We start from the raw sequence: 56,975 nt of genomic DNA on the forward strand, positions 1-56,975 counted from the left end.
AGGCAGGCTGTCCGCGGGCAAGCGTGTCGAGCGTGCACAAGGCGGCGCCGGCCTGGAAGGCGGCGTCGGCGTCGCTTGGCCCACCGCCGGCGGCGAGCGCCCAAGCCGGAACGGAGGGAGGCGCAGAGGAGCTGGCGGTGGCGGGATCGAGGCGAATCATGATTTCGAGGGTAAAGCGGCAGTGCGCTTTACGCCATCGATTTCGCGCCAAAACGCACCGCCCGTCGGCACAACAAAACAAATGATAATGTTGCATTATCGTTCGTTTTCAAAATGCGTGCCTGAAATGACCTCCGTGGCTCGTTTTTCATCGCCGGACGTCCCCTTTCGGCGTCAGATCGACGAGAATTCGCGTTCCTTGCGCGGACCGGATTCGCGCTCGATTGCCGGACGTCGCCTGAAAGGTCTCTCTCGTCGAGCAGAAGCCCAAAATCACGCTGATCGTCGCTGCGGGCCGTCCACAGCAGGACGGCCTCTCCTGAACGAGGGTGAGGGTTTATGCATATCTCCCCACCGACGCTTTCAACCCTACGGATGCAAACCCGGCGCCGACCGGTAGAAGATCACCCCCACCGACGGAACAAGCTGGCTGAGGTAATCGAAATCTCCAACATTGCCCGTCAGAACTGTCGCTCCCAAAAGACCGGCTTGGTGAAAGATCAGCGCATCGTTGAGGACGCGGCGTTCGTGCCCCTCCCCTTTCGGCAGATGGCTCAGTCGGAACAACAGGCCGGCAAGCATGCCGGCGCGTCCCCAGGCGGTGGCGTCTGGTGCATGCAGCCGGTGCGCGGGGATATCGTCGATCGTGTCCGCAACCACTTTCAGGACCGGCTTCGTCCTCGGGTGCGCCGGGTCGAGCCGGCCGAACACGTGGCTGAGCTCGGCAAGACAAACGGCGGAGTGGTGGCAAAGCCGATAGGTTAGAAGGTCATCGACCACTTCGGGCGTGCGTCCCTGCAGGACATCCAGATAGACGCTGGTGTCGAGAAGCAGGGTACTACCGACAGGCGGCTGGTCCCCTGCCCAGGACAGAGCGGAATCCGGCCGCCGTTCCAGCCCTCCGGTACGCCGCTGTGGCTTGAGGGAACGCAGCGCGCTCCCTAGGTCAAACGCCAAGATCAATGTCCGCGGGGATGCTGCCCTTGCGGCCGACGAGCCGGGCGCCAAAATCGTCCTCGATGGCAAGCCGCGACAAGGCGAGCTCAAGCAGCTCGGTGTCGGAGGTCACATGCGCGCGCTTCTTTGCCGCCTCGATCAGTTCCGACGGCACCCTGCCGGAAAGGCGTGTGTTCTTGGCCGCGCCAAGCAGGCCGACCGCCCTCGCCTGCTCAAGCACGAGGCGGTTCCGGGTGTGGGCGATCCGCTCCTCACTTGCATCTGCCGCTGCGCCGCGTGCCATCTTGCTGGGATTTCCATCTGTTGAACGGAATATAAAGAACGTTGAACATGAAAGCAAGGAGAGACCGCCTCCCAAGAGGTCATCACTGGATAGGACAGGCCTGCTCCCGGTGATGCGATACCCGGATCCGACGGGACGCAAATCTTGCAGAGCCACGCAGCTCGCTGTGGACAATTCCGAGCTTTGGCAGCACCTTGGCCCAAGAATCGCAGTGCTGCGACATCAAGATGGACGAGACTTAATGGGCAATGCCCGCAACTTGATGGTTTCCGCCGCCGCAATCGACCCAGATGACCTGCCGGACATTGTCGACGTCGTCATGGAGATGGGGCGGCCGGATGAAGACCCCTCCCCTTCCCCGCCGGTCCTCGACCAGCGGCAGGCATCGTTGCCTACGCATCTCGAAAAGCTCGCCGACCGCGCGCGCGATTATGTCGAGGCAGCAAGTTCGGCGAACACCCGTCGCGCCTACGCAGCCGACTGGAAGCATTTTTGCGCCTGGTGCCGGCGCCAGTCTTTAGATCCATCGCCGCCGGACCCGCAGACCGTCGGCCTCTATATCACCGCGCAGGCTTCGGGCACTGGAAGGGACAAAAAGGCGGTGGCGACGATCGAGCGCCGCCTGTCATCCTTGACCTGGAACTACACGCAGCGCGGCCAGTCGCTTGACCGGAAGGACCGCCACATCGCCACCGTGCTCGCCGGCATCCGCAACACGCACGCCGCCCCGCCCCGTCAAAAGGAAGCTGTGCTGCGCGACGATCTTGTTGCGATGCTGGAGACGCTCGACCGCGGCACGCTGCGCGGTCTGCGTGACCGCGCCATGCTGCTTTTGGGCTTTGCAGGCGGGTTGCGCCGCTCCGAAATCGTCGGCCTTGATCTTGGCCGCGATCAAACGGAGGACGGTCGCGGCTGGATTGAATTTTTCCCGGACAAGGGCGTGCTGGTTACATTGCGGGGCAAGACCGGCTGGCGCGAGGTCGAAATTGGTCGCGGCTCGTCCGACGCCACCTGCCCGGTCGTCGCCCTGCAGATCTGGCTGAAGCTGGCCCGTATCGCCCATGGCCCCCTCTTCCGCCGCGTCACCGGTCAGGGCAAAGCGGTGGGGTCCGAGCGGCTGAACGATCAGGAGGTGGCGCGGCTGGTCAAACGCGCGGCCTTGGCCGCCGGCGTGCGCGGGGATCTTTCCGAGGACGAGCGCGGCCAAAAATTTTCTGGCCATTCGCTGCGCGCTGGCCTCGGCTCCTCAGCCGAGGTCGACGAGCGTTATGTGCAAAAGCAGCTTGGCCACGCCTCGGCGGAGATGACACGCAAGTATCAACGACGGCGTGACCGTTTTCGAGTCAATCTAACAAAGGCGTCCGGGCTCTGAAAAGCCTCGCCCCTCCCCTGTTGATCGCTAGGGTGAGGTGGTCAAGTTTTTTGATGACAACACCTCGTCGAACACAGTGATCGCTGTGACCAAACTGTCGGCGGCCGACGCCTCGTAGTCAGGCAAGATCATTAGTTGCGCAATGGCACGACCGACGAATTCCGGGTTGAGCTTTTCCATCCGCTCTTTGGTTTACAGCGCTGTTGAGGGCGCGCTCGCGAGCGGCTTGGTCACCGCCGAGCTACGCCACTCAGCGGGGCATGATCTGGCGGTCTCTTTTGGTTTGGGGTTCAGCGCCGTCTAACCCCTGCCCGTCGGCGAGACCGGGTTAGGGGAAACAACAAGAAAATCGTCAGGGGCAACCGCCCGGTTCGCAGCGCTCGATGCGCAGCCGAGGAAGCGAGAATTGCGGGATGGCGTTTCTTGTGGCTGGGGGTCGTGAGGGCGGAGCCCTGTCCGGCGAAATAATGTCCAAGCCAAAACCACGGCAAATCACGAAAGTTTGCAGGCTTCGTTGCTACTTGCCGCCGAACATGGCGCCCCGGAAATGGCGCAAGCCCCGGCGAATCGTCAGCTTCACCCGCTTGCGACGGTACTTTTTTCGCAAGGCGGCCAGGATCTCAAGATGCGTCTTGTCGATGTCGGGACTGGACACGGGATCGTCCGCATGCGGCAACCGTGTCAGAGCCCGCGCATGCATGTCCGCGTAGGGTTGGGAATCGTAGGTGTCGAACGGTGTCGGCGGGTAGTTCAGCACAGTGGGATTGGTGTTGATCTCGAACACCTGGACGCGGCCGTCGACAATGGTGTAGTCGATCCGACCGTATGAAATCCTGGCCTTGTCGAAGATCGGCATCAGCGCAGCCGCGTGCGGATTGTCGCGAACATAGGCGGCGTGTTCGGCCAGCTGCTGTCCCGACATGCCTTTGCCCGGATCTTTAACAAACCACTGCTCGCTGGCGAAGCAGTGTTGCGCATAGCTGTGCTCGCCGATGCGATAGGCCGCGTATTTTCTATAGCTGCCGTCGGGCGCCGCTTTCGATCCGAACTCGACCACCATCGGGCGGACAAAATTCATCTTGCCGAGCTTCGAAAGCTCCTGGTCGAGCTCTGCTCGTGATGACAGCAGCCGCGGCGTTTTATAGGTCGCTCCGGCCTCGTCGCGCAGAAAGACAGGGAACCGCATTTTCTCGGGCAGTGTTTCCGGCCGGTATACGTTGAAACCATTGGTGCCATCCGAAAACAGCATGCGCAGCAGATCGAAACGCTGAACGGTTTGCCGGGGGTGATTGAATTGGAAGAGATCGGGCTGCTGCAGTCTCACGCGCTCGCAGAGATTGGCGCTTGCCTCGACCTCGGCATCGCTCAGGCGGTCCAAATCCGTCCAGATGGCCGAACCACGGGATATCCCGAGCAGACACGCGCTTTCGTCATGGGGAACGACCCGGACAAAATCCTGCAGATCGGTGCGAAAATAGAGCAGCAGGCTTGCCAGAGTGTTGGCATGTGAGCGATGACAAATGTAGAAAATCATGAAACACCCCCCTCCCTCATGTATCCTCAACGGCCGGCAGAAGGAAATCGCGCATTTCACGAACAACCACCCCCAGGATGACGGCCGTCACATTTCGTCACCTCGCAGAAGCCGATATCCCGCTCATGGTTGCGATGGAGACGGCGGCCTGGGGGGCGCTTGGCGCCAGCGAAGAGACGATCCGGCGCCGGCTTCTACTTGGGCACGTAATGGTCGTGGCCATGGTCGAGAACGCTATTGCTGGTGCGATCTGCTTCGTGGAGACCAGCCAGGACCCTCGCCAGACGGAAAACTTCCCCAGGACTTTCGCCGCCTATTGTTCGCTTGCCAGGAGCGAACCGGCACGATCGCTATACGTCTACAATCTTGGCGTGCGGCCGGAGTTTCGCGGCACCGACATGGCGCGCCGCCTCTTGTCACAGTTGATCGACCATGGCCGCCAGGTCGGCGTGCGTTGGCTGGTCGGCGATGGACGTTGCCCGTCCTATGCCGGAGCGCAGGACGACTTTCCCGACAAGGTTCGGCCGGATCCGGCATTTCGCCAGATCATCGATGACTGGCATCGCACAGGGGTAATGCCTTCAGTCAAGTCGATAACCAAGGACCCGCTTCTGCGCTTCTACAGGCGCGTTCTGCACTGTGAATTTCTGCATCTGGCGCCGAACTTTCTGCCCGAGGACCTGAGCTCCGGCGGGTTTCGCGTCATCTTCGCAGTTGATCTCGACCCATGACAGCCGAAGTCGACCTTTTCGATCCGTTCACACTCGACGGCGATCCGTTTCCCGAATTCGCCCGTCGCCGCAATGCAGGTGGCGCCAGCTGGGGCAGGCCCCCTTACCCGGAAGTTGGTGAAGCGTTCTACGTGTTCAGCCACGCGCTTGTGTCGCAGGCCTTGAAACACCCCTTACTGCTGCAAGCGCCACCGGGCGCCTATCAGGAAGTCAGGCAGAAGATCAGCGCCAATCCGGCCTTGGATTTTTTGACCCGTTCCATGCTGTTGTCCGATCCGCCCAGGCACATGAGCTTGCGCCGCCCACTGGCTGGTTCGATGACGTTTGCCGCCGGCAGGGGACTGTTCGACCAGCTTGCGTCCAGGGCATCGCAACTCGTGCAGTCCGCCGTGCAAAAGCCGGAGTTCGATGCGGTCGCCGATATAGGCCTGCCGCTCGCCTTCGCCGGCCTGGAGCAGATCCTCGGCATCGGCATAGATGACCCATGGCGCACCGGCCACGACGCCAAGCTTATGGCCGATGCGCTGGATATGAGGATTGGCGGCATCAATGAGGATGCAAACCAGGCCTGCCGTCGGTTGGAGGCATGGGTATTGCACGCGATAGAACGCGGCGCCGTGCACCCAAATGGCATTTCTGCCCAGATGCTGGCTGAAGTCGATGCCGGTCGCTGGCGCAAAGACGATGCCGTTGCAAACATCGTGTTCCTGCTTTTTGCCGGCCAGGCGACGGTCGTGGACACGTTCGGCAATGCGCTGGTTGCGCTGGCAAATTCTCCGCGGCAGCTGTCGTTGCTTGAAAATGGGAATGTCGGTTGGTCAGCCGCGGCGGAAGAACTGCTTCGTTTCTGCGCGCCGGTCCAATATGCCGGGGCCCGCATCGCGGCGGATGATCTGTCGTTTGGTGGCGCAATCATAAAGGCTGGGCAGGCTGTCGTGCCCGTTCTGGGGAGCGCCAATCGAGATGTTTCAGTCTTTCCGACCGGCGATCGGCTGGATTTGGAGGCCGGCAGTTCATCGGCCCTCGTGTTCGGTACCGGACTTCATGCCTGCCTTGGCCAGCATGTTGCCCGGGTGGAGCTGGCAGTGTTGCTGGAGGCCTTGTTCACCTGGGCCAAAGGCTGGCGCCTGGATACTTCACGGGTTTCAAGGCGTGCTTCAGTGCTTTTCCACGGCCTGCAAACCGCTCCGATGATCCGGCGGGGCGATCGGCCACCCGCTTGAATTCCACGCTGCTTCTTAACACCGTGGGATCATCTGCCCGCTCACACGACGTTGTGCGACAGGCGGATGAAGCCGAGTAATTGAGGGTCGTCGAGGAAGATATCGATGTCGTGGCTTTCCCGATGGCCGATCTGGATCATCCTCGTCTCACTGACTTCAGTTGTCCGCGGACAACCGCATTGTCGAATTGTGCCTCCAATGTGTGCCTGGCCTTAGGCATGCGGATACCAGTGACGCTTTCGGTTAGGATCGCTATTCCCGTAAGGCTGCATCGCTACTCCTCAAGACGGCGGCTAATTGGGATCTTTACGCGCGAAACCAACCTCGGCTCGCGAAAGGCGTCTAGGTCCGGCAAGAGGCGAGGCGTTGCGCCAGGTGCACAAGTCCTTCGCACGACCCGATATCCACGGACAGCAGACTGCGGGCTCACGAATAGGCCATCCTATGCGCTCACTGTCGTCCCTGCTATGGTTTGATTGTCGACCCATCGCCGTGAGCCGGCCGGGATTCGGATTTCCGCCTAGGCGTTGTCCGCGGACAACCGCAACCTCGGACCTCAAATCCCACTTATAGTTAAGCGTTTGTAAAATGTTTACGAATCGGACCATACTGTAATTGCGCAGTTTGATTGAAATCCGCATCAAATGCGTAGTTCGAGGAGAGCAATGCTACAGGCGCTTACGCATGCCAGCGGGCAGGAACACCTGCCGTCGATGTTGTCCGCGGATTCTCTCGAATTGTCGCGGCAGCTTCAGCTACACCAACAAAAGATCTTCCCCCCAGCTTCCCAAAAAACGATCCGCCATTTCACACCTGCGGAGGCGGCATACTATATCGGCATCGGCGAGGGCTACCTAAGACAGGTAGCCTCGGCTGGAAATGGACCGGAACCATTGGCCAATGGTCGCCGGGTCTATTCTCCCGCGGACATGGAAAACATCCGTCGGTCACTCGACGAAAAAAACGGAACACCGAAATACGTTCCGATCCGTCGGCCTGGCGAGAAACTACAGGTCGTGGCCGTAATGAATTTCAAGGGCGGTTCGGCGAAGACGACGACTTCCGCACACTTGGCCCAGTTCCTCGCTTTGCGCGGCCATCGGGTTCTGGCAATCGATCTCGACCCACAGGCTTCACTGTCAGCGCTCTTTGGACATCAACCCGAACTCGATGTCGGCGAAGGCGAAACGCTCTACGGGGCAATCCGCTATGAAGAGCCGCGATCAATCTCTGAGATTGTGCGCGCCACTTACACCCAGAACCTACATATCGTGCCGGGTAATCTGGAACTCATGGAGTTTGAACACGAGACACCGAGAGCGATTACGACTGGGTCGGCGGAATCCATGTTCTTTGCCCGCATTGGAGAAGTGTTGACCGACATCGAGAGCTTGTACGATGTCGTAATTATCGATTGCCCGCCACAACTCGGTTTCTTGACCATGTCGGCGTTGTGTGCGGCGACGTCGGCATTGATAACCGTGCATCCGCAAATGCTGGATGTGATGTCGATGAGTCAATTCCTTGCGATGACCAGTGAGATGATGGCAGTCGTAGAAAGGGCAGGGGGACGTACCAGCTACGATTGGATGCGCTATCTTGTTACTCGCTACGAGCCGAATGATGGTCCCCAAAGTCAGATGACAGGCTTTATGCGGGCAATCTTTGGCAATCGAATGCTCCACAATCACATGCTGAAGTCGACGGCAATCTCGGATGCCGGGGTCACCAAGCAGACATTGTACGAGGTCGATCGACAGCAGTTCACCCGCGGCACATATGACAGAGCGATGGAATCTCTAAATGCGGTCAATTCGGAAATCGAAGGCCTGCTAAGGACGACTTGGGGGAGGAAATAGTGGCCCGCAAGAATCTCATTGAGATTTCATCGGCAGATGAAGTGCCAACTCCTATGGCGGATATCAGACCAATCGCTGGCTTTGTAGCGCCGGCGATCCGTAGTGCTCCCATAGGAGGCATCACCAGAACCCTTGGTAACATCACGCAGAAATTTGAACGAGCGCAAGATCTCGAAAAGCAGCTCGCGGAAGGCAAGATAGTTGTCGAATTGGACCCAGCCTTGGTCGACGGGTCGTTCGTCAGTGATCGTCTTGGCATTGATCGGGTCGAACTGGCCGACCTAGTTGCCCAGATCAACGAACATGGGCAGCAAGTGCCAATCCTTGTTCGGCCTCATCCGCAGGTAAACGGCCGATATCAAGTCGCATACGGACATCGTAGGCTTGCGGCGGTGAAAGAATTGGGCATCAAAGTTCGTGCCGTTATCCGTGAGTTGTCCGATGATCAATTGGTTGTCAGTCAGGGGCAGGAAAACAATGCGCGGACCAACCTATCATATATCGAAAGAGCATTATTCGCTGCCCGCCTGGAAGATCGGTCATTCTCCCGCGAAGTCATCATGGCGGCGCTAAACATTGACAAGGCTGCCCTATCCAAAATGTTATCGGTTGTCCGCGTGATACCGATCGAACTGATAGAGGCAATCGGAGCAGCACCAGAGGTCGGACGCCGTCGATGGATGGAATTCGCTGAGAAGTTGCCAAAGGCGAAGGTTGAACTGCAGGCGGTGTTGACATCGTTGTCCGCGGACAACTCGAGCGATCAACGCTTTCAACAAGCTGTCAGTGCCCTCAACTCGCTTCCTCGAATTACCAGGGAAGGGGCCAGGACCAATCTCTGGGGGGCCAAGGACAAATTAGTTAGCGTCAACGTGAAATCGACGGCGAAGAAGGCGGTTGTGACCTACGAGGCAAAAGATGGTCCGAGCTTCGCGGCATACATTACGGGGCGACTGGATGACCTCTACGAGGCTTTCCGGAACTCCCAAAACCATCAATAGGAGAGTGAACCGCAAAAGAAAAAGGCCCCCAAGCGACTTTCGTCGTGGAAGCCCTTCTCCGTAGTAGCTGACTGAGAATCGCATCTTCACGAATCACTGTCAAGAGTCATTGGCGTCGTTTTGGCGAGCAGATTTCTTTTGCCTAATCGAGGGTGAAAGAAAATGGAGACGGGTATTGCGACGACGCCCTTTGGGCGGCGGCCGATGTCGCTTGCCATCCTGGCAGCGCAAAACGATTCACGTGAAATCCCCAAGGGCAGGGTCCTCGACAAGTGGCAGATTTACCGCAACCTGTGCGAGGGTAAGAGCATCGTCGGCATCGGCGATCGCGCTTTGGCCGTGCTGAATGCGTTGCTGTCATTCTATCCTGACAGCGAATTGAGTGAGGAAAACGACCTCATCGTCTTTCCCTCGAACGCACAGCTGTCGCTCAGGGCGCACGGGATGCCTGATGCCACGCTCCGGCGGCACCTGGCGGCTCTTGTTGACTGCGGGCTGATCATCCGTCGGGATAGCCCGAACGGCAAGCGTTACGCCCGCAAGGGCAGGGGAGGGGAGATCGAGGAAGCATTCGGCTTCTCCCTGGCGCCGCTGCTGGCCCGTGCTTACGAGTTCGAGGCGGCGGCCGAGCGAGTTCGTGCCGACAACAAGGCGCTCAGGCTTATGCGCGAGCGGATCACCTTGCACCGCCGTGACATCCACAAGCTGATAGAGGCGGCCCTTGACGAAGATGTCCCAGGCGACTGGGGAGGCCTGTGGGAGCGTTTCCGCCGCGTTGTGGAGGCAATTCCGCGCCGAGCTTGCATTGTCGAGCTCGAGCCTATCGTTGCCGAGCTGGCCGCGTTGCGTGACGATGTGGATAAGCTGCTGGAAATTCATATGAAATCCACGAATCCAAGCGGCAATGACTCTCAAACCGAGCGGCAGCAATCTGATTCAAATACCGACTCTATTTTTGAATTTGAACCTGCTTTAGAGAAAAGCGGGGCGACGGCCGAGCCCAAGACGAGGACCGCAGAGGCGCCGAAAACATACCCGCTGGGGATGGTGCTGAAGGCTTGCCCCGAAATTGCGGATTATGCTGTCGACGGGATCGGCAATTGGCGCGATCTCATGATAACCGCCGCCCAGGTGAGGGGATATCTAGGCGTTTCGCCGTCAGCGTATGAGGAGGCTTGCCATGTGATGGGCCAGGAGATCGCGGCGATAGTGATTGCCTGCATTCTGCAAAGGGCACAGCACATCAACTCGGCCGGCGGCTATTTGCGGGTATTGACCGAAAAGGCAACGGCAGGGCAGTTCTCGGTCGGGCCGATGCTGATGGCGGCGCTCAAGGCGAACGGCGCCACGCCGAGGATGACGGGATGACGATCGCCTTGAGCGCAGCTTGTCCCTTTGCGCCGAAACTAGGTCAAGGCCCAATCGGCCTTTATGGATCTGTGGTTTCGCGACGGCAGGAGTCTTGGTGGCTATCTGGGGAGTCGGACCGACAAGGCACAAGGCAGGGCAGTGTTCCGTGAGCCCAGTCCCAATCATGCGATGCTGGCATCCCGCCTGCTTCGTGGCGTCTGTCATCACGTAGCTGCGCTGGCAGGAGGCTGAGCCAACCGGGAGAACAACCGCACACGGCCGGGCGGCCCTGTCGCCCGGTTGCTTCACGGGGGCAGATCGTGGACACAAGCGAATTCATTACCGGGCTGATCATCATAATACTGATCTACCTGATAGCTACCATCGTCGCATTCTGGCACCCGAACCGCTGGATAATTCTGGTTGCTCAACATCTTGTTGGGCGGCACCGGCATCGTCCGGTTCGGCTGCCTCATCAGGGTCCGTAGGGCGGTCCATATCAGCAACGACGGCGAAGCGGGTCTCAACCTCGCCGCCAACGACATCGTGCCCGTCCGGCTCGTCAACGGCCCGCCAGCGTCCGAGGATACCCTCACGCGTCTTGAGCGCCTCTAGAACCTACTCGATGAAAAAGTGACCGATCGGGACCAGTTCGAGCGGCTGCGACAACAAATAGTCTGACCGCCGTCCGTCCAGTCGCCGTGAGTTTCGAGGTAGACATTCTTCTACCCAGCAAGCATGAAAAGTGCGCGCCTTCAGTGGCAACGGTCACCCAGATCAGGCGGCGCGGTCGGCTCGCCCAGCGCCCCGCGCTCGGAATCGCTTGGCCCCGCTGCGCATATACCGTTCAATGCGAGAGTCGAGCCGTGTCAAAGGCTGCAGCCCTAGCTATGCCTCAGGGGTATCCAAGCTGCCTGTGGTCCACAACTGCCTGCTTTCTTCTGGGGTGAGTACCCCGTTTTTATCAACAGCCTTCTTGATGGTGGCGAGCAGTTGCTCCACGCGAACGGACGACCCCGCAAGCTCTTCCCGAGAAAGTCGATTGATATGTGGGACACCAAAGTGGCTGGCGAGTTCGCTGATCTGGTGGTCATTCCCGCCAGCGCCGACATTGCTCAAGTGCAGAGCCGCGTCTTGCGACCCCTTCCACGGAAATTCAATCCATCGGCCCGGCGTTTTGACGTAAGTGCTCCCTACGCGTCGCCCCATCCAGAAAAGCCAGATATCGTCACCTTGAGGACAGAGCTTGGTGAACAGCTCCTCGTCCACTGCTTCTGGCGATAGCGATTTAGGCCCGTAGAGCACTCCCCCCACGCCGGTGGGGAAAAGCATCCCGGCCGCCTCGGCTACGTCATATGTCCAGTTATTGTACGCTGCAATTTGCCCGTTATCATCGAACGCCACTGCGTGGCCTCGGTGAAAGACGACAGTTCTTTCGTCCGCGCGCTCGACGAGTTCCTCGAGCCACCTTGCGGAATAATAGACATCGTCATCTGCCGTGACGATGTAGGCCGTTGGGAAAGCGAGCAGGGCTGGAACGATCTTTTTGTAAGATCGGATGTCCTTGCAAAATCGAATTTCGAGCCCTTGAGATTTCAGGTATGTCACTGACGCGGGCAACTGGGCCGCATCCTCAGCAGTAACCCAGAGAATGATGCGATCTGGTGCAACGGTCTGGGAGAGAAGACAGCGCAACGTCAAATGCAACGTGGAAAAGCGCTTCGGGTACGACGTCAGGGAGACAATCAACTCCGCAGACAGACCGTGGGGCCTCCCTTTTCGCCTGAGCGGCCATCTTAGGGCGATCAAAACCTTCGCGACTTCAGGCTTCAATGAACGGACCGCGTCGGCGCGATACCGTTCGAGCCGCCATCCGAGCCCATTGCGAACCCAAGCAATCGCCCGGCCCGGTGCACCGGTACCGGTCCCGAGGAACCATGGTGAGAGCCATGCTGACCGTCTCAACAGCAGGTAAATCACATAAGGGCCAGACACCGCAGCCAGCAAGAGAACGGCCTCGTTGCCCACTCCCACACTGCGAAGAGAGAATTGGAAAAATTGATGCAGGAACATAATGACCAACGACGCCTCTCCGAGCTTGGCCATTGGCGCTGAAATGGCAGCCATCGCGGCTGCTCTCCGCACCAACATGAGTACCGTAACCGACAAGGCCAGCGCTATCAGGAGACCCACGACAGGAGGGCCGAAGATTGAATACTTCATGTTGAACTGAATGTCGGCCCCGTTCGCTGCTGCGGCGAGCGCGACAACGCCAACCGTTGCGACGAAAAGGGACAAGGTGCGAGGACGGAATTGGTGCGTTCGAAGCAGATCACCAAACCAGTAGCAGCACAACGCTATGGGCACCGCCGCGACTGCCCAAGGTGAACGGTTCATGGGCCAGTGGGTCTGAATTGCGTAGCCAAGCACGATGCAGACCGCGATAAAGCCGATCATCCGCAGAGTGCCTGGACCCTTCGTCCAAGCCGCAGCTTCATTGTAGATGATTTGGGTGAGAAACAGACACGTCACGAACCAGAAAACGCCGAAGTCCTGCCAGAGACGCATACCGCCCAAGATGTCGTTGACTACCATTTCCCGAAGCTGCCAAGGCGCAAGAACGTCATGCAGCAAGATTTTACGAACGATCACCGCGAGCGTTAAAAACGATAAAAAGGCCGCGTAGGGCACAAGGAGGCTCGCAACTTTCTTCCAGAAGAGGTGGCCGCAGTCTGCAGGCTTATAAACGTAGCCGGATATCACGAAGAACAGCGGCATATGAAAAAGCAATACCGCGTTTGCGAAAATGCCGTCCCACCGACTGCTGCCAGCCCCTGCAATATGGGCGGACACCACAAGGAGTATGCCCACTCCTTTCGCAGCATCGAGCCAAACCTCGCGATGGGTCATGTTGAGCTCCAGCCCTGCATAGAAGCAATTCTAGATGAGACCCTTCGCATCTGCAACACGAAATTGTGCGGCGCACCATATTCGAAGAGACCCGACAAACGCCGGTCGGGTTGTCAGCCCGGAGGCGGATCATGCCGCTTCGGTTATGCATGAGGTCTCACCGACGCTGAGCACAGCCAGCGCGATGTCAGTTTCGGTCTAACATGCGCCGTCACCAAGACGATCCCCTCGATAGGATCCGCATCATCTTGCCTAGACGCGGCAGCTGCCATTGATCCGAGCAGCCCGCCAGCAATGCTGGCGCAGGCGAGCCCTGCCAGGGCTATCGGCGAGAACCACGCGCCGTGAGGGTCGATCACAAAAGCCACAAGCGCGCTTCCGCTGAATGCTCCGGCAAGAATGGCAGCTGGAGCGAGCCCCAAGCCAGCCAACTCGTCGCGGTAGGGTCCGATAACGGCGATCTGTACACGGGCAATTCCCGCTGCCACGAGGTCGCCTCCTGCGGCTTGGCTGCTTCGGCAAGGGACTCAAAAGTTTGCTGAGTGTCGGCATGGTCGGCGACGTTGTCCGGCGACAGATCGTTGACGAAGGAGGCCGCGATAAGATCGTCACCATCGATACGACCTAGTCCAACCTCCATGATCGCGACGACCTTCTGGAAGGTAATCAATTCGCCTTCGGTGATCTCGGCCGCCTGCATTCGGGCTCGAAGGCTGGCGACGCGCGTCCCCGAGGTAGGGGATGTGACAGTTCCACTTAGCATCCTTCTTTGGATTGGCTGACAGCAGGGGGGCGGAGTCGTGATCTCTAATGCCGTGACTGAATAGAGATGACTACGACGTAATCGGGGTTAGCACTGTTGACCCTCTTCAAGTGCTGACATCTGCTCATGCTTGGCGAAGAGAGTGAGCTTGTCGGTATAGGTGATCCGAAACTGGCGTTGGCACCCCCCCGCATGGATGCGAGGAAACGACCTGAAACCAACTGCCCGCCCGCTTCAAAGGCAAACCGCAATGGGGACATCCGAGGGTCATTTTGCACATTAGCAATCGTCGGGAGAGTGCCATATCTTACCAGCATCACACGTAATGAAGTTGTTCTGCCCCCATGACGTCGCGGCCGACTTCTCCGCGCGCCGACCAACTTCGCGCAAGATCGAAGGTTCCGGGTGCTGGGCTTCGGTCGCAAGCAATCGGGACCTAGGTCCGATCAACAAGTCGAAAAGGCCTGAAGCGCCATAGGCGCTCCAACACACTTGATGATCTAATCGGAAAGAACTCCGCGTTTCGGGCCATCTGGACCCGTGCGCTCGGTTTCCCCTTTGCCCAATTCATGACGTCTGCGGGCAAGCAGTTCCCTTGAGCGCTGAAGATTGCGCCGCCTCTCCTCGACGTGAGCAGCACGAGCGCGCGGCAGGACGCTCCTCTTCGGACGCGGCGGTCTAGCGATGGCGGCCTGAGTTCTTCTCCTTCGGTCGCATCCGGGGCCATTCCCGTTTCATGTCGCCTTTGTAGACGACCGCCTGCTTTGTGCGGTCAACCCCCGTTGGGGGTACACNGGCCATTCCCGTTTCATGTCGCCTTTGTAGACGACCGCCTGCTTTGTGCGGTCAACCCCCGTTGGGGGTACACGCGGCGAATATTCAGGAAAATTCGATTTCTGTTTTTTGTCCGCGGGCAGGCGATGGGCCTGCCCGCTATTTTTCGGCAAATAAAATTTTCCAGAATTTTCGCCGCGATGACCGCAGCAGGACGGTCCTCTCCTTTGGCGCCATCGGGAGTGGTCCCGATGCAACCGAAGGAGAACTACCATGGCCACCACGATCGCAAATCTCACCGCTAAGGCCGACGGCTCGATGGAAGGCGTCTTCGCCACACTCCGGGTCAACGCCCCGATCACCCTCATCCCGAATTCCAACAAGTCGCGCGAGGACGCCCCGGACTACCGGATCGTCAACAAGCGCACGGGCTTCGAGATCGGAGCCGGCTGGCACCGCATCTCCCAGCGTTCGGGNATACCTCTCGGTCAAGCTGGAAGCCCCCGAGATCGGCGTCATCTTCGGCAACCTCGCTCCTGCCCCCGGTGGCGAAGAGAACAAGAAGGTCATCCTCTGGAACAACCCCCAGTGACAGCCACGAGCGGGCCGGCTTCGAGAGAGGCCGGCCCCTTCACCTCACCTTCCCGGAACAAGGAGGCTACGATGAGCCGCTATACGATTACAGTCACTGGCACCGTCACCGGACGCGGCCGCTCGGACCCCGAGGCCATCATCGGCTACGACCCGCCGATTCGGACTTATTTCCTGCAGGCGTTTCCCCACGAGGTGACCGACGAGCCAGCGCTCTGGCTTGGCACCCACGACCATGCGTTCGAAGCACTTGACGACTTCACCATGCAGCCGTAGCGCATGGCTACGATTTCATGCCGCTGCCGCCCGAGGTCGCCTCGAAGCTGACCGAGGGCAAGGCCGTCGCCAGCAACCGTCCGCAGCGCGACGGGATCCTCCGCGAACTGTTCAAACGGCTCAATGAGCCGGACTAGCGGAACGAACCAAAAAAGGGCCTGCGACGGATCACCCGCCGCAGGCCCTTTTTTGCGCGGTCGTAAAGAGCCACAACAGTCCCTCATCAGCTGAGGGGACAGCGGTACCGAGGCAGCTGCTTATCCCTTCGCAGCCCGATTGCTCCTTGCTCACAGATGGATGAACCGCCCGCCAGGCGCAAGCTGCCGGATGAGATCGAAGTCGACCGTGTTGGCGGTGAGCACGGACAAACCGGCTTTGGCGGCGGTGAGATAAATCAGCGCATCGTTCAGGCATTCCTTGCGCTGATCCTTATGAAAATTCTGGAAGCGAGCCGGCGATCACGCCGGCATCGATCCAGGCCTGATCGTCCGGGCTCAGGATGCGGCTGTCGGGGATGGTGTCGAAAAGCGCGGTATAGTAATCGCGGACCCGTCGCCAGTCCGGCCCCGCCGAATTGTAATTGGCGACGCCGGTAGCAAGCTCGGCCAGGCAGACCGAGCAGTGAAACAGCAGCGAACGCTCAAGCAGCAACCGTGCCGCCTCGGCAGTGTGCCCGCCATGATGTAGATGTTGGCGTCGGGTACCAGCGTCGGCCGGCCGGTCAGGCTGATATCCGTGACGGCCGACCAGCCTGCCGCGCGCTCTTGGCGCCATCCGGGCGCGGTGCTTTTCTGGCTTGTAGCGCAGCAGCGCCGCACGCAGGTCAGAACTCAAGCGTATGGTCCGGGCCGAGCTTGCCCTGTGTACGCCTGAGGAAAGACGCAACCGGATCGGGCTGTGCGAGTGTAGCCAGCGCAAGGATGCCGAGCTCGGTTGGAGACTCGATCCCGCTCTAGTTGCCATTGAGCAACGACGCCTCATGCCCATGCCGGCTGACGAGGACGATGTCGGCACGGGCAAACGTGCCCGAACGGTCGATCGCAACGGCGTAGTGGCCGATACATGGCTGGCCGGCGTGGCCGGGAAAGGAAACCTGATGCATGGTTGTCCCTTCTTCGTTTGACTTTCGCTTGATAGGCGATTGGAACAGGGCCATTCTACTGGAACAGCTTTTCAAGTCCTCACGGCAAGGTTTTGACATCGGTTTCGCGCAGTTTGCGGTCCAGCGAAAGCAGCGGAACGTCACCAACCTTGGCGTAGGCATAGTGGAAACAGTCGAAATTACTGAGCGACCGTTTGCCGATGCCATGTTCTTGCGCGACGGCCACCGCGTTGGTCAGGACATCGCGGGCAGATGTGGTCTCTCGCAACTCTATGTTTCGGGCCTCGAGCCATTCGACAACAGCATCGTGCGCTTGCGAATAGCGGCAATCAAGCTGGTCTGGCCGCGACAGGATAATGATCGCCTCCCAGGCGGCGAGCGCTGACGTCCATGGTGTCGCCGCCGCCTCGAGTGCCTGCTCATAGGCTGTCGCGGTGTCCTCCTGTGCGAACATCGAGATGATGGCGCATGCATCGACAAACATCAGGCTTTGCCGAGATCATGGTCGAGATCGTGATAGGCGCTTTCGGGGACGGGCTTCCTGGTTTTCGGGAAGGCCAGCCCTCTTTTTGCCAGGATACGGCGCGCCGTCTCGGAGGGCGTCTCCCTGCGGACGCGCGCGTTGACAGCCTCGCGAAGTGCCGAGACGACAGCGTCGGAAATGGTCGTGCGATCGATCCGCGCGAGCTTGCGCGCGAGCGCATCTGCTTCCGGGTTGCGAATACTCAGCGTCATGGGTTGTGTGTCTCCAATCGTATGGCTCACTATACACGCATGTGGGCCGCACGCCAATGTGGTGTCAGAGACGACATGTGTCAGAGACGACGAGAAGGGCTGAACGGCTATCGACCGTGTCGATCAGCCTCCCTGATGCAGCAGGTCGGCGTCGCTGATCAGGCGCAGGTTCATGTCGTTGGGACCCTTGATGCGCAGCACGGCGTCGAGCTTGTGCAGGTCGCGCGGCGGCGTGCAGGCGAGCCAGGCGCGCAGCTTGGAGAGGCCCGGCTTAAGGTCGGCGCCGTAGAGCATGGAGACGGTTTTTTCCTCGCGCGCCGGCATCGGGATTTCCGCGCGCGTCGCGCGTTCGCAACGCTTGAGGATCTTCACCGCGCAGCCATCGCACAGGGCTATGACTTCACGCCGTTGTCGCCCAAACTGGCCGCAAAGCTGGTCGACGACAAAGCGACAGTGAGCGGGCGGTCCGGGGCGAGACACAATCCTCGGCCAGGTGCGGAAACACCTCAACCAACCCAAGTAGACAAACACATTTCAGGACCCGCGTTCCGTCGCGGGCCCTTTTTTTGCGGGTCGGAAAGGGCCACGAACATCACCCTCGCAGCATCCGACAGCGAGTGCAAACCGCTGATTATTCCTTCGGCAGTTTGTGCCTATGAATGCGGATATAATCCTGGACAGCCTTTCGCAGCAGTTCGGTCATGCTATGCCCGTTGCTGATCGCCAGCAACTTGAACTGCCGCTGCTCCGCAGCCGTCAGGTAGTAGCCGCAGCGCAGCGCGACGGATGCGAGGGTGCGCAGCAACGTCGATTTACCAGTGCCGCCCTTTGGGATCGCAGCGGAGATGATCATGGGGGCCTCCTTCCGGCGTTGTCTCCTTGTTTCCATGTNCGGATGCGAGGGTGCGCAGCATCGTCGATTTGCCAGTGCCGCCCTTTGGGATCGCAGCGGAGATGATCATGGGGGCCTCCTTCCGGCGTTGTCTCCTTGTTTCCATGTCAACATGGAAACAAATCATCATGGACACATGAAACAAAATCACGGTCGAAACAAGGTGACATTGTCGACGGGGAAGGCTGGTTTGGCAACCCAGGCGCGCATCGATAGGGGTTCACTCAAGGGGCAGTTTTTGCGCAGCTGCTATCTTCAGAAAATAAGGGTTCCGGTGGCCCGTCGACCGCGCATTTTCCGACTACGCTTTCCGGCTGCTCGTCATAGGGCCGTTGTTTCCATGTTAACATGGAAACAAGTCGCCAATGCATCATAGACACATCGCATCAAGTCACGATGGGAATGTCTCGCCCGCGCTGGCGGCGGCTGCTGCTGCTGCTGACGAGTGCGCTGGTGAGAAAGCGTCCTCGAAATCTTTTTTTCGCACCTCCTCTTGTCCTTGGCAGGATAGCCTATTTTGTGATACACACAAAAATAGGCGGCGCGGCCTGTCGGGCCTTAGCGCCCGCAAGCGGGCTTGAGAGATGGATGCAGACACCCATAAGGCAGCGGTGATGAGCGCGTCACGACGCTATGGCGAGGTGACGCACATCCGGTTTTCGGCTGACGAGCNCCCATAAGGCAGCGGTGATGAGCGCGTCACGACGCTATGGCGAGGTGACGCACATCCGGTTTTCGGCTGACGAGCTGGCTAGCCTCAAAGGCATTGCGGAGCGGGACGGCGTGACCGTCAGCGAGGTCGTCCGGCGTCTGGTGCGGGCAGAGGTAGGGCATCTGCCTATCGCGTCAGAGGCGTTGCGNGAGCGGGACGGCGTCACCCTCAGCGAGGTCATCCGGCGTCTGGTGCGGGCAGAGGTAGGGCATCTGCCTATCGCGTCAGAGGCGTTGCGGCCGGCGATCGTGGACATGACCGATCAGCTGCGGCGCGTCGGCGTCAATTTCAATCAGGCCGTGCGCGCCATGAACGACGGCCGTGCTGCCCAGGATGAGGATCTTGAGCAGGCGCTGATCGCGGTGGGCGACCTCGTGCGGCAGTTTCGCGATGAACTGAAAACAATGACTGTCGAGTCTCGCAAGGCGAGGGAGGCCAAGCCATGAGCGGTCGTCTTGCTGGCTACGCGGCCGAAATCGAACGCTATCTGCGGGGTGGGTCCGGCGTTCAGCGTGAGGAGCTGGACGACGACAATTCTCTGACGGGGGGCCGACGCGAGGCCGGTGAATTCCAGGCGATGAAGAGTCATGAGCGGACCGGTGGCGGCNATTCTCTGACGGGGGGCCGACGCGAGGCCGGTGAATTCCAGGCGATGAAGAGTCATGAGCGGACCGGTGGCGGCGGGCGCCTCGGGCAAGGACAAGCCGGCACGACGCCAGTTGGGCGCAGGAACGCCCCTCGTTCGTCGCCGGGAGGATTGGGGGCGGCGGGGAGTTCGATGTCCAGCGGGGCTCCAAAGGCTACTACTGCTACGAGCTCGCACAAGGCCACTAGCGCGCCGATCCTGGTTTATGGCGCCACGCTCGCCGGTTTCCGGCCGGAAGAGGAGGAGGAAGAGTGGAAGCGGCGGGGCGGGGGTGGCGGTCGTAGTGCTGACCGCTCTGGCGGTAGAGGACGAGCGGCGCGNTTTGCGAGACGTTCGAACCGCCCCTGGAGAACACCAATTTTATCGAGGTTCGTTTCGAGCTTGCCGGCGAGGTCACCGCTGCCGCCTTGAGCGAGGCCTTGAACAAGGCCTTCGGTGGAAAACCGTTCATCTATGCGCAGGGCGGACAGACGGTGGAGGTTTACGCGCACACCGATGAGCGGGCCGGACCGCTTGCCAAGGTGCTTGCCGGCGGCCGGGAGAACTCGCGCAGCCAGGCGCTCGACAAGATCGAGGCGCGGTTGTCTGAAGCCATGGGAGCGGCAGGGGTGGTCGCCAGGGCAGAGGTAACGGCGGCTGTGAGCCGTGAACCCAAAGCAAAATATTTCCTGCAGAAGTTCATCCGCACCCACAATCACGTCCGTCACGCAAATGGCGAGCCCGTGCCTGGGGTGAAGAACTCCACGAAGGCTGCGACTTCAGTCTACGAACAATGGCGCCCGCAGTTTTCGGGGCGTGAGCGCCGCAATGCCTATCACCTGCTTTTCTCGGCAAGGGCCGGCACCGATGCCAACGNGGGTGGTAGCCAAGGCAGAGATAACGGCAGCCGTCAGCCGTGAACCCAAAGCGAAATACTTTTTGCAAAAGTTCATCCGTACAAACAAAGACGTCCGCAATTCGGACGGCGAGCCAGTTCGCGGCGCGAAGAATCCCGCCAAGGCGGCGGCTTCGGTCTATGAGCAATGGCGCCCGCAGTTTTCGGGGCGTGAGCGCCGCAATGCCTATCACCTGCTTTTCTCGGCAAGGGCCGGCACCGATGCCAACGCCGTCATGGCCGCGGCGCGCGCCGTGCTCGAGGAGCGAGCACCAGGATACAAGTTCGTCCTGGCGCATCACAACGACACCAAGCACGTCCATATCCACGCAATGGTGCAGGCACGGTCAGCCGATGGCGAGCGCCTGACATTCTATAAGCCGGATCTGATCGCCTGGCGCGAGACCTTTGCGGAAAAAGCACGCGAGAACGGCATTGCGATGGTGGCGACACGGCGCATGGATCATGCGATGACGCGGCCATTCACGAAGGAGCATGCCGGAGCCTACAGCCGCGCCCAGAGCGATCCGCGCTACCAGGTCAGCGCCAGGACGATCGAGCGCGTGGAGGCCAAACGGCAACGCCGTTTCGATGTGCAATCCCTTGTCGTGAACGGCGATGCAATCGCAGCCGCATGGCAAAAGACTGTGACGACGATGCGGACCGCGGGGATAGTCGGTCAGGCTCTCACGGCGGCGGAGTCGATCGGCAACAATTTTCTCCAGTTCCGCGGCGATCGGACAGGGGAGGGGCAGCCAGGTCCTGCGGGTCGCGGAGCTGATCAATCGGGGCAGAAGTCTTTCCTGTCCCATACCGGTATGAGAGAATTGAATGCACTGATAGGAGATTTGAACATGGCGCAAACCCCCTTGGAAATGCGGCGTCAGATGGCCCGCGTCAATCAGGCTCTGGACAACATGCGCAAGACGCTGCCACCGGCGCATCAAGGACAGTTCGAACAGTATCGTGAAGAGGTCAACGACAAGATGCACGACCGCCTCGCGCGGCTGCAATTCGAGCGGCAGCAGCAGCGTCGTGGTGGTGCCGGCGAGCCGATCCCCGAGCGTGACGCGCGAGGGCGAGACCTTCCAACTCGGGACGATCCCCGCGAGCCGGTTGAGCCGCGCACAGGCGCCGAGCAGGAGAAGGTGAGAGCCAAGCAGAAGGACGCCAACAAACAGAAGGCACGGCAGTCGGAAGAGCAGGACCGCAAGACCCAGCGCTCAAACGATAACGACTACGAGCGCTGAGCAAAGATCGCTCACCGGACCTCTGGAACGCGGGAGAGTGCAGGGAACGAAAATGTCGCCGGGGCTCGTTCGTGCCTCGGCGGTTAAGGATCAGGGGCCACGTATGTCGTTGCGGGGCATATATTGAAATCTGCCAACTGCCGCATCGCGGGGGGTAGAAGCTAGTCCGGTTTCCGGCGAGCGGAAGCATTTGTCTCTCGAGCCACCCGCTGGGATCCAAGCCTCGGCAGCTTCGTCGGGACAGTTAGATGCTATTGGGATTTGGCCGCCGCGGCCGCCAGCATTGCCTGTCCCACCTCAACAGCGCCTTGAGCGGTCAGCGTCTCGCCCGCGTTCTGGATGTCGCGCAGCTCTTTGTTCTGGCTGAGCTTGAATTTTCCAACCAGGCTGGTGATCTCGATCTCCAGGGCGACGATCGCCTTGGCCATCGTGTCAATGAAATCCTTCGGCGCGTCGCCCATCTTCCACGGGGCCGGCTGATTGGCCTCGTGCATGTGAGTGAGCTTCGCGACGTTGCGGCGCACATAGCGCTCGTCGTCCCGGACAGTGATGCGACCATGGGCGTGGGCAACGAGATAGTTCCAGGTCGGCACCTGCTTATGGAATTCGTGTTTGCTTGGATACCAGTTCGGCGAGATGTAGGCGTCGGCTGCTCGGAAAACGACGAGGACCTCATCGCCATTGGCAACTTCCTCCCAGACAGGGTTCTTGCGGGCGACATGGCAGTTGAGGACGCCGTTGTCGCCCTTTGAGCGGTCGAGCTCGAAGGGGATATGGTTCGCGTCGAGGGAGCCGTTGCTGTGGGTGATCAGGATACCAAAGGGGTGTTTTTCGATAAGATCAAAGAGGGCGTTCTGATCGGGCACGGCGAAATGCGGAGGAACGTACAAAGGTGGATCTCCTGTCGTGAAGGGCAGTTGTCAGCGGTCTGCGAGGTCTGGCGAAACAGCCAGGGGCGACGTCGTTGCCTGCGAAGAGGGTGCCGGAACCCGCTGTCCGCCGCGCTCGAGAACTGCCATCGAGAAGTGGGCGGTCACGTCGGATGCCGCGGCATAAGAGTGGGGTTGATCGGTAACGAGGCGCGCATTCTCGCCTGCATTTAGGATGATCTCATGGCTGCCCACCGTGACCTTGAGCGAGCCTTGGGTAACCGAGAGCAGTTCGCGTGTATCGGGACTGTGTGCATCGGCGGCAAACACATCACCCGGCATGAGGACCCAGCTCCAAAGTTCGAACATCGTGCGTCCCGAGGTCGATGTGTGAAGCTGTGCCTGGCTGCCTTTGACGCTCGTCCAAAGCGTCCTGGACTTGCTCCGTTCGATCGGGTGGTCGGGGGCCGTGGGGGGCGCCTCGTTTAGCAAATCGGCGACAGATAGTGAAAACGCTGCCGCCAAACGGCAAAGGATGCCGATACTCGGGTTTGCCTTACCCTGCTCAAGCGCGACAACCGTCCCTTTCGACAGGCCGGTCAGTTTGGCCAATCGATCAAGTGTCAGGTTTTGGTCGCGCCTAAGATCCCGGATCCGAATCGCAATCGCTTGGCCAAGCTCCTGCTCGGTCTCTAAAGGTGCCGGCGTGTCGGTCATTATATTGACTTGAGCTCTTGCTTCGCTTACGGTCAATATAATGACCGGCGCAAAATTGCAAGCGCGCCTTAAACAGGAATTGGCCAGTGCGCTTTGAAACGAAGGCTATCCATAGCGGTCGAGCAGTCGATCGATCCACGGGTGCGGTTTCACTACCGCTTCATACCAGTACGACGTTCGAGCGCGGTGTCGACGGCTCGTTTCCGTTTGGGTTCGAGTACACTCGTGACGCAAATCCGACACGTAATGCATTCGAGTCGGCGATGGCCGCGCTCGAGGGAGGACACGAAGGAATAGCCTTTGCGTCGGGCATGGCTGCAATCGCTGCAGTCTTTGAGAGCCATCCCTCGACGGGGCGAATCGTCCTTCCTGACGATATGTATTTTGGCATCCGCTCGCTGATGGACGAAACCGATATTGGGTCTCGCTTCGACTTCGCCGCGGTCGAAATGCGCGATCTGGATGCGGTGCGCGCCGCAGTCACCTCAAAGCGGACTGGCCTCGTGTGGGTCGAGACGCCGTCGAACCCGATGATCCGCGTTGTCGACATTTCGGCAATCTGCAAAATCGCGCACGACGCGGGTGCCTTGGCGGTGGTGGACAATACGTGGGCCACTCCCGTGCTTCAGCGGCCGCTTGAACTTGGGGCGGACGCGGTCATGCACTCGGCGACAAAGTACATCGGCGGCCACTCGGATCTGATGGCTGGAATCGTTGTTGTCCCGCAATCGTCGCCACTCGGACGGCCGCTACGGATGGTCCAGAAACACAAGGGCAGCGTCGCGGCACCCTTCGACTGTTGGCTGGCATTGCGGGGGCTGCAGACATTGCCGGTCCGCATGCGCGCGCATTGCGAAGGCGCCCAGAAGGTTGCGGAAGCCTTGGCGTCTCATCCGCGGGTCGAGAAAGTGCTCTTTCCAAGCCTGCGAGATGATCCGGGATACGATCTGGCTACGCGGCAAATGAGCGGTTACGGAGCGATGCTTTCCTTTATCGTCGAAGGCGGAGTTGATGCCGCGATGGCCGTCGCCGGCCGCCTCAAGTTGGTTGTCCGGGCCACTAGCCTGGGCGGGACGCACTCTCTGATCGAGCATCGCGCATCCGTGGAGGGTGCGAAGTCAAAGGCGCCAAGCGGATTGCTGCGAATGTCCGTTGGGCTCGAGCACCCTCAGGACATTATTGACGACCTGACGCAGGCTCTCAGTGCGACGTCTGGGGGCGTAGTCCCCAAAATGAATCCGGCCTGAGACCGGCGAAAGATCCAAGATGCTCAACCATCTGAACCACCTGCTAATTGTCTATACGGCCTACGTCGTTGCAGCGGGGAGCCCGGGTCCCAGCACAATGCGGATCATGGGAACGGCGATGCAGCAAGGGCGCCAAGCAGCCCTTGCTTTGTCAGCCGGCGTCGTCATCGGATCGATTTTTTGGGGCATCATGGCAGCGACAGGCATCTCCGCGCTTTTGGCAAGCTACGCCCAGGCGCTCGTCATTCTAAAGATTCTCGGAGGCTGTTATCTGCTCTATTTAGCTTTCAAGGCAGGAAGGGGTGCTCTGACACCGGGCCAGCATGATGCCACGCCTAGTACAGCCCGCCGGCCGATCTCAGGGCTCGGTCTCTACAGGCGCGGTTTGCTGATGCACCTCAGCAATCCGAAATCGATTCTCGCCTGGATTGCACTGGTGACGCTAGGGCTTGGACCGGACGCCTCGCCTACGGATGTCATCGTCATCCTTGCAGGATGTGCGGTGCTGAGCGTTACAATATTCTGCGGGTATGCCGTCGTGTTTTCCACGCAGCCCATGGTCAGGATGTACCGTCGGGCGCGGCGAGGCATTGAAGTTTTTTTAGCCGCCGCCTTTGGTTTTGCAGGGCTGCGGCTCCTGCTTTGGCGAACCTGAAAGAATCTCCTGAACAACTGCCTCGCGACGAGAGAGCGGGAGCGAGGGGTCAAGTCCCGGGGGCGGAGGGTATCTCTGGCACCGCTTTACGTGGCGGCTGGCGCATCAAAAATGATGTTACGGTTGGGCGGGAGGCTCGCTGTCGGCGATCGCCGTAGATTGCTAGGGCTAATCAACTAGATCAGGCAAAGCATCTTCAACGATGCTAAGATTTAGATCGAAAGTCTCGGTGTCGGATGCGTTGGCGCGTAGGGACCGCACCTTGTTCAGGATCGCCGCAACCTCCGCTTCCTTGTCGGGCGCAACGCGTGTTGTCACCGCTTTGGCCGCCAAGGCGGAAAAATCTATGGTGGCATAAGCCGGTACGGCTGCAGCGTCCGTTGCTTTCAGTCTTTCTTTTGCAATTGCGCGCCGGCCCGGCGGCGGAGCTATACGGCCTGCTTTTGCGACAAATGTCGCGCCGCGCCGCAGGCGCATCTGCAAGAGGCCTGAGCGGTACGCGGGTGCTGTCGGCACAATCGTCGGGAGCGCAGGAGATGGAACCGCCGCGGAAGTCTCCAACTTAGATCTTTTCGTGAGCGAGGGGTCGGTAGAGGCGGGCAGGGGCATGAACGCGCGATTGGCGAGCTGGCCGTCGGCGAAATAGAAATTGCGGGTGCCGAGGATCGGCAGTTCGCCGCGCGGCAATATGATGACCTTGTTCTTGTCTAGGGTACGGATTTCATCCGGCCGCATGAGGGGCCGCCGGACCTCCTTGCGGTGCTCCGAGCGCGTGTAATAAGTGTCGAACAACGTTGCCTTGGTGCGCGTCACGTCCTTTTGTACGTCCGACGTTTCGCCGAGCTGCTCGGAAACGTAGCGCAGATCGTCAGCGTCCTGCGCACCGAAAAAGATCTGCACGCGAGCGGCGTTGATAAGTGTCTTGCGCCCTTCCTGGCGATAGATCTCGTCCACAGCCTTCAGCGACTGCACGAAAAACCACATCGAAACGCCGTTGCCGCCGAGCACGCTCGCCATTTCGGTCACGTTCTCGAGCTTGCCGAGGTTCTGGAACTCGTCGAGCAGCACAAGCACCGGATGCTCGCCCGGCTGCGGCATGCTTTCCGACATGAAGTTCATCATCTGCGTGATCAGGACGTTGAACAACGGTCCAAGCGACGTAATCTGCTCTCGCCGCACGTCGAGATAGAGAGAAATCCGGTCACGCTTGAGCCTGCGAATATCGAACGTGCTTCGCGACGTAGCTCGCATCAGGCGCTCGTTGAGAAAAGGGGCCATGCCGGTCCGGACGCCGGCGTATATTCCGGAAAACTGCCGCTCAGACATCTCGAAATATGGCAGCAGGGTCTGCAGTGTAAAATGCGAGCATTCGCGGCGGCGTTCCTCGCGTAGCGAGCCGATGAACTCCAGGAGCGGCTGCTCGGCGCCGTTCATGATCTCGAGGATGCTGGCGAAGGTCTTCGTCTCGTTCGGGATCGCAGGCGATTCCATGACGAAGGACGCGATGCCGGTAAAAAGGAGGCGGGCGTCGTTGACCCAATAGGGATCTGCGTTGGATGGGGGCCGCGGAAACAGCGCCGCAGCGATGTTGCGAAGGTCGATGTCGCGCTGCGCCGAATCCAGTGAGATGAAGTCCATCGGATTGTAGCAAGCGGTATTGCCGTCGGGGTCTGCCGGCGCGAAACGCACCACACGGCTGATGGTTGAACGGTAACCAGCAGTCGCCACATAGGTCTCGCCCCGCAGGTCGAGAACCACGAGCGAATGCGGCCAGGTCAAAGCGTTCGGGATGATGAGAGACGTGCCTTTACCCGAGCGTGGCGGCCCTATGACGAAGCCGCCGACATCATCGCCATCAATCCACAATTTCTTGCCGCCGATCAGCTTGCGCTGCCTCAAGCGGATCTTGCCGGAGCGCCGGTCGCGGCGCGGCGACAAAATTTCGGCCAGCCTGCCGCCGGCTCGACCGGCGAAGACGCCGCCAACTTTCGTCAGGCCGCTTTTTGAGACGTCGCTCATGGTCATGTAGCGAGAGTCATTGCGCTTCCTCGGTCGCATGAGAAACAGGCTGACGAGGGGAGCAAGAAACCCTAATGCTCCCGCTGCAACGGCGTATTGTATCCGGCCAAAATCCCTCGCCATCGCGTCGCCCCACGCCTGACGAACGACCGGCAAGGGATTGGCGTTCAGCTGGTGGAACAGGACGTGGGAGCCGGTCCGGTACCAATCCGTCGCGGCATAGGCGACCGTGAAGAGCAGCACGCCCAGGGCCATCGCCATGAGCATCATGAAAATTGCTGTTGCGACTTTCTGCATGGATAGGCCCCGCTAGATGGTCTCGGCCTTGGTGAACTTGATCTCGCTGATGCCGCGCAGTCCGCCTTCGGTGCGGACCATCTGGACGACCACTGGAATGACCTCGCGCAGGTAGTCGAGGATTTCGCTTCGTGAGAGGCCCGAGCTGCCCTGCATGACCATGAGCGCCAGCCGCTCGTAGGCGGACCGGGCGGAGTTGGCATGAACGGTTGTGAGCGAACCCGGATGGCCGGTGTTGATCGCCTGGAGGAACGCGAAGCTTTCAGCGCCGCGCAATTCGCCCAGCAACAGACGGTCGGGTCGCATGCGAAGCGAGGCCTCGAGCAGCTGTTGCGCGGAGACCTTTGCAAGGCCTTGGTCGCCCTTCGAGGCTATCAGGGTGACGTTGTTGGGAGCCGGCAGCCTCAGTTCGCGGGTGTCTTCGATCGTGATGATCCGTTCATGGGCCGGGATCTCCTTCAAGAGTGCATTCAAGAAGGTCGTCTTGCCGGTCGACGTGCCGCCCGAAACGACGATCGAAACGCGGTTGCGCACCGCGTATTGCAGGAACTCCATCGGCGATGTGTCGTGCAACATCTCGACAAGTCGCTTTTCTTCGCTAGAAAGCGCCAGGCCGCTGCCCATTGCCGTGTTTTCGAATGCGCCGAGATCCTTGTAGGCAACAAGGCTCATGTCCATGATGACCTGTTTACGGATCGAGATCGCCCCGCCTTCGGGAGCCGCGGGCGGCAAGATGCATTGGATGCGCTCACCCGAGGGTAGCGCGGCCGACAGCACCGGCTTTTCTTCGTTGATAACCTGATTGGTCGCCGAGGCAACGCCAGTCGAGATATTTCGGATCCAGCCGGGCGTGACCTCGCGCTTGACGACGTGCTCCATTTCCTTCGCGCCGAGGCGTTCGATGAACAATTCACCCGGCCTGTTGATCGCAATCTCGGAGACCGCCTCTTCGTTCAAATAGGACCATATCGGCTCCAGATGCGCGCGCAGGACCGGGGCTCTCGCCCAGGGGTCGGGGAGGGGATGCACGGCATTCACTTCACCGGGCTCCCATAGCCAGGATAGAAATTATCCTTTGGCGTCGTGTAGAGAGGCGTCGGATCGATCGCCGACTTCGGTCGCCCACCCGCCTTCAGGCGCGCCACTTCTTCCTGGACGGGATCGGCGTACAAGTCCGAGAAATCGAGATCTCGCCGCACCAGCACGACGACCGAGGTGCCCTGGTCGACATAGACTGTCGGGCCAATGTTCTGCGTGTCGCGAAACGCCTCTTGCGCGAGTTGCTGCAAGGCGGTCGATGACTTGTCGAACGCGATGCCGCGGGCGTCGCGCTGCGAGCCGTTGCCACCATAAGTCACGGTCGTCGTCTCACCGGTTACGGGATCGATCGTCGACACCTGGCGCTGTTGGCCATTTTGTCCGCTATCGCCAAGCGCGGACAGATATTCAGAGACGCCGCCAACGACGGAAAGCATGATGGCGTTACCGTACCGTTCAACCCAGTGCGTATCGACACGGCCGCCCATGCCGCCGCGGCCGAGCGCGTCTGCGCCAGGCGATTTGATATCAACGGAAATGCCGTCCGAGCGGATGACCCTGCTCCAGACGATGAAAACACGCTTCTGACCGCGCGCGAGCCCTGAGCGGTATTCTCCGGTCAGGCGCGAGCCCTTCGGGATGAGGATGCGCCTGCCGTCGAGGGAGAAGACATCCTCACGCACGACCGCGCGCACGGCACCGGGAAGGTCGGTGTTAACAGCGGTTTCCAAATAGCCGCGAATGATTGTTCCTTCAGGGATCAACGCATCGGTTCGCCGGAAGACCCTGGCTTTGACGATGCCGGAAGAACTTGCCTCAGACTGCGCCAGGAATGCCTTGTTGGGATCACTATCGGCGCCGGGGACCGGGACGATCTGACCGTCGGGCGCGATTTCGACCTGCGCCGCCTGGGCGCCAGCATCTGTCGAGCCGGTTTGATCATTCGTCACTATCTGGTTCGACCGCAGGCGTTCCCACACCGCTTTTTCTCGCTCGGCGGCCTCAGCCTTGCGGCGAGCCTCTTCGTCAGCCGCCGCCTTGCGTTGGGCTTCGTCCGCCTCCGCCTTGCGGCGAGCCTCCTCGGCCGCCATTTGCGCCTCCAGCGCGCGTCGCTGCGCATCGAGATCCGCGCCTTGCTGCACGGTCTGATCGACATTATCGGCTTGCTGCGTGCCATTCTTGTCGTCAGCCGGTGGCGGCACCACGATCTGGTCGATCGTGCCGTCGGCAGGTTGCGGCGGTTCGTTCAACGCCGGCGGGCGGAACTCTGGCGGATTGAAGTTTTCCTCGCCATCGCTGCGAACATCGCGCGATACAGGCTCCCGGGGCCAGTTGAGCCATATCAGCGCGCCTACCAGCACCACGCCGAGGCTGACCAGGGCGATCCTGGTACCCACGCCCGCACCACGGCGCGCGACCGTCGGGCTACCGTCGAGTTGGTTATAATCGATCTGGGACATCAGCGCCCTCCGCTGGATCCGAACAGGGTGGAACCGCGTGTCAGTTTCGTTGGACCGTAGACATGCTCGACGGGATCGATGGCGTTGGGTCGCGCCCGGTTGTAGAGGCAGAGCGTCTTGCCGTCGGCCCGCAAGGTGAATTGCCGTGCGACCTTGTCGATGACGGTGTATTTGCCCTGCGTGCTAACGTTGACCAGCGACTCCTGATGCTTGTCGTCGACAACGAAGATCGCCGGAATGTCTCCCTTGAACTCCAGAAACACCTTGGTGCCGTCGTCGAATACGGTGCGCGGCTTCAGGCTGTCGTCGCCCTTGTAGGCGTAGTCGTAATTGAGATCGGCATAATTCAGATCCTTCAAATCCGGATCGGCGGCGCTCTCCTTGGCCTGTGAGAGCAGGCGCGCGTCGATATCCTCGTCCGGGTATTTGAACCGGACCTGGAAGGATGCCCGATCACGGCTATTGTCAGTCGCCTGCAGCAGCAAGGAATAGACGCGCCGGTTGGTGACCACGTTGACGTTGGTCCACGCATCGCGCTCCAGCGGCTTCACGAAGAGGAATCGCGATCCGCGTTTGGGGATGATGGACCAGCCTTTTGTATCGCCAGCGGACACGGTTTCGATGACTTCGGTCGGACTGAGTTCGACCATCGTGGAAATCCCAAGAGCGGCGCGCACCGACGTCACGTCGTCATTGTTGAAGGTGACATATCGGATGCGGCCGTCGCGTGCGGCCGCGCTGTGCATCGCGCCGAGCAGAAGGGCGGCCGATAGGACGAGGCCCGCGCGCCGTCTCATTGCAGACTCCCCGCGGCCGGGGCCGATTCCTGGTCGCGGCGGTAATCCGTAACCTGAAATCCCAACGGGTTGTCGAAACGCCATTCGTTCTTGAGCGGCGTTGACGTGTAGCGGAATTTTATCACCGCCACCCAATTGTCGGCTGTGGACGAATTGTTCCGCCGCGTCGTTGTGGCAAAGCGCACCGAGGCCGTGTTGCGATTGAGCAGGGAAACCGACTTGATCTCGACCGAGACAGTGACATTGCGGCCAAAAATCTTGTCCAGCGATTGTGGGTTTGCTGGCGTATAAAGCCATGTCAAATCCTTGGACGCGGCGTCGGTCGAGTAGAGCTGCGCCAAGTCGTAATTCTGTTTCAGTTCACGCGAATCGTAGGTTTCGCGCGCCCTGATGTAGCGCACCAGATTTGCCGCCGTGACCGCTTCGTTCTGCGATAAATCTCCAGGCTTCAGCGCGCGCATGATCTCGAGGTAGCCGGTCGATTTGTCGACCTCGACAACATACGGTTCGAACTGCCGGAGCGGCAGTATCAGCACGAGCGCCAACACCGACAGCACCGCAACCAGCCCGGAAATGCCGCTGACGATCCAGGCCAATGTACGCGATCGACGCATTGACCTGTGCGTGTCGTCTTGCCAGGTCGCGCCCGCCCTGTAATAGCGCTTGTCGACGAGTTCGCTGCTGCGGTCAGCAACTGTTTCCATTGGAATTGCCACTTTACTATTGCCTCGTTTTCGCGACGCATCTGATCCAGCACCGCGATCGGTGATCATTGTGTGGTCTAGGCCAGAGGCCTGGAGTTATCGCGCGCACCTTGCTGGATAGCGGTCCGGGTTGCGGCATCCGCCCTGGCTACTCGCGAAGATCGAAAACTGTTTGTCGCGAGCTGCCGGGCGCCCCGAGCGGCGCGGCCTGCGGCCCATCGCGCGCCGGAGTAGCGCACGGCATTCCTGCCGAACGTCCCATATGAGTAGCGAGCGCCCATGGTGCTGAGATACCCGCCGCCATTCAGGATCGAAGCAATCGAGGGTATCTGCATGAGAACGTAGATGCCGATGATCGTCACCAGCACCAAGGGCAACACCAGCGACATTTTGCTGTCCATGGTTGCTCCTCCGGACGTGGCGGTGTTCAGCGCCGCATTGACGAGCGAGAAGTAGAAGCCGAGAAATCCGTAGATCAGGATTTGCTGGATCATCAGAAAGGTGGTGAGCGAAAGGAAGCCTTCGCTCATGCGCGAGGACCAGCGGTAAAGCCAAAGAATTATCCATATCGGCGCCAGAGCGAGCGTGATGAACAACATCACCTTGGCGGCGATGATTGCGGCAATGGCCAGCGCTGCGAAGATGATGGCTGATAGCAGAACGAGCAACGACAAGAGCGCGCCAAAAATGTCATAGAAGGATCCGCTGTAGACCTGATTGGCGACGTCCTGCGCCCCTTTGTAGAGATTGTCGATCAGCGCTGGAATTGCCGCCTGATCGCTGAGCTGGTTGCCGGTGGCTCGCGACACGGCACCAACGATCACCTTACCGACCTCATCCGGAATGCTTTGAACGAGCTGGTAGATCGTCGCGGAAAATGTGCCCCATCCGGTCAGCAGCAGATAGATGATGACGGCGCGGCCGAGGCGATAGGCCGCTTCGAGCGGCGAAATCGACTCTCGCCCGTTCAGGATCGAATAGCCCCACCACACGATATAGAGGGTGAGCATGAGGCTGAAGACGTTGCCCATCGCATTGCCCAACTGCATATAGACGGTGCGGACGAAGTCCTCGCCGATGTTGTCAATGCCACCGAGAATGCTTTCGGCAAGACCGTTCATGGATCCTCGTCAACGATACTGGCAAACGGGGTCGAATTGACCGGCTTCAGCGCGCCGCAGTTGTCGGCATGGGCATACGCCAAAGGCCCGCACGGCGCTTTCAGTTCGCGATTTGCGCATCCGAAAAGCGCCGTGCCGAGCCCAATCACAACGCATATGCGCAACGCTCGCCTCGACAAGCGCCTAGCCTCCGCTCTTGCCGAATTCCGCGAACGGATTGACGTTGCGCGGTGTCATCATCTTCTGCACCTGGCTCTGGCGAAGAAGATCTCCCTTCAGCTTCTCATTCAGGGCCGCGACCGCGCCGTTCTGGACGCCGATCAGTTCGTTGACCGCACGTGCGTTTTCCAGCTGCATTCGCGTGTTCTGGTCCACCGAACCCTTGACGTCCTGCGACTGCCCGATCTGGCCGCTCGCTGACTGCAGAGACTGTTGGCGCTGGGTGACGCCCTGCGAAGCCTGCGAGGTCAATGCGCTTAGCAGCGAGGCCACATTGACGCTGCCGCCATACGCGGTGTTGACGGCGCTCGTCTCCTTGCCGGCAATCTGCTGGAGCTGCTTCACCAGCTGGAGCCCATTGATGACCGCGCCGGCGATTTTCTGGATTTCGGGCGAAAGGCCGCCAAACGAAAGAGCCCCGCCGTTCAGGATCGATCCGAACGACGGCGCCTGGGCAATCGACATATTGCCGCCAAGGCCCATCTGCCCGATCCCGAGCGAACCGTCACGACTGCCGCTGAGAGCCTGCAGGATCTCCTCGCTCTTTTTCAGGATATCCTTGTTCGAATCCATGATGGAGTTGGTGTTGTCCGCATTCTTGCGGGCGACATCGAGATTGGCGCCATCAATGACGGCAATCTGTGCGTGGGCCGTGCTTGCCCAAAGCGCCAGACCGGCAGCAATCGCGAATTTTTTCATGTCAGCCTCCTATTGCTGTAGAGAATTGATCACGCTGGCAGCGCCGGCAGGATCACTGGTGATGATCATCGAGCGGCTGTCGGCCGAGTTTGCCCCCGCGTTCTCAAGTGCGCATGGTAGCCACCGGCCGCGATCGATCCTCAACCGCTCCAATTCCGCAGGATCACAAGAGAACGGGTTTGGAGAGCCGCTCTTCGGCTGTTGCACCAGCTTGGACGACTGCGATGCCTGAACATTCTGCAACGATAGAAGTTGGGCCAGCAACGTCGTAAAATCCCCCGCCTGGGCGAGGTACTGGTTGGTGACATCGGCGTTGATCCCACGAGCCGACGAGTTCAGCTCCCAGGCGTCCTTGTATTCGGTCACCTGGCCAACGTTGCCCGCCAGCGCGTCGATTGCCGCGCCGTTGGCGCCGATCTGCGATGAGCTTGCATCAAGGCCGCCAGCCGCCTTCCTCACCGTGCCCATGGCGGCGTCCTGAGCCGTGCCGCCTGCGCCGTCGGCCGTTACGATCGAGAATGGCGGCGGCGCGGCGGCCGGAGCCTTGCCGCTCGACACATAGTCGTTGAAGTAGCTGTTCCAGCGGCCGACGCCGCCGGCCCATTGGTTCTGCTCGCCTGCGTTCGATCCGTTGTAGAAGGAGGCGAGACAGCTGTAGTTCGTCGCCCCGCATTGCTTCACACCCATTCCGAGGTATTTGACGCCGCCTTCGACATTTTGCTCGTTCACGTCGCGGTCCAGTCCCATGGACTTGCCGGTGCCCTTGGTCAGCTGCATGACGCCTTTGACGCCGGTGTGGCTCCCGGCGCATGTGTCGAAGCGCGATTCCTGATAGGCGACGGACAGTGCTAGGCCTTCGGGCACGCCGTATTTTTGCGAATAGTAGCGGATCATCTTCACGTTGCCCGCGTCGCGCTGCAACGCTTCGGCAGGCGACCGGCGAAACATCTGTGAGCGGTATTTGTTCGAATAGGTGCAGACGACACTTTTTTTCTTGTCGGTTTCGTCCTTCTTGGCCTCATCCGACTTCGTGCTGTGCTGCTCGTCCTCTTGCCGCTTGTCGAGGTTCGGCCCGTCGATCACCGCGATCTGAGCGACCGCCACGCTCATGCTTTCCGCCGTAGCGAGAGCCATGACCAGACAAGCGCTGCTAAGCCGGTTCGTCATGCTCGTTCTCCCATCCGCAGAAGTATGGCAGCCACATCTCTGGCTCGTCGCCGAAGGTCTCCCGGAGCCGTGCGCATTCCTTGCTGTTGGCTTCGTTCGAGGACAGGACCTTGATGAGATCGGGCATCGCCGACAAATCGAGCTTGGCCACGATCGAGTCGCTGTCGTGCTTGACGAGGAAGGTGCGCGTCTCCTTCGCGGTTCGGCGCACGAACTCGAATTCCTTCGCCGTCAGCGAGAAGCGCTCCATGTAGGATTTGTTGCTCGCCTTAGGGTTGGGGAAGAAAATGTTGGTCTTCGTTTGCTCGATCAGTGACGACGAGATGGAGGAATTGACGACGTCTTCCGCTGTCTGCGTGCCGAAGCCCACCACGCCGTTGCGGCGACGAATGGTCTTCAGTGTCTCGTTGATGAAAGCGGCGAAAACCTCGTCGTCCAGCAACTTCCAGCCTTCATCGAGGAAGAGCATGATCGGCGAGCCGTCGATGACATCCTCGAGACGGTGAAAGATGTAGAGCAACGCCGCCGAGCGCAGCTTTCGGTCGCCCAGGATCCTGGTCATGTCGAAGCCGACGACGGGTTTCGAGAAATCGACAAGATCGATGGGATTGTTGAAAAGCCAGCCTCTGTCCTTCGGGTCGAGCCAAGGCTGTATCCGCGCCGCCAGATCGTTCATGCCGGGCATAAGCGAGCCGCGCAGCACTTCCGGCAGCAGGTCGAAGGTCCGCTGTTCGCGCGGGATCTTGTAGATCATGTCGACGGCGGCGTTGATGACGCGCATCTCCGCCACGTCCAGCGCGCCGCCTTCCGGCGTTAGAATGTAGATGAGCAGATCTTCCAGGAAAGAACGGTTTTCTGCCGTGTCATCAATCTGCAATGGCGCGAACCCCGTCGGCTGGGAAGGTTCCATCACCTCATAGCGACCGCCGAGCGCCCGAACGAAAATTTCAGCACCGCGCATATAGTCGAAATACACACATCGCGGCCTTGGCATGATGCGCATGGCCTGCGCCATTAGGAACGACAGCACGACAGTCTTGCCCGAGCCGGTCGGGCCGAACACAGTGAAGTGCCCGACATCGTGAACGTGGAAATTGAAATAGTAGGCCGTCTGGCTGGTCGTTTCGAGCAAAGCGATGGGCCGTTTCCAATGGAGCCGCTCACGTTGGCCGGACGGGAAATTATGTCCTGAGAAAAGACCGGCGAAGTTAAGCGACGAGATCAACGCACGTCGCGCGATGTAACTGAAATTTCCCGGCAATTGCGCCCAGAAGGCCAGTTCCGTGTTCAGTGTCTCGCGAACCGGCACGATCGACATGCGCGAAAGCTCCGCCGTAACGTCGGATAGCGCACGGTTGAGCCCGGTTATGTCCGGTGCCAAGGCCATGACGCTCATATGATGTTGCCCGAAGACCACTTCGCCGCCGGCCAGCTTGTCGGCGCCGTCGTGTACGGACTCCTCGACCGTAGTGCCTGCCTCGTCGGAACCCTCAACTTGGTTCGCGATGGTGTTGATCCTGCGCATCGCGGTTACACGATCTTCGATCGCGAAACTCTGCGTGAGGACAAACTCATGTGGCAGGCGCAAGAGACCGTCCAATGAGCCCGGAGCGGTGAAGGGTGGGTATTCTTTGATCGACACCATGGCGCCGAGTTTGCCGGCGTCCGGCCCGCGGAGTTCCAGCGCGGACTTGCCGAAAAACAGCTGTCGTGTCGCCAGCACATCACCAAGGCTCATGCGCGGCAAAGGCATTTCCACGTCGACGCCCCCGGCGAGGATCTTCGCCACAAATTCCGCCGGCTCGGAAAAGAAGCTGTCGCGGCGCTTCACGACGCCGAGAAGACGCGCACCATACGCCGTGAAATCCTTGACGGCGCCGTCGAGAACGTCATGCAGTTCGGCGGCCGCCTCTTCGCGGGTTTCTTCGCCCGCGGTACTGATGCGGAACGCGTTGAGAGCCTTGTCCACCCAGCCGACGCGGCCGACCATCGGTCGGCGTATGACCGCCAGATATGCCTCGTTGACGAACAGGTTTTTCGCCCCAAGCTCATCCATGTAGCGGGCGTCGAGCTCGGCCACGAAAGGATTGTCAAAGTCGCTTTCGATCTCCGGCGTCACGTGGCGGCGGATGATCGTCGTGTAGACGGCAAAGCGAGAGGTCGAGAGATTGCGGAACGTCGTGTTGCGGTTGAACATGCGGCTGTTCAGCTCGGCCTGGTCCATCGTCTGGAATGGCAGGCCACTGAGCTGGATGACGCCGACAAGAAAGCCGCTCTTCGTGACGACCAAATTGTCATCGACATGGCGAAGGTAAGGGATGTGCATCGCCGCGGGCTTTTCGCGGCGGCGTTCACGGCCAAATTTCAAGTCGGCATCGAGGCTCATGGCGAATAGCTCCTCGCCCCCCAGAAAGTAAGGTTCGCCACCGCTCCGCGTTTGGAGACGCGCCGCTCGAAAACATGAAACATGTAGGGATCGCGCTGGCACAGATATGCGCTTACCAGATGCACCACGCCGAACACGCCAAGACCGAGCATGAAGCTACTCGTGGCGATAAAGCCGATCACCGCCAAGATGCCATTCAGGGCAAAAACTTCATATCGCACCCCCCATTTCATCGGGGGGCGTGTCAGTGGCAGGCTGACCGGCTCGACATAGACCTCCTCGTCGCCCATGTCTCAGCTGCCTCCGGCCGTCGCGCGAACCGCATCCACAAGCTGGGCGGCGCCGAAGATCAAAGCGATGCCGATGATGATGGAGAAAGCCATCATCCACGCCAGCCGGCCCGTCATGGCCAGGAAGCCGAGAAAACAGACCGCGATGATGGCGAATGAGCGCGCGATGTTGCCCTGCAGAACTCCGACGAACCACTCCAGCACGTTTTCGACTGGCGCCGCCGACTGGGCATACGCAGTGGCTGGCGCGAGAGCTATTCCGACCGCCGAGGCCAAGGCCAGTTTCAGGGCAAATTTGCCCGCTTTCCTGTATTCCACCCTTGGCTCCTTTCAGTTGCCGAGATCCATGACATGACCATCCTGCCAAGCGTCCTCGCTTGCTGGCGGAGCGGCCGCAAGCGTCTCGGATTTGGTCAGGGCGGACTTCTTCACCACACCGCCGAACTTCCAGCGGTTCAGTATTTTCACGACATATTCCGCCGTCTCCGGATTCACCGGAATGCCCTGCGCCTTGTAGACGCTGTTGGGCCCGGAGTTGTATGCCGCCAGCATCAGCAGCGGATCCCCGAATTCGTCATAGAGTGACTTCAGGTAGCGAAGGCCAGCCCGGACATTTGCCTGTGTATCGCAACGGTCGCTGACCCCTAGACCGGCCGCCGTGCCCGGCATCAGCTGCATGATTCCCAGGGCTCCGGCTTTTGAGCGACCCTGACTGGCGCCGCGATCGCTTTCGGCCCGTGCAATTGTCTCGGCCAGATCGGCGTCGAAGCCTTCCTCTTGCGCGATTGAACGCACAAGTCGGGAGACCTCGGCCCGATTTACGGTCTTACACTCCCCCGGCCTTTGCGCCCCGGCCGCGGCAAGAGCTTGCGCCGGCGTTGCAAAGGCGATTGCCACGCGGTCTGATGCCAGGTCCCGGCCGTGCGCTGGCAACGCCAACGTGGCGCCAAAGAGCGTGAGCAGAAGAGCGGATCGAGTGTTCATACTGTCGCCAAAATTTAACACTTTACTATGGCTACACGCAGCCCTAGTAAAGTGTCAACACGATATCGATCACAAGGACGGATTTCGATGAAACAGACGGCCCTTTGCACGGTCTTGCTGCTCCAGGGCACCCTGGCTTATGCTGCTGGCGCCGACGCCCCGAGCGCCTTCGCGCAACCCTCGGAGCACTACCTGCTCCAGTTTGCGAAGCCGGGCCAAAAGGTGTTCGTCTATGAGCGCTACGATGCGAAAGGCGCGCTCTTTCAGCGCGATGCGGCCGCTCTCATGGGGCCAGTTAAAGTGCCGTCGGCGACCGAGCGCGTCGTCAACGGCGCGACATATCGGCTGCGCGGCCTTGTCGCCTGCCCAAAACCGAAGATTGCGTACAAGACGCAGCAGTGGGACTGCACGAAAGCCGCGCAGGACTATGAAGGGGCAATCTACAACGATCGTGCATCTGTAGTGCTTTGCAAAACACTTGTGCTGCAAAGCAGGAAGGGTGAGCCCGACGCTGTGTCGTGTTTCTCTCTCGTGGGTGCGGGCAATGCAAACGACCCGTACAACGTCGCGTACGACGATGACGAAATGGTTTTTTTCGACATGGCGGCGATCGGACGCAACAAGGACGGCAAGTCGCTGCGCCCCGATCTTGAGCATTCCGCCGATCTCGGTGGACAGTTCCAGGAATGAAGCGGGCGAGCTTCGCAGTGCTGACCGTATTTGGTTTGTGCGCATCGGCACAGGCCCAGGATGCATCCGAGCCTGCCGTGCCAACGCCCTTCGCGGTATCGAAATCGGCTCAACTGCTGACGGGAGATACCTGGCGTGACGGAGATCACCTTTTCCGCCTCTATGGCGTCCAGTCATGTCTTCGAGGCACATCAGCTGAAAAGCCAAGTGGGAACAAAATCGATTGCGGGAACACCTCGCTGGCGCACCTTGCTGCGCTATTTGATAGCGCGGCGGTTACATGCCAGCCAATCGGCTACGCCCTGGACAGGGCGGTTTTCGTCGTGTGCGGTGCGCAGCTGAATGGCGAAACAATTGACGTCGGCACCGCGCTCATAGCGACCGGGTACGCGTTTGCCGGAACGACAGCGAAGGGCAAAGCCGTCAATGAGAACTACCTTGTCGCGGAAATCAACGCTAAGATGAAACGTGCAGGTTTGTGGGGCACAACGTTTCAGCATCCTGTGCAGCTGCTGCTAAACAAGCGTTCGGAGAGACAACAATGAAGCACGACGATGATGCGCACAGATATTACTATCCCGTGGAAGGACGCACTGACGGCGCCATCGGCGATGCTGTCGCTCTCATCGCGATCATCTTGGTGCCGGCAGGAATCTATGCGGCCTGGAATACCGTGGCCTCATGGATTTCAGCGCTCTTCTCCTAGGACTGCAGTTTCGCAAAAGAACCGAGCAACGCGCGAAAATCGTCGACATCAACCTCGCACCAGTCGTTCCCCAACAACCGCCGGAAATAAGCTGCCTTCATTTTCATCTCAACGACATCGGCCACCGGCGCAGCGGCCGCGCGCCGACGCGCGATAGCCTCCTCCGCCATGACCGAATCCAATCGCCGGCCGATCAGAGTCGCGTCCGGCCCTTCGGCCCTCAGCCATCGCTTGCCGAGACGTTCAACCATGGCGACTGCATGACGATGCGCCGCGAGCAGATTCGCGACCCCATCGGACTCTTCCATCACTCCGTTGTTACAGACCACTTGAATGGGCATCGACCGGCTCCACGCGCATGACAATTCGTAAATGATACCCGGGGAGGCGAGAAAAATAGGGATGGGTTCATCCTCTGCTTCTCGGGCTCCCGAAGCCCTGGCTTCCGCTACTTTTCGCTCATGCGGTCACACTACCCTGCCACCAGACAAACGTTTCAGATTGTAGTCGAAATTGCCCTTGGCCGGCGGTTTGCGAAACATCTCCCACGCAGCGACCGTGTTCAGCCTCTCCAGCGGGTCACCCGTCATCCGATCTTCTCCCGTGCCGGCCAAAATCGAGTCGATAAAAACGTTGATTGAGGACGAAGGCACGATAGGATACGAAGCCTAGCGAAACGGAACGAAACTAGAGCCTATAAGTTGTTGTTTAGGAACGGAAAGTTATTTCTCCCTCCGCCGAGAGACGGGAGTGATTTCAAAGAATTATTCAAACGACTGGCGGCGGCGGGTGCGGGTCGACTGTTGGCCAAAGACGGGTTTCCTGCTGGCCCATGGACGCCCGAGCTCCTTGCAGAGGCGATTTCACTGATTGATTCCAACCGGGTTGGGGTCGATCTGCGAACGGTGCAGCTTTGGTTTCAAGAGAACGAGAAGGGAATTAGCATTGCCAACATTCGTTGGCTGGCCAGGATTTTTGGATGCGATGATCCGGTCGCAACTAGCGAATGGCAGATTGAGCTTAGTGAGGCGCAATCGCGGTTATCGGCCAAGAGACGAGAATGGAGGAGGGCCGGAAGCAGCGTTGCACAGGAGATTCCAGATACGGCACCGACTGCGCCCTTCGATGACGAGACAGACTCCCCGGTAGAGCTGACACTGGATACTGACCCCAAGGGGCCGAGCCGGCGTTTTAGTTTGGCGAGGAAATCGGAGGCGTTTTTTAGTCGCGGATCTCCCCTGAATTTACCGACGTCGGTGTTTGCGGGCGTCACCGCTCTTGGGTTTTTGTCGTATCTTACGGGGATTCACAGCGTGACGTACGACCGGGCGGATGGCGTCGTCAAGCAGGTTGGGTTTCTTTGGACAGCGAATTGGACATTCGTCTTCATGGTATTTTTGCCACTGTTTTTTGCCTTCGTGACCGAGTTGGTGACCTTTTGGAAAGACGGAGGCCGCCCAAAGCTTGTAGCGCAGGGCGACAGGATTAAAAGCGATGATGCCTGGGCTCGCACCGTACAAGCTTCTTCGTATTCATATTGGGCGGTTTTTTTGATTTGTGTGGTGTTCGCCGGTCTTTTCCAGTGGATCGGCGTGTCTTTAATCCCGTTGCTCAAAGGTGGTGGCAACTATGCGACGGATTGGGGCTCGTTAGCGATTGTGCGCCCTGAGGTTATATCGGTGCCGGAAGCAATCGTTTTCACGGGGCTCGCTTACCTGTATATGTGCCTCTGTTTTTATCTGTTCTTCGTAGGCCTCATTTTGCTTTATACGGTGATCCATGATCTTTGGAGAATTGGAGAAGCAGCGAGTAATCGGCCGGAGGTGGATTATCGACACGAGCTCCATGAAGCCAGCATCAGGGTTATGCGTGCGATTTTTCGGTGTACTGTTTTGGGGCTTCTGATCGCCATAGTCATGAAGCTCCAGAGTGCTTACCTGACATCGCGTGGAGAGAATATTGTGTCTTGGTTGGTCGGCGATATGTCTTCCGCCTTTTATGAGCGCAATGATGTGAGCGCCGGGATCATCTACCGTAGGCCGACCCATTACAGTAGCCTTCTTATCGCTATTTCGACCTGTGTTGTATTTCTGTACGGCTCCATCCGTTTAGGTGTCGAGCGTCGGTTTTGTATGTCTTTGTGGAGGATGTCAGTGATCGTAGCGTTACTCGCGGCTAGCTATTTGCTGATCGATGCATTTTCTGGCTTTTCGATCCTTCTGGGCGTTGGAGTGCTGTTCGCAATATACGGCCTGTTTGATCCAGGGTTGGGGCGAGGGCAAGCGAGTAAGTTAGGAAACAATCAGAGTGTATCATAGTTGGCTTGATCGTTGGGATGAGCAGCGGGCGCGACGCGGTGAGGAAGGGAAGAAACCAACGGATTTCGCCCTTGACGCGGAACGCGCCTTTCCAGGTGCGAAGAAGATAAAAAGTATCGAGGAATTCTGTGCCCTTGCGGACCAGGCCGTAGCTGATCCAGCCTTTTTCGATGACCCGAATGTGAGTGATCAGGGGTTTGAAAGGCTAGATGGGTGGCTCAAATTTCCATCGGACATTTCTACTGATATCGAACAGAACAATGTCGTCTCGGCGAAAATCACAGAAAGCCGGTCGTTCGATCAGACGTTGGTGATTTTTCACCATTGGAATGCAAGCTCCCGGAATCGTCAGATTGCCAATTTTTTCTCGCAGCGTGGCATCACGGTTGTCGAGATTGCTATGCCTTATCACTTCGAACGCAGCCGTCCCGGCTCCGTGCACGCCGACTATATGCTTAGCCCTAATCTCGGTCGAACGATCCAATCTGTAAGGCAGGCAGTGTTTGATGGGCGGAAACTCATACGTTGGTTGAAGATCGAAGGCTATCGAGAGATTTCGGTTCTCGGTATGAGTTTAGGCTCCTGGGTTGCGGGGATGGTCGCGGCGCACGACTCGGCTGTGTCAAAAGCCTCGTTGTTTCTGACGGCCGGGAGTCTAGCGGATATGGTTTGGACGGGTCGCGCGACACGATTGATACGTGATAGCCTTGAGCCTGAGATTGAGCTGACCGATCTCAGAAGGGCCTGGGGTCCACTCAACTTGGAGAATTACGCACATAGTTTGGCGCGGCCTGATCTCGATCTTCATGTCGTGTTGGCTAAGAGAGACAAAGTGGTGTTGCCAGAGCTATCGGAGAGGTTCATGCAGAGGCTGAAGGACGCCGGAGCTAGGCCAAATATTTTGAAATTAAACTGTGGTCACTATTCGCTCGCCATGCCGCCTTACATTTTATTGGCCGGTTTGAGCTTGAAACGGTTTCTGTCGCGTGCTGTCAAGTCGGCCCGGCGAGCATGAGTTTGGCATTGGCCGGTCGTCATCCATGTCAAAGTCCTGTTATCACTCCCGCCGCTAACAGCCGACGCTGACAGCAGCGGCCCGACAGCCGCGGCGGGGGGCGCTAGTCGGCCGCCGGGCCTGACCGGCAGGGCAAAGGAGCGACGCCGGCGCTCGGCGAATTATAGCCCTTTAGGAACACTCGTGGGGGGCGAGGTGTCGGCTCTGCCAGGCGGGTTCTTTTCGGAAAAGAGGAAGGTCGCCGGATCAAGTTTCAACGCCTTGGCGATCGCCGCAATCGTGTCCACGCTGATATTGCCACTCGCGCGTTCGAGTTTCATGTATGTCGCCTCCGCCACGCCGATGAGCTCGGCCATCTCATAGCGGTGCAAATTACGTCGTTGTCGCTCAAAATCGATGATGTGCGCCAGCCGCTTGCGGATCGCATTGTCGTCCAACCGATGCGCCCAATCCGGAACTTTCTTACTGCCGGCGAGCAGTCCTGCGAAAGACACTTGCAAGCCGTTTGCCATGACCTGGAGCGTCGTCAATGTGACATTATTTTTCTGACGCACAGTCTGAATGTACGTTCGGTAGGCGAGTTTTTCGCCGTCGGCGATCCGAAACAGTTCGGCCATGTGCATATGGGATAGGCCGCGTCTGGCTCGCTCCCGCTCAAGGGTCAGGGCAATGTTGGCGCGCAACGGGTTGTTGACCACGCCTCCGTCGTCTCGTTTCATAAATCGGTGTAGTCGCACAAACCTGCCTTTTCGACCTGTCCTTTTTCGCTCGGATCGTCCATAGTAAACTGTCAAATCCGCAGCGAGGAAAAGGCTATGACCATACTCAAATTTCTACTGGGGGGTGCCGTCGCCATCGCGGGCGCCGCAGCTCTTCCATCCCAATCAAAAGCGTCGGAATGGGGCTGTCAGGTCCTCCTATGTCTTTCCGGCGACTGGCAAGGCACTCCCTCTTGCCACCCGCCAATTTACAGGTTGATTGCGGCGATGGAAGCCCCGGGTTTCAATTGGCCGACCTGTCCGCAAGCCAACTCGAGCGCGGCGAGATTTGAGAAGTATGGGGATTGTCCGTCTGGCTGGCAAGCAGTTGGCAGCTCCGAATCCGATCGGCCGGGCTTAGGTCAAGAACGGAACATCTGCCGCCTCGCGGCTGATAGGCTCTCCTTGCCCCTCGTTTTCAAAAACACCGCCCTCGGCGGGCATCACGGAGACGGATCACGTCAGGTCCAAATCGAAATCGACGGCAAGGCGGTTGCGGCAACAATCCAGACCGCGGGGAACGATCGAGGGCATTCCATTGGTAATGGCCCGACCTACTACACCATCCCTCGACCGATGCGCGGAAAGCCCTGGTTCATCGAGTATGATGACGCGAACGGCGTGCGCCAGAAAAGCTGGTTCAATCTCAACATGCCATAAGCCAGGCCATCACGTAGGGCGAGGACTATGAGAGCCACAATTCAGGGAGGTTTGTAGTGTTCAAGGCGCTTCTCCTGTCCGCTGTGATTTTGAACACAGGCGCAGTGTTGACGGCGGCCGGCCAGAGTGACAGGCCGCGATCAAGCGTGGACAATCCTATGTGGCCCGCTTCACTGAGATGGGACTGCAAGACCGCTGCCAAAATCGTGTGTGAGCGTGATGGCAGTTGCTCGGTGGCTGAGGACCACACCGGATTTGTGCTGAACTACGGCAGCAACGAAGCTGAGTTCCCGGCCAGCAATGTCAGGATCAAACGCCACTATCAACAGACCGTGCAGGCAAGCCCTTTGCAGCAGGAAGTGAAGGTCGAACTGGCCGACAATCGGGTTCTTTGGCTGACGGCTGTGGATGCCAGCCGCACTTATTCGGAAGCGTGGGTCGGCGCACTGAGCGAGTTGAAGGGTGGCGCGGTGCTGATGGAATCCGAGGGCGTCTATTGCATGCCGCATAAGTGAGTGCGCCGAGAGGGCAGGCGAGCAAGGGCGATGTGGTCTGACCGGGGCGCCGACCCCGGTGTTTAAGAAGTGTTCTGAGTATTCCGTCCGATTTTATCGAGAGGTGATGTGACGGTAAGTAATATCGATCTATCGTATCGAGATGTAGGGCAGGAGTAACTGCAGCTGCACTTCATGTTGTTCCTCTGTATGACTGGAACGAAGACTTGAGAAGCACCATGAGTACTTTGCATAACTGGGAAATATCAAATTATAACTGATGAAAGTTGCGTAATCTATGTTATGGAACTGTGAAAAACACTTCAACATCAACAACCAAGCTGGCGCTAGCCGACAAGGTCGGTTTGTCGCCGACCCCATGGCTGAATACGGCTGCGCAAGCTGGAACAGGCCGGTATCTTCTCGGGCCATCACGCCAGAATCGCCATGCGTTTGATTGCCCCTGTTGCCACCGTGCTGATCGAGGTGACTCTCGCGAGTCACCGCCAGGACCGATTTCGACGGCTTCGAACGCGTCATTCGCGGGGTCCCGGAGATAGTTGCCTGCTGGTCGGTGGCGGCGGTATTGACGCTGAAATAAGGTGATGGTGCCCCGACGCCGACGCCTGTCAGCGGCTGGTCGATGCCTTGTCGAGCGTGATGTCGGCATCGACCGTTGTCCTGCGGGCCAGTTCCCCACTCACAGGCCGCCACTCCAGTCGAGCACCACGAACGGCTCCTCGATCTCTCTGTTGAACAGCGCGCTATAGACTGTGGACGGTCGCTAGGATTCTGGCTTCGGACCAAGCCATCGACCGGGACACGGCCCTCCGACAGCCATTTCAGCGCCTTGGCCAGACCGGTATAGGTGCTGTGGGGGGCGTTATTGTAGCCATCATATAGTTCCTCCCACACGAAGGCCCTGGCGAGGACCGGAACATCCCATTCCCATCCGCTGCGCAGAACGACGAAGTTGAAGAATACCGCATGGAGGATCTCGTGGGCTAGAATTCCCGTGTTGGCTTTCCACGGAACACCGACCAACACGACCTCGCCACGCTTGCGCACAACTTTGCAGGCATCGAGCACGGCTTGTTCATGCCCCGAGCAATCAATGACCAAGGCGATCGAGCCAGCATAGGCCGACGCACCGGCGCGGGCCTGCCTTTTTGTGATGACCTTACCTCCTTTGCTATGTTTAGCACGCCGACTTAACAACTCGCGTAGCTGATGCCGCAATGTGTGCGTTGCCCAATCCGGCCGAACGAGGCAGTCTGTGGATTCGAGGCATCGTCTCGGCTCTGCGAATGCCGCCGTATGCCAAGCCACCACACATGGCGTGCTCCGACGGTCTGCCTTAACGGGCAAAGCTGGCTCGGCCTAACGGGGGCGAGGTCCAGCGCTACGCCATCAGGTTTGACCAGGCACGCGTTGGGATACCCCGTAAGCATCTTCGAAAGATCGACCGCATCGCGTATCCGCGCATCGTCGTGTGCCTACCAAATGGCGGCCCCTGGCGGAAAGTCATTGGACAGTCGAGGCTCGGGAGTTTGCGATCGTGATCATGAAGGAAAAACAGCTTGGCTGAGTATGATCGCCGAGGCCAAGAAGGCTTGGGATCCGACTCGGTCCCGCCATGTCTCTCAAAAGATCAACCGATAACAGCGGCAATCGACTATGGCGCGTATGAGTTTCCCAAGACGAGCTTCGCGTATTCTTCCATTTTCTGTACTGAAGGCGGTATCCTGCCTCTGGCGGCAACGTGGTCGGCAAGCTTTTGGAGGCGCATAAGTAGCTTTCCGTTCTGCATGAACGGATGCCTGAACACCGGAATTGGCTTTGCCACCGAGATATAGGTGCGCCGTGCGCCTTCCAGAAGGCCTTTCGATAGCTCGAGGTCCAACAGCAAACTCAACATCATGTGCGGCGCGGTGAACCATCCGAAGGTAGTGCTCCCAAGTGAATAGGCGATCACCGCAATCCGATTTGGATCACGTTTAGTGCGGTAAAACTCGAGTGGTTGGATTACATGTGGATGATGACCTAAGATAAGATCCACTCCCGCCTCGACCAGGGCATGGGCGGCTTCAATCTGGCTCTCTCGGGGGAAGAACTCGAATTCCCACCCCCAGTGAAGCGAGCCTACGATGAAATCGCAGCCCCGCATTTTGCAATCCGCGATTTGGCGCTTCAAGAGCTCTAGCTCGGGAGCGACATGTTTGGAGCAGAGCTTGGCAACATGAATGCGATGCCTTTCGTCGGGTGGCAGTTGGAATTTCCGGATGCCGAACGCGGCAGAAACGAAACCGATCTTGATACCCTTGATGGTCAAAATGGTGCCGCGACCGTGCTCGTCAGCATGCTGCGGTGTTCCAGTATTGACGATTCCATCTTGCTCGAGCAGCTTCTGTGTCGTTTCCAAACCGGCGAGATCGAGATCAAAGGTATGGTTGTTTGCCGTATTTAGAACGGTGAAATGTTTGTCTCTGTGGCGGGTCAACGTCAAATACTGCTCTTTTGTGCAGCACATCGTAAATGAGCGGCCATCCCCCAGCGCTTTGTTGACCACATCGTCCTTTGCAACCACGGACTCGTAGTTTGCGAAAGAGAGATCTTTCTCGAAAAGCACGTCGGCTACATTCGAGAACAGCACATTTTTTGACCGATCAAGGCCTTCCGCTTGTATCAGGTCGCCCGCGACTCCCATGGAAAGCATGCACTCGGTCGCGAAGCCACTAGGCAATCTTAGGACACTGCTATCACGGCGCTCTAGGAGATCAGCGGCGCCCCTCTCCGGCTTGGTAATTGGCCTTGCGCTTTTATAAAACCAATAGACCTCATCGCGAAAGCCGAACTCAGCACCATCGGTAGCAGCGTCGGCAAGCGGAACATCCCAGTAATCAAGGAGCAACGCACCTCTTGCGGCAATTTCTATCAACCGTGCGTCGGGCCTATAGAATTTGTACGGGCTTACCGGAAGCTGGGGGACTATCGAGCTCATCAAAACGTCTCCGATCACCATCGAACCGGTGTGCATTGAGCGGGGGTGGGGCTAGCGGCGTGCAACGGCTTTCGGGGATGTTCGCGCCGATAACAACGGGCGCCGGGATAGCGCAGAGGCCGTCAGCCATCTGCGCACGCCACAGCCTTCTCACTGGTGACGAACCCCGCTTTTCTTCGCCGTCCAGGCGGCGAGGTAGTCCATGAGAGCAGGAGAGAGGCAGTCATAAGGCTCCAGGCCGAGATCTTTGAATGTGGCGCGTATCCCGTCCATTTCCGATGGGTCAACGCCACCTTCGATGATGGAAGACACAAAGGCGGCGAACCCTGGCTCGGGCCATCTGTTGTTGTCCAACAGCTCAGGATGGATGAACGACAAGCCCTGGAAGGCATGCTCGCGCTCAACCGGACCATGCATGTGCGTGCCGCACGCATTACATGCATGGCGCTGGATTAGCGCTGAACGATCAACCACAACCAGTTTGTCACTATTCTCGATTACGGAGACGATCTCGCTCGGTGCGACCGCAACGACCGAGAATGCAGCACCCTCTGGCTTCCAGCATTTGGTACATCCGCAGACGTGGTTATGAGCAATACCGCCTGACACTTTTACTTTCACAGGACTGTCGGAACACTTGCAGGTGAGAATCCCACCAGCGTTTTCGCTGTTCCCTTTGCGGACGCCGTTCTGGACAGATGGGTGAAGAAGTCGAGCGCTCATATTTTCCTCCTGCTTGCTGCAATGTGCAGTTTGTTCCCATTTTCAATAGACAATTACCGAACGGATCGATTTGCCCTCGTGCATAAGATCGAATGCCGTGTTGATCTGTTCCAAGGGCATTCTGTGCGTGATAAGATCATCGATGTTGATCTTGCCCTCCATGTACCAATCGACGATCTTCGGAACATCTGTGCGTCCACGGGCCCCGCCGAAGGCAGTGCCTTTCCAAACGCGGCCAGTGACGAGTTGGAACGGCCGCGTGGAAATTTCCTTGCCTGCTTCTGCAACGCCAATGATGATGGATTCACCCCATCCGCGATGACAGCATTCAAGGGCCTGACGCATAACTTCAGCGTTGCCCGTCGCATCAAACGAGTAATCCGCGCCGCCGTCGGTTAGATCCTGGATGGCTTGTACGACCTTGTCGTTGCCAACCTCCTTGGGATTGATGAAATCGGTCATGCCGAATTTCCGGGCAATTTCAGCTTTGGCAGGGTTCACATCGACACCGACAATCTTGTCGGCGCCAACCATGCGTGCACCCTGGATGACATTGAGACCGATGCCGCCGAGGCCGAAGACCACGACGCTCGATCCGGGCCTCACCTTCGCGGTGTAGATCACGGCTCCGATGCCGGTCGTAACGCCGCAGCCAATGTAGCAAATCTTGTCGAAGGGCGCGTCTTCGCGGACCTTGGCAAGCGCAATTTCGGGCAACACCGTGTAATTGGAAAAGGTCGAGCAGCCCATGTAGTGGAAGATCTCACCGCCATCGCAGGAAAACCGTGTCGTCTTGTCAGGCATCAGCCCCAGGCCCTGCGTGGCTCGAATGGACGTGCAGAGATTGGACCGCTGTGAAAGACAGGTTTTGCACTGGCGGCACTCTGGCGTGTAGAGCGGAATGACGTGATCGCCTGGCTTCAGCGTCGTGACTCCGGCGCCGACCTCTCGAACGATGCCGGCACCCTCGTGACCTAGAATGGCAGGAAATTTTCCCTCGGAATCTAGGCCGGAAAGCGTGTAGGCATCAGTGTGACAGACGCCGGTAGCCACGACTTCGACCAAGACCTCCCCGGCCCTGGGCCCGCCGATCTCTACGGTTTCGATGGAGAGCGGCTTGTTGGCATTCCATGCAACTGCTGCTTTGCTCTTCATGAATAGGGTTCCTCGAATTCAATTCGTCTCGACGCAGGCCCCGCCGCATGGGCAATCAGCGGCACGGTCACGACGCCATGCGTGACCGCGTTGGGCGCGTCAAAAGGTGTGGATCAGCGGTTTGTGCGATAAGATCCTCCGAAAGATCTGGCTGATCGGCAAGGACCTCGCGGATCGTCTTGCCGGACGCCAACACCTCCTTGGCCAGTTCCGCGGCGCGCTCATAGCCGATCGTTGGCGTAAGCGCGGTTGCAACCGCGGTGCTGGCTTCGAGATGCTTGCGGCATGTCTCGGCATTGGCTGTAATGCCCGTCACACACTTCGTCCGGAGCACGTCGATGGCATTGGTCAGAAGCTCAAGTGAATGCAGGATGTTGTAAGCGATAACCGGCTCCATGACGTTGAGCTGCAGCTGCCCAGCTTCAGAGGCAAGCGTGATCGTGAGGTCATAGCCAATGATCTGGAAGGCAACCTGGTTGACGACTTCCGGAACCACGGGATTGACCTTGCCGGGCATGATTGACGAACCTGGCTGGAGGGCCGGAAGGTTGATCTCATTGAGGCCGCCACGCGGGCCGCTGGAGAGCAGCCGCAGGTCGTTGCAAATCTTCGAAAGCTTCGTTGCAGTTCGCTTCAACATTCCCGAGAAGAGGACGAACGCGCCGGTATCCCAGCAGGCCTCGATCAGATTTCCGGCCGCCACGATCGGCAGTCCGCAAATCGAGCGCAGTTCGGCGACCGCTTCGGCTTGATAGTCGGGGTTGGTGTTAATGCCCGTTCCAATCGCCGTTCCCCCGAGGTTTACTTCCAGGAAAAACGCGCCGATTTCACCGAGGCGTGCGACATCCTCGCGCAGCGTGGCGGCGAACGCCTGGAACTCTTGCCCCAGGGTCATCGGAACTGCGTCTTGTAGCTGTGTTCTGCCAAGCTTAATGACGCTTGAGAACTGCTGCGCCTTCTCTTCCAGGTCGCTGGCGAGCTGGTCCAGGGCACGTTGCAGCGTCCCTCGCGAGAGCAGGATCGCTAGCCGGATCGCTGTCGGGTAGACGTCATTCGTCGACTGGGCGAAGTTTACATGGTTATTGGGGTGTAGCTCATCATACCTTCCGCGTGGCAGTCCCATGATCTCAAGGCCGCGGTTTGCAATCACCTCGTTGACGTTCATGTTGGTCGATGTGCCTGCGCCGCCCTGGAACACGTCGAGAGGGAACTCTCCAAGATGTTTGCCGACAATGAGTTCCTCGCATACCTGGCAAATCACATCGGCTTTGCCTGCGTCGAGGTCACCGAGTTTGGCGTTTGCTCGCGCTGCCGCCATCTTCACGCAGGCGAGCGCCCGGATGAGGTTCGGAAAATGATTGATCGCTATCCCTGAGATTGGAAAGTTGGCGATTCCTCTCGCTGTCTGCGGCCCATAGTACGCCGCCGCTGGGATGCTGACCGGTCCAAGTGAATCCCTCTCGACCCGTTCAACGTCTGGAGCGCTGGTCAAATACGTCTCTCCTCGGTGCGGACCGCCGGAATAGGCAATTGATCAAGCTTCCGCCGTTTTCTGCTTGCGAAGGGGCCGATAGGGAACAGCCCTCGGTTCAGGCGCCACGGGCCGCAGAACACTAGGCCGCCCTGGGCGACTGGCCGGTTGTCCGGTTTCGAGCTCCGATGACCTCTAGGAGGCGATCAACGTCCGAAGCATTGTTGAACATGCCGAACGAGACCCGAATCCCGTCGCGCTCTGGAGAGACACGCACATCGACTGACGCGAAGTGGTCCATCCATTGATCAGCCGGGAGCGCGGCCACATAGATATGGGGCGCCCGAAGAGAGCGATCGCGGGGACCCACCAGCTCGACATTGAGCGCATCCAGTCCGGCGATGAGCCTGTCACCCAGATCAAAACAGTGCGCTTGAATGTTGTCGATCCCGATTTGCGCAATTAGATCGAGAGCGGCGTCCAGGGCGTGGATGGCCGGCAAGTTGAAGTTTCCGATTTCAAATCTTGCGGCGGTTGCCGCTACGGCCAAATCGTTCGGGCGCGCGATGAAGTCGGAGGGAGGATTGTTGAGACTGATTGCCGAAAGATAAGCCGGCTCCAACTCAGTTCGCGCGCGATCCCAGTAGAGAAGGCCCAAACCTTGCGGGACGAGTAGCCCTTTGTGCGTACCGCATCCGAAGAACGTTGCGCCTACCTTTTTTGCATCGATGGGAACGACGCCGACCGCCTGCATGATATCGATAATGAAATAGAGGTTCTTTTCCTTGCACAGCCTGCCTACGCTTTCGATGTCAAAGCGATGTCCGGCATGAAAGGTCACGGACGACATCGAGATGGCTTTGGTATTGGCATCAATCTGGGAGTGGAAGCTTTCGCCGTTGATGATATCCGCCATCTCAATGAAGCGAATTTCAATGCCCTTCTTTTTGAGGTTCAAGAACGCGTATGCATTGTTCGGGTGATCTCCATGGATCATCAGGACGTTGTCGCCAGCCTTCAGCGGCAATGCATTTGCGGCAATGTTCATTGCCTCGGACGTGTTCTTGGTAAAAGCGATCTCCTCTGCAGTCGCGTTGAGGAGGGTCGCGAGCTTTGCCCGCGTCGCCTCCATGCGCTCGAGCCATACGGATTTCGGCCCGGCTGTCTCGTAGCTTTCGTTGACAAAGGATTCGAGGGCTTGCTTCACGGGTGTCGACATTGGCGCCTGGAAGCCAGAGTCGAGATAGGTCATTTTCTCGACGACAGGGAACAACTTCCTCACCGCCTCAACATCATAGTATTGCTTCATCTAGATCTCCGACTGGCCACCCACGCTGCTGGCGGAGTGAGCCACTTCCACATCCGGGCGGAGACCAAACTGCCCCCTCGGCGCCTCGCGCTGCCAATGCCGGCAGCGATGGTCGGAGCATATTCAAAAAGACGTGCCGGTCTACCGGAATATCGTTATTTGATTTTATTTATTCCGATATTTGATAATTATATATCATTGGAATAGGTCCGGCATTGACCCTCCTCCCCACATGCACAGGCCGCGATCGCAGAACTGGCCAGGCCAGATCAGTTTGGGCATTGAAAAAGAATCATCCTCGCCCTGGCGGCGACTTCTACGGCGGGCCGCCGAGCGCATCTTCTTGGGACGATACCAAGGTCAGCGCCCCTTCTAGAGAGGTTGCCACAACAATATGGTGGATGAATCGGCGCTGTCGTTTGTTAGCTACCCTGGTTGCGAAGAAACACTTGAGGCAAAATGATCGGCCTCGCAATCACAGCAATCTGATCCGGAATTCCCAATCCCACCTGCCGCTGCTATGATCGATTTTCGAAATGATTTTATCCATTTATTGAGCCAGCTGCCCCCGGAGTGAATTAGCAATGAGCGACAACATCACTGGTGACGGCCCACTCGATCGGGCATTCGCAATTCTCGATTTCGTCGCAACACAAATCAAGGCGGTGACGGCAGCAGACATCGCCAAGAATCTCGACTTGCCGCTGCCGACCGCTCACCGGTTGATCGGCAACCTCGAATCGCGCGGGCTGCTTCAGCGGGCCGCGGGAACGAAGCGGTTTGTGGTGGGAAACAACCTTGTTGTGCTAGCGGGCAAAACGATCGGATCAGCCTTCAGAACAGCCCGCCGGCATGCCGTTCTACAAAACGTCGCGGCAGAAATCGGCGAGCAATGCGAGATCGGGATAGTGCGCAACAATGCCGTTGTCTACGTTGACAGCGTTCGGGTGAAGGCCCCGCAAAGCCTACAATTTGATCCTGGGCACAGTGCTCCACTTCACTGCACGTCCACCGGCAAGATTTACTTGAGCACGGTTCCTGCGAAGCACCGGGAAAAGCTCGTGCGATCATTGCATCTGGAGCAGCATACTGACCAGACGATAACCGATCCCGATACCCTTCTGACAGTTTTGGAGGAGACACGCAAAAGAGGATGGGCCCGCACCAATGAGGAGTTTGTCAAGGGGGTCGTTGGTTGCGCCGTCCCAATCCTTGCGCCCGGCGGTACATTAATCGCCTGCCTGGGCGTATCCGTTCCAGTTGCCCGCGTCAGCTTTGACGACCTCCAGCACTTCCGCGAACCGTTGGTTCGAGCAGCTAAATTGCTGTCGGAGACGATACTTGAGGCAAATAGCGATTTTTCGCCAGAAGACGACTGATGATAGGTGCCCGAGAAGCTTTCAACGACCCGTTCCCGGCTTGCGCCTTTCGCAAGAACCGGGCTGAGGTGCTGGTCTCTCAAGCCACCGTGACTTTGGAATGGCGACTGCCGCTATCGCTCTGACGTAGTCGGGCTGGTGTTCGGAAGCCTAGTCGAGTTTGTACAATGACCTGTTGTTCTTATACAGAATCATTCTCGCGCCCTCGATTGCTTCCTCGACGTCTAGGCTTCCGCCGACGACATACTCGGTGAGCGCCTTCGCCAGGTAGCGCTTACCCCAGCGGCCGGCCAGCCAATAAAGCTCAGGAACATGAAACGCGTCGCTGGCGTACAGGATCTTCGACAGCGGGACGACCTCCATCACTTGCATATACCGTTGAAACAAATTCTGGTGCACAAACGGTGTCATGATCGAGAGTTCGAAGTAGCAGTTCGGATAAAGGTGGCTGAGCCAAGCGGCTTTGCCAACAGAGGGATAGCCCGCGTGAAGCGGAATAATCTTTGGCATGCGCATCACCCCGTCGCGATCAAACCGGCAGACTTCCTCAAGGTAGAACGGGTCCTGGTTACGCAGGATGACTGATGGTGCCTCGCCATCGCCCGTATGGATCTGCATGGGAATGTCCCGCTTGAGGCATTCTTCAAGAGCAAGCGTGAAATTGTATCGACGCAGATTCTTGGACAGGTTGTATTCGGACTGGCGGTCCATCTGCGGAATCTTGTCATAGGATTGCCTCAGCGCCTCCCAGGATGCCCGAGCAGTTTCCCGATCGTGAAGAGGTTCGATCAGTCCGATGTAGGGGAGAAGGTAGGATTTCATCCCATAGGATTTCTTGCCGTAATTTCCTTGGCCGTCCAGCAGCTCCAGGAGACGAGCGATGTAGCGCTGCTCATACTCGTCGAACGGAATTTCCAGAGGAAACAGCTCTTTTTGGACCATCTCGATGCGGGCAAGCCTGTTCATTCGGCAAGGCCCTATCCCGTCGTCATATCGGTTGATCTCCTCCACCGATGCGCCTTCACAATAGCCGGTATCCACCATCACGTTTTCGTACCCGACGTCCTGGAGTAGATTGCTGACGTAACCCCAGTAATTTTTGGTGCGATCGTTCCTGGCTTCTATAACGGCTTCGATGTGTGGCGCGCAGCTCAAAAATTGTGCCATCTCCTTCACAACAAATTTGACAAAGATGCTTTGAGAAATGTCCCCAACGATCCCGTCGATCTTTTCCTGGATCCCGAACCGCTTGTTGAGGTCATGCCGTCTGGCTTCGTCACCACTGAGCCATTTCTCGTAGACCCCTGCGGGGAAATATGCGGGCACAGTGTCCATAGCCGCCAAGGACATGCGCTCCAGAAACCGCCTTGACGTCATGGAGGGTTCACGATCGGTGACCAGATGGCAATGTGCGTCATCGATCGGCAGCGCATTGACCGCCTCGAAAATTTTCAGGAACTCAGGATGTTGCTTTGAGAGGAAGGGCCCCAGATGATCCAAACCTTGAGCCGCTTTGCTCTTCATTTCACACTCCGCTCGTCTCTTGGGGAGGCAGCTCACCTGCCGCAGAAGCATCACGCTGTTCGAAGTCTCTTAAGCTGGTTTATCCGCAGCGCACGAATTTGCATCTAGCGCTCCGACCCGATTGCCCTCGCAACCTGAAAGCTCGGCCAGTACCCTGATCCATGTCCGAATCCCCTTGTGAAAACTGGAGAGATCGTACTTTTCGTTGGGGCTGTGGTGACGATTGTCGGAGCGCGCGAAGCCAATCGGCAGAGAAGCGAGACCAAATCGGTTCTGCATGACACTCACGATTGGGATCGATCCTCCGCTGCCAATCAGCACGGACTCACAATTCCATTCATCTCTCAAAGCAGCACGGGCACGTTGAAGGAATTGGCTTTTCGAGGGGATGGCCGATGCTTTGCTGCCACCAAATGCGGTGAACTTCATAGTACAGTCGGCCGGCAGTCTGGCGCGGATATGGTCGTGGAAATGCGCCTGGATCTTTTCTGGATCCTGGCCCGCGACCAGCCGGAAGGATATCTTGGCCACAGCCTTCGAAGGGATGATCGTCTTCAACCCGTCGCCATGATAGCCGCCGGCGATGCCATTGATTTCGCAAGACGGACGCGTCCAAATTTGCTCCAATGCTGAATATGCCTGATCGCCGGCAGACTGTGAAAGGCCGACGTTCTGCAAAAAACTATCGGTGTCAAAATCGAGTTTTTTTAGCTCGGACTTGAGGTCTTCATCTGGTTCTTGGACGTCGTCATAAAATCCCTTAATCGCCACTGCCCCGCTCTCGTCTCGTAAGCTAGCGATCAATCCGGCGAGGACTTGGATCGGATTTCGAGCAGCATTACCGTAAGCTCCCGAATGCAAGTCGCGACTGGCACAGGCGATCTCGATTTCTCCTTCGAGCAGGCCGCGAAACATGACGGTGACTGCCGGAATCGCGTCATTCCATAGATAGGTGTCGCAAAGCAGCATGGTGTCTGCGCGCAGCTCATCACCGACCTGATCCAGGAATTCATCCATGCTGGGACTGCCGCTCTCTTCCTCCCCTTCGAAGAACATGGACACGCTGACAGGCAGACCTCCCGTAACGGTTTTCCATGCGCGGCACGCTT

At 58.7% G+C, this 56,975-nt stretch carries 55 protein-coding genes and 2 pseudogenes (1 of these 57 running past the window's edge); 21 read left to right on the top strand and 36 right to left on the bottom strand.

Annotation, left to right across the window (positions count from 1 at the left end):
• Positions 1-528 precede the first annotated feature (528 nt).
• Positions 529-1,116 (bottom strand): hypothetical protein, encoded by a 588-nt coding sequence (locus X742_RS142895; protein WP_023774951.1) that lies wholly within the window; start codon positions 1,114-1,116, stop codon positions 529-531.
• Positions 1,106-1,399 (bottom strand): hypothetical protein, encoded by a 294-nt coding sequence (locus X742_RS142890; RefSeq protein WP_023774952.1) that lies wholly within the window; start codon positions 1,397-1,399, stop codon positions 1,106-1,108. The genes X742_RS142895 and X742_RS142890 overlap by 11 nt, the downstream gene beginning before the upstream one ends.
• Positions 1,400-1,640: 241 nt before the next feature.
• Between X742_RS142890 and X742_RS142885 the strand changes: the two genes are divergently transcribed.
• Positions 1,641-2,771, top strand: coding sequence for a site-specific integrase (locus X742_RS142885; protein WP_023774953.1), 1,131 nt, complete (start codon positions 1,641-1,643; stop codon positions 2,769-2,771).
• A gap of 27 nt (positions 2,772-2,798) precedes the next feature.
• On the opposite strand, the gene X742_RS1000000174355 is transcribed toward X742_RS142885, so the two are convergent.
• Together X742_RS1000000174355 and X742_RS142880 are read right to left on the bottom strand one after the other, a co-directional pair.
• Entirely contained in the window at positions 2,799-2,951 is a 153-nt protein-coding gene (locus tag X742_RS1000000174355; RefSeq protein WP_156939460.1) for a hypothetical protein, read from the bottom strand.
• A gap of 337 nt (positions 2,952-3,288) precedes the next feature.
• A complete protein-coding gene (locus tag X742_RS142880) occupies positions 3,289-4,305 on the bottom strand; it encodes a hypothetical protein (protein ID WP_023774954.1) in 1,017 nt (338 codons plus the stop codon).
• 77 nt (positions 4,306-4,382) lie between these two features.
• Here X742_RS142880 and X742_RS142875 point away from each other — a divergent pair, with 77 nt between their 5' ends.
• The 6 genes from X742_RS142875 (at position 4,383) to X742_RS142850 (ending at position 11,084) form a co-directional block, all read left to right on the top strand.
• Entirely contained in the window at positions 4,383-5,036 is a 654-nt protein-coding gene (locus X742_RS142875) for a GNAT family N-acetyltransferase (RefSeq protein WP_023774955.1), read from the top strand.
• A complete protein-coding gene (locus X742_RS142870) occupies positions 5,033-6,259 on the top strand; it encodes a cytochrome P450 (RefSeq protein WP_023774956.1) in 1,227 nt (408 codons plus the stop codon). The genes X742_RS142875 and X742_RS142870 overlap by 4 nt, the downstream gene beginning before the upstream one ends.
• Positions 6,260-6,924: 665 nt before the next feature.
• Entirely contained in the window at positions 6,925-8,118 is a 1,194-nt protein-coding gene (repA, locus tag X742_RS142865; RefSeq protein ID WP_023774958.1) for a plasmid partitioning protein RepA, read from the top strand.
• Positions 8,118-9,119 (top strand): plasmid partitioning protein RepB, encoded by a 1,002-nt coding sequence (repB, locus tag X742_RS142860; RefSeq protein ID WP_031248569.1) that lies wholly within the window; start codon positions 8,118-8,120, stop codon positions 9,117-9,119. Before repA ends, repB begins: the two co-directional genes overlap by 1 nt.
• Before the next feature lie 162 nt (positions 9,120-9,281).
• Positions 9,282-10,487: a plasmid replication protein RepC gene (gene repC, locus X742_RS142855; protein ID WP_023774960.1), complete on the top strand. Its 1,206-nt coding sequence runs from the start codon at positions 9,282-9,284 to the stop codon at positions 10,485-10,487.
• A 405-nt stretch (positions 10,488-10,892) separates the two neighbouring features.
• Complete coding sequence (locus X742_RS142850; protein ID WP_023774961.1) at positions 10,893-11,084, top strand: hypothetical protein; 192 nt, start codon at positions 10,893-10,895, stop codon at positions 11,082-11,084.
• A gap of 273 nt (positions 11,085-11,357) precedes the next feature.
• Here X742_RS142850 and X742_RS1000000171715 read toward each other — a convergent pair whose 3' ends face one another.
• Both X742_RS1000000171715 and X742_RS1000000176805 read right to left on the bottom strand, forming a co-directional pair.
• On the bottom strand, positions 11,358-13,379 hold the full coding sequence (locus X742_RS1000000171715; protein WP_023774962.1) for an acyltransferase family protein: 2,022 nt from the start codon (positions 13,377-13,379) through the stop codon (positions 11,358-11,360).
• A gap of 355 nt (positions 13,380-13,734) precedes the next feature.
• Positions 13,735-14,079, bottom strand: coding sequence for a hypothetical protein (locus X742_RS1000000176805; RefSeq protein WP_023774963.1), 345 nt, complete (start codon positions 14,077-14,079; stop codon positions 13,735-13,737).
• Positions 14,080-15,189: 1,110 nt separating this feature from the next.
• Here X742_RS1000000176805 and X742_RS01000000170800 point away from each other — a divergent pair.
• Together X742_RS01000000170800 and X742_RS1000000176165 are read left to right on the top strand one after the other, a co-directional pair.
• Positions 15,190-15,508, top strand: a pseudogene (locus X742_RS01000000170800) (DUF736 family protein).
• 71 nt (positions 15,509-15,579) lie between these two features.
• The gene (locus tag X742_RS1000000176165) at positions 15,580-15,783 is read left to right on the top strand and encodes a hypothetical protein (RefSeq protein WP_023774964.1); all 204 of its coding nucleotides are present in this window, start codon (positions 15,580-15,582) and stop codon (positions 15,781-15,783) included.
• A 429-nt stretch (positions 15,784-16,212) separates the two neighbouring features.
• Here the strand turns inward: X742_RS1000000176165 and X742_RS1000000176170 are convergent, their stop codons facing one another.
• The 6 genes from X742_RS1000000176170 to X742_RS142825 form a co-directional block, all read right to left on the bottom strand.
• Entirely contained in the window at positions 16,213-16,617 is a 405-nt protein-coding gene (locus tag X742_RS1000000176170; protein WP_245275636.1) for a hypothetical protein, read from the bottom strand.
• Between the two features lie 118 nt (positions 16,618-16,735).
• A complete protein-coding gene (locus X742_RS142845; protein ID WP_156939461.1) occupies positions 16,736-16,885 on the bottom strand; it encodes a hypothetical protein in 150 nt (49 codons plus the stop codon).
• Between the two features lie 79 nt (positions 16,886-16,964).
• On the bottom strand, positions 16,965-17,369 hold the full coding sequence (locus X742_RS142840; protein ID WP_023774968.1) for a type II toxin-antitoxin system VapC family toxin: 405 nt from the start codon (positions 17,367-17,369) through the stop codon (positions 16,965-16,967).
• Entirely contained in the window at positions 17,369-17,620 is a 252-nt protein-coding gene (locus tag X742_RS142835; protein WP_023774969.1) for a type II toxin-antitoxin system VapB family antitoxin, read from the bottom strand. The genes X742_RS142840 and X742_RS142835 overlap by 1 nt, the downstream gene beginning before the upstream one ends.
• Positions 17,621-17,743: 123 nt before the next feature.
• Complete coding sequence (locus tag X742_RS142830) at positions 17,744-17,992, bottom strand: hypothetical protein (protein ID WP_023774970.1); 249 nt, start codon at positions 17,990-17,992, stop codon at positions 17,744-17,746.
• 259 nt (positions 17,993-18,251) lie between these two features.
• Positions 18,252-18,473: a hypothetical protein gene (locus X742_RS142825; RefSeq protein WP_023774971.1), complete on the bottom strand. Its 222-nt coding sequence runs from the start codon at positions 18,471-18,473 to the stop codon at positions 18,252-18,254.
• A gap of 2,315 nt (positions 18,474-20,788) precedes the next feature.
• Here X742_RS142825 and X742_RS142810 point away from each other — a divergent pair.
• Positions 20,789-21,994 (top strand): relaxase/mobilization nuclease domain-containing protein, encoded by a 1,206-nt coding sequence (locus tag X742_RS142810; RefSeq protein ID WP_031248572.1) that lies wholly within the window; start codon positions 20,789-20,791, stop codon positions 21,992-21,994.
• A gap of 251 nt (positions 21,995-22,245) precedes the next feature.
• On the opposite strand, the gene X742_RS142805 is transcribed toward X742_RS142810, so the two are convergent.
• The gene (locus X742_RS142805) at positions 22,246-22,884 is read right to left on the bottom strand and encodes an FMN-binding negative transcriptional regulator (protein WP_031248574.1); all 639 of its coding nucleotides are present in this window, start codon (positions 22,882-22,884) and stop codon (positions 22,246-22,248) included.
• Positions 22,885-22,914: 30 nt separating this feature from the next.
• Complete coding sequence (locus X742_RS142800) at positions 22,915-23,580, bottom strand: helix-turn-helix transcriptional regulator (protein ID WP_023774976.1); 666 nt, start codon at positions 23,578-23,580, stop codon at positions 22,915-22,917.
• A gap of 86 nt (positions 23,581-23,666) precedes the next feature.
• On the opposite strand from X742_RS142800, the gene X742_RS0138645 reads away from it, so the two are divergent.
• Entirely contained in the window at positions 23,667-24,827 is a 1,161-nt protein-coding gene (locus X742_RS0138645) for a PLP-dependent aspartate aminotransferase family protein (protein ID WP_032925052.1), read from the top strand.
• A 19-nt stretch (positions 24,828-24,846) separates the two neighbouring features.
• Positions 24,847-25,482 carry a LysE family translocator gene (locus tag X742_RS142795; protein WP_023774978.1) on the top strand — a complete coding sequence of 212 codons (636 nt, stop codon included), beginning with the start codon at positions 24,847-24,849 and terminating at the stop codon, positions 25,480-25,482.
• Positions 25,483-25,650: 168 nt separating this feature from the next.
• On the opposite strand, the gene X742_RS142790 is transcribed toward X742_RS142795, so the two are convergent.
• From X742_RS142790 to X742_RS01000000170815, 12 genes are all read right to left on the bottom strand, one after another.
• Positions 25,651-27,798, bottom strand: coding sequence for a type IV secretory system conjugative DNA transfer family protein (locus X742_RS142790; RefSeq protein WP_031248576.1), 2,148 nt, complete (start codon positions 27,796-27,798; stop codon positions 25,651-25,653).
• Between the two features lie 12 nt (positions 27,799-27,810).
• Positions 27,811-28,836: a P-type DNA transfer ATPase VirB11 gene (gene virB11, locus X742_RS142785; protein ID WP_023774980.1), complete on the bottom strand. Its 1,026-nt coding sequence runs from the start codon at positions 28,834-28,836 to the stop codon at positions 27,811-27,813.
• The gene (gene virB10 / locus X742_RS142780) at positions 28,833-30,296 is read right to left on the bottom strand and encodes a type IV secretion system protein VirB10 (protein ID WP_023774981.1); all 1,464 of its coding nucleotides are present in this window, start codon (positions 30,294-30,296) and stop codon (positions 28,833-28,835) included. Before virB10 ends, virB11 begins: the two co-directional genes overlap by 4 nt.
• A complete protein-coding gene (locus X742_RS142775) occupies positions 30,296-31,093 on the bottom strand; it encodes a TrbG/VirB9 family P-type conjugative transfer protein (protein WP_023774982.1) in 798 nt (265 codons plus the stop codon). The genes virB10 and X742_RS142775 overlap by 1 nt, the downstream gene beginning before the upstream one ends.
• Positions 31,090-31,866, bottom strand: a complete 777-nt coding sequence (locus tag X742_RS142770) for a type IV secretion system protein (RefSeq protein WP_245275637.1) — start codon at positions 31,864-31,866, stop codon at positions 31,090-31,092. The genes X742_RS142775 and X742_RS142770 overlap by 4 nt, the downstream gene beginning before the upstream one ends.
• A gap of 8 nt (positions 31,867-31,874) precedes the next feature.
• Complete coding sequence (locus tag X742_RS142765) at positions 31,875-32,918, bottom strand: type IV secretion system protein (protein WP_023774984.1); 1,044 nt, start codon at positions 32,916-32,918, stop codon at positions 31,875-31,877.
• A 183-nt stretch (positions 32,919-33,101) separates the two neighbouring features.
• A complete protein-coding gene (locus X742_RS142760; RefSeq protein ID WP_023774986.1) occupies positions 33,102-33,836 on the bottom strand; it encodes a type IV secretion system protein in 735 nt (244 codons plus the stop codon).
• Between the two features lie 9 nt (positions 33,837-33,845).
• Entirely contained in the window at positions 33,846-35,003 is a 1,158-nt protein-coding gene (locus tag X742_RS142755; protein WP_084569671.1) for a lytic transglycosylase domain-containing protein, read from the bottom strand.
• Entirely contained in the window at positions 34,987-37,389 is a 2,403-nt protein-coding gene (locus X742_RS142750) for a VirB4 family type IV secretion system protein (RefSeq protein WP_023774988.1), read from the bottom strand. The genes X742_RS142755 and X742_RS142750 overlap by 17 nt, the downstream gene beginning before the upstream one ends.
• The gene (locus tag X742_RS02790) at positions 37,386-37,679 is read right to left on the bottom strand and encodes a VirB3 family type IV secretion system protein (RefSeq protein WP_023774989.1); all 294 of its coding nucleotides are present in this window, start codon (positions 37,677-37,679) and stop codon (positions 37,386-37,388) included. The genes X742_RS142750 and X742_RS02790 overlap by 4 nt, the downstream gene beginning before the upstream one ends.
• Before the next feature lie 3 nt (positions 37,680-37,682).
• Entirely contained in the window at positions 37,683-37,997 is a 315-nt protein-coding gene (locus tag X742_RS142745) for a TrbC/VirB2 family protein (RefSeq protein WP_023720448.1), read from the bottom strand.
• Between the two features lie 12 nt (positions 37,998-38,009).
• Positions 38,010-38,663, bottom strand: a complete 654-nt coding sequence (locus X742_RS01000000170815) for a lytic transglycosylase domain-containing protein (RefSeq protein ID WP_084569672.1) — start codon at positions 38,661-38,663, stop codon at positions 38,010-38,012.
• Between the two features lie 87 nt (positions 38,664-38,750).
• Here X742_RS01000000170815 and X742_RS142740 point away from each other — a divergent pair, with 87 nt between their 5' ends.
• From X742_RS142740 to X742_RS1000000174360, 3 genes are read left to right on the top strand one after another with little or no spacing between them, the layout of a single operon-like run.
• Complete coding sequence (locus X742_RS142740) at positions 38,751-39,353, top strand: hypothetical protein (RefSeq protein WP_023774991.1); 603 nt, start codon at positions 38,751-38,753, stop codon at positions 39,351-39,353.
• The gene (locus X742_RS01000000170820) at positions 39,350-39,898 is read left to right on the top strand and encodes a hypothetical protein (protein ID WP_023774992.1); all 549 of its coding nucleotides are present in this window, start codon (positions 39,350-39,352) and stop codon (positions 39,896-39,898) included. The genes X742_RS142740 and X742_RS01000000170820 overlap by 4 nt, the downstream gene beginning before the upstream one ends.
• Complete coding sequence (locus tag X742_RS1000000174360) at positions 39,895-40,059, top strand: hypothetical protein (protein ID WP_023774993.1); 165 nt, start codon at positions 39,895-39,897, stop codon at positions 40,057-40,059. Before X742_RS01000000170820 ends, X742_RS1000000174360 begins: the two co-directional genes overlap by 4 nt.
• On the opposite strand, the gene X742_RS142735 is transcribed toward X742_RS1000000174360, so the two are convergent.
• Together X742_RS142735 and X742_RS1000000176630 are read right to left on the bottom strand one after the other, a co-directional pair.
• Positions 40,056-40,400, bottom strand: a complete 345-nt coding sequence (locus X742_RS142735) for a hypothetical protein (protein ID WP_031248582.1) — start codon at positions 40,398-40,400, stop codon at positions 40,056-40,058. The two genes, X742_RS1000000174360 and X742_RS142735, sit on opposite strands and share 4 nt — an antisense overlap.
• A gap of 126 nt (positions 40,401-40,526) precedes the next feature.
• Positions 40,527-40,649, bottom strand: coding sequence for a hypothetical protein (locus X742_RS1000000176630; protein ID WP_023774995.1), 123 nt, complete (start codon positions 40,647-40,649; stop codon positions 40,527-40,529).
• Positions 40,650-40,763: 114 nt separating this feature from the next.
• Here X742_RS1000000176630 and X742_RS142730 point away from each other — a divergent pair, with 114 nt between their 5' ends.
• On the top strand, positions 40,764-42,377 hold the full coding sequence (locus X742_RS142730) for a hypothetical protein (RefSeq protein WP_031248583.1): 1,614 nt from the start codon (positions 40,764-40,766) through the stop codon (positions 42,375-42,377).
• Positions 42,367-43,392: an alpha/beta hydrolase gene (locus tag X742_RS142725; RefSeq protein WP_023774997.1), complete on the top strand. Its 1,026-nt coding sequence runs from the start codon at positions 42,367-42,369 to the stop codon at positions 43,390-43,392. The genes X742_RS142730 and X742_RS142725 overlap by 11 nt, the downstream gene beginning before the upstream one ends.
• 161 nt (positions 43,393-43,553) lie before the next feature.
• Here X742_RS142725 and X742_RS142720 read toward each other — a convergent pair whose 3' ends face one another.
• Positions 43,554-44,090, bottom strand: coding sequence for a helix-turn-helix transcriptional regulator (locus tag X742_RS142720; RefSeq protein WP_245275638.1), 537 nt, complete (start codon positions 44,088-44,090; stop codon positions 43,554-43,556).
• A 117-nt stretch (positions 44,091-44,207) separates the two neighbouring features.
• Between X742_RS142720 and X742_RS0138660 the strand changes: the two genes are divergently transcribed.
• The 3 genes and pseudogenes from X742_RS0138660 to X742_RS1000000176175 all read left to right on the top strand — a co-directional run.
• A complete protein-coding gene (locus tag X742_RS0138660) occupies positions 44,208-44,810 on the top strand; it encodes a hypothetical protein (RefSeq protein ID WP_031248584.1) in 603 nt (200 codons plus the stop codon).
• Positions 44,811-44,866: 56 nt separating this feature from the next.
• Positions 44,867-45,325, top strand: coding sequence for a hypothetical protein (locus tag X742_RS142715; protein ID WP_023774999.1), 459 nt, complete (start codon positions 44,867-44,869; stop codon positions 45,323-45,325).
• Positions 45,326-45,591: 266 nt separating this feature from the next.
• Positions 45,592-45,981 (top strand): annotated as a pseudogene (locus X742_RS1000000176175) (Lrp/AsnC family transcriptional regulator); the annotation flags it as partial.
• Between the two features lie 998 nt (positions 45,982-46,979).
• On the opposite strand, the gene X742_RS142710 reads toward X742_RS1000000176175, so the two are convergent.
• The 5 genes from X742_RS142710 to X742_RS142695 form a co-directional block, all read right to left on the bottom strand.
• The gene (locus X742_RS142710) at positions 46,980-48,305 is read right to left on the bottom strand and encodes a CapA family protein (protein ID WP_084569673.1); all 1,326 of its coding nucleotides are present in this window, start codon (positions 48,303-48,305) and stop codon (positions 46,980-46,982) included.
• Between the two features lie 150 nt (positions 48,306-48,455).
• A complete protein-coding gene (gene gfa / locus X742_RS0138665) occupies positions 48,456-49,028 on the bottom strand; it encodes an S-(hydroxymethyl)glutathione synthase (RefSeq protein ID WP_031248586.1) in 573 nt (190 codons plus the stop codon).
• Positions 49,029-49,070: 42 nt separating this feature from the next.
• Positions 49,071-50,183: an S-(hydroxymethyl)glutathione dehydrogenase/class III alcohol dehydrogenase gene (locus tag X742_RS142705; RefSeq protein WP_023775003.1), complete on the bottom strand. Its 1,113-nt coding sequence runs from the start codon at positions 50,181-50,183 to the stop codon at positions 49,071-49,073.
• 67 nt (positions 50,184-50,250) lie between these two features.
• On the bottom strand, positions 50,251-51,675 hold the full coding sequence (locus X742_RS142700) for an aspartate ammonia-lyase (RefSeq protein WP_031248587.1): 1,425 nt from the start codon (positions 51,673-51,675) through the stop codon (positions 50,251-50,253).
• 121 nt (positions 51,676-51,796) lie between these two features.
• Positions 51,797-52,963 carry an aminotransferase class V-fold PLP-dependent enzyme gene (locus X742_RS142695; RefSeq protein WP_023775005.1) on the bottom strand — a complete coding sequence of 389 codons (1,167 nt, stop codon included), beginning with the start codon at positions 52,961-52,963 and terminating at the stop codon, positions 51,797-51,799.
• A gap of 584 nt (positions 52,964-53,547) precedes the next feature.
• Between X742_RS142695 and X742_RS142690 the strand changes: the two genes are divergently transcribed.
• Positions 53,548-54,342 (top strand): IclR family transcriptional regulator, encoded by a 795-nt coding sequence (locus X742_RS142690; protein WP_023775006.1) that lies wholly within the window; start codon positions 53,548-53,550, stop codon positions 54,340-54,342.
• Positions 54,343-54,492: 150 nt separating this feature from the next.
• Here the strand turns inward: X742_RS142690 and X742_RS142685 are convergent, their stop codons facing one another.
• Together X742_RS142685 and X742_RS142680 are read right to left on the bottom strand one after the other, a co-directional pair.
• A complete protein-coding gene (locus X742_RS142685; RefSeq protein WP_031248589.1) occupies positions 54,493-55,866 on the bottom strand; it encodes an amidohydrolase family protein in 1,374 nt (457 codons plus the stop codon).
• Between the two features lie 69 nt (positions 55,867-55,935).
• Positions 55,936-56,975, bottom strand: partial view of a M20/M25/M40 family metallo-hydrolase gene (locus X742_RS142680; protein WP_084569674.1) — the 3' portion only. The gene runs 451 nt beyond the window's last position; only the last 1,040 of its 1,491 coding nucleotides appear in the window; its start codon lies off the right edge, out of view — the gene reads right to left on this strand; it ends in the stop codon at positions 55,936-55,938.

Origin of the sequence: Mesorhizobium sp. LNHC229A00 (genome assembly GCF_000502415.1) — a bacterium.
GTDB lineage: Bacteria > Pseudomonadota > Alphaproteobacteria > Rhizobiales > Rhizobiaceae > Mesorhizobium.

Excerpts from the sequence above, each read along its gene's own strand:
- X742_RS142890 (WP_023774952.1), bottom strand. The coding sequence starts at position 1,399 with ATGGCACGCGGCGCAGCGGCAGATGCAAGTGAGGAGCGGATCGCCCAC.
- X742_RS142885 (WP_023774953.1), top strand. The coding sequence starts at position 1,641 with ATGGGCAATGCCCGCAACTTGATGGTTTCCGCCGCCGCAATCGACCCA.
- X742_RS1000000174355 (WP_156939460.1), bottom strand. The coding sequence starts at position 2,951 with ATGGAAAAGCTCAACCCGGAATTCGTCGGTCGTGCCATTGCGCAACTA.
- X742_RS142880 (WP_023774954.1), bottom strand. The coding sequence starts at position 4,305 with ATGATTTTCTACATTTGTCATCGCTCACATGCCAACACTCTGGCAAGC.
- X742_RS142875 (WP_023774955.1), top strand. The coding sequence starts at position 4,383 with ATGACGGCCGTCACATTTCGTCACCTCGCAGAAGCCGATATCCCGCTC.
- X742_RS142870 (WP_023774956.1), top strand. The coding sequence starts at position 5,033 with ATGACAGCCGAAGTCGACCTTTTCGATCCGTTCACACTCGACGGCGAT.
- repA (WP_023774958.1), top strand. The coding sequence starts at position 6,925 with ATGCTACAGGCGCTTACGCATGCCAGCGGGCAGGAACACCTGCCGTCG.
- repC (WP_023774960.1), top strand. The coding sequence starts at position 9,282 with ATGGAGACGGGTATTGCGACGACGCCCTTTGGGCGGCGGCCGATGTCG.
- X742_RS1000000171715 (WP_023774962.1), bottom strand. The coding sequence starts at position 13,379 with ATGACCCATCGCGAGGTTTGGCTCGATGCTGCGAAAGGAGTGGGCATA.
- X742_RS1000000176805 (WP_023774963.1), bottom strand. The coding sequence starts at position 14,079 with ATGCAGGCGGCCGAGATCACCGAAGGCGAATTGATTACCTTCCAGAAG.
- X742_RS1000000176165 (WP_023774964.1), top strand. The coding sequence starts at position 15,580 with ATGAGCCGCTATACGATTACAGTCACTGGCACCGTCACCGGACGCGGC.
- X742_RS142845 (WP_156939461.1), bottom strand. The coding sequence starts at position 16,885 with ATGCATCAGGTTTCCTTTCCCGGCCACGCCGGCCAGCCATGTATCGGC.
- X742_RS142840 (WP_023774968.1), bottom strand. The coding sequence starts at position 17,369 with ATGTTTGTCGATGCATGCGCCATCATCTCGATGTTCGCACAGGAGGAC.
- X742_RS142835 (WP_023774969.1), bottom strand. The coding sequence starts at position 17,620 with ATGACGCTGAGTATTCGCAACCCGGAAGCAGATGCGCTCGCGCGCAAG.
- X742_RS142825 (WP_023774971.1), bottom strand. The coding sequence starts at position 18,473 with ATGATCATCTCCGCTGCGATCCCAAAGGGCGGCACTGGTAAATCGACG.
- X742_RS142800 (WP_023774976.1), bottom strand. The coding sequence starts at position 23,580 with ATGACCGACACGCCGGCACCTTTAGAGACCGAGCAGGAGCTTGGCCAA.
- X742_RS142795 (WP_023774978.1), top strand. The coding sequence starts at position 24,847 with ATGCTCAACCATCTGAACCACCTGCTAATTGTCTATACGGCCTACGTC.
- X742_RS142790 (WP_031248576.1), bottom strand. The coding sequence starts at position 27,798 with ATGCAGAAAGTCGCAACAGCAATTTTCATGATGCTCATGGCGATGGCC.
- virB10 (WP_023774981.1), bottom strand. The coding sequence starts at position 30,296 with ATGTCCCAGATCGATTATAACCAACTCGACGGTAGCCCGACGGTCGCG.
- X742_RS142775 (WP_023774982.1), bottom strand. The coding sequence starts at position 31,093 with ATGAGACGGCGCGCGGGCCTCGTCCTATCGGCCGCCCTTCTGCTCGGC.
- X742_RS142770 (WP_245275637.1), bottom strand. The coding sequence starts at position 31,866 with ATGATCACCGATCGCGGTGCTGGATCAGATGCGTCGCGAAAACGAGGC.
- X742_RS142765 (WP_023774984.1), bottom strand. The coding sequence starts at position 32,918 with ATGAACGGTCTTGCCGAAAGCATTCTCGGTGGCATTGACAACATCGGC.
- X742_RS142760 (WP_023774986.1), bottom strand. The coding sequence starts at position 33,836 with ATGAAAAAATTCGCGATTGCTGCCGGTCTGGCGCTTTGGGCAAGCACG.
- X742_RS142755 (WP_084569671.1), bottom strand. The coding sequence starts at position 35,003 with ATGACGAACCGGCTTAGCAGCGCTTGTCTGGTCATGGCTCTCGCTACG.
- X742_RS142750 (WP_023774988.1), bottom strand. The coding sequence starts at position 37,389 with ATGAGCCTCGATGCCGACTTGAAATTTGGCCGTGAACGCCGCCGCGAA.
- X742_RS02790 (WP_023774989.1), bottom strand. The coding sequence starts at position 37,679 with ATGGGCGACGAGGAGGTCTATGTCGAGCCGGTCAGCCTGCCACTGACA.
- X742_RS01000000170815 (WP_084569672.1), bottom strand. The coding sequence starts at position 38,663 with ATGAACACTCGATCCGCTCTTCTGCTCACGCTCTTTGGCGCCACGTTG.
- X742_RS142740 (WP_023774991.1), top strand. The coding sequence starts at position 38,751 with ATGAAACAGACGGCCCTTTGCACGGTCTTGCTGCTCCAGGGCACCCTG.
- X742_RS01000000170820 (WP_023774992.1), top strand. The coding sequence starts at position 39,350 with ATGAAGCGGGCGAGCTTCGCAGTGCTGACCGTATTTGGTTTGTGCGCA.
- X742_RS1000000174360 (WP_023774993.1), top strand. The coding sequence starts at position 39,895 with ATGAAGCACGACGATGATGCGCACAGATATTACTATCCCGTGGAAGGA.
- X742_RS142735 (WP_031248582.1), bottom strand. The coding sequence starts at position 40,400 with ATGCCCATTCAAGTGGTCTGTAACAACGGAGTGATGGAAGAGTCCGAT.
- X742_RS1000000176630 (WP_023774995.1), bottom strand. The coding sequence starts at position 40,649 with ATGACGGGTGACCCGCTGGAGAGGCTGAACACGGTCGCTGCGTGGGAG.
- X742_RS0138660 (WP_031248584.1), top strand. The coding sequence starts at position 44,208 with ATGACCATACTCAAATTTCTACTGGGGGGTGCCGTCGCCATCGCGGGC.
- X742_RS142710 (WP_084569673.1), bottom strand. The coding sequence starts at position 48,305 with ATGAGCTCGATAGTCCCCCAGCTTCCGGTAAGCCCGTACAAATTCTAT.
- gfa (WP_031248586.1), bottom strand. The coding sequence starts at position 49,028 with ATGAGCGCTCGACTTCTTCACCCATCTGTCCAGAACGGCGTCCGCAAA.
- X742_RS142705 (WP_023775003.1), bottom strand. The coding sequence starts at position 50,183 with ATGAAGAGCAAAGCAGCAGTTGCATGGAATGCCAACAAGCCGCTCTCC.
- X742_RS142695 (WP_023775005.1), bottom strand. The coding sequence starts at position 52,963 with ATGAAGCAATACTATGATGTTGAGGCGGTGAGGAAGTTGTTCCCTGTC.
- X742_RS142690 (WP_023775006.1), top strand. The coding sequence starts at position 53,548 with ATGAGCGACAACATCACTGGTGACGGCCCACTCGATCGGGCATTCGCA.
- X742_RS142685 (WP_031248589.1), bottom strand. The coding sequence starts at position 55,866 with ATGAAGAGCAAAGCGGCTCAAGGTTTGGATCATCTGGGGCCCTTCCTC.